47 protein-coding genes and 1 tRNA gene are annotated in these 57,671 nt (G+C 62.0%); 29 read left to right on the plus strand and 19 right to left on the minus strand.

Annotation, left to right across the window (positions count from 1 at the left end):
* Nucleotides 1–821: 821 nt before the first annotated feature.
* The 3 genes from PQQ96_RS26890 to zwf all read right to left on the minus strand — a co-directional run bounded on the left by PQQ96_RS26890 (nt 822) and on the right by zwf (nt 5,110).
* Nucleotides 822–2,738 (minus strand): bifunctional transcriptional regulator/glucokinase, encoded by a 1,917-nt coding sequence (locus PQQ96_RS26890; protein WP_408298311.1) that lies wholly within the window; start codon nt 2,736–2,738, stop codon nt 822–824.
* A complete protein-coding gene (pgl, locus tag PQQ96_RS26895; RefSeq protein WP_408298313.1) occupies nt 2,716–3,438 on the minus strand; it encodes a 6-phosphogluconolactonase in 723 nt (240 codons plus the stop codon). The genes PQQ96_RS26890 and pgl overlap by 23 nt, the downstream gene beginning before the upstream one ends.
* 208 nt (nt 3,439–3,646) lie before the next feature.
* Nucleotides 3,647–5,110, minus strand: coding sequence for a glucose-6-phosphate dehydrogenase (zwf, locus tag PQQ96_RS26900; protein ID WP_408298315.1), 1,464 nt, complete (start codon nt 5,108–5,110; stop codon nt 3,647–3,649).
* A gap of 531 nt (nt 5,111–5,641) precedes the next feature.
* Here zwf and PQQ96_RS26905 point away from each other — a divergent pair.
* The 4 genes from PQQ96_RS26905 (at nt 5,642) to PQQ96_RS26920 (ending at nt 10,085) form a co-directional block, all read left to right on the plus strand.
* Nucleotides 5,642–6,889 carry an ABC transporter substrate-binding protein gene (locus PQQ96_RS26905; RefSeq protein WP_408298317.1) on the plus strand — a complete coding sequence of 416 codons (1,248 nt, stop codon included), beginning with the start codon at nt 5,642–5,644 and terminating at the stop codon, nt 6,887–6,889.
* A gap of 189 nt (nt 6,890–7,078) precedes the next feature.
* Entirely contained in the window at nt 7,079–8,017 is a 939-nt protein-coding gene (locus PQQ96_RS26910) for a carbohydrate ABC transporter permease (RefSeq protein WP_408298319.1), read from the plus strand.
* Nucleotides 8,007–8,864, plus strand: a complete 858-nt coding sequence (locus PQQ96_RS26915; RefSeq protein WP_408298321.1) for a carbohydrate ABC transporter permease — start codon at nt 8,007–8,009, stop codon at nt 8,862–8,864. Before PQQ96_RS26910 ends, PQQ96_RS26915 begins: the two co-directional genes overlap by 11 nt.
* 105 nt (nt 8,865–8,969) lie before the next feature.
* Nucleotides 8,970–10,085, plus strand: a complete 1,116-nt coding sequence (locus PQQ96_RS26920) for an ABC transporter ATP-binding protein (RefSeq protein ID WP_172313013.1) — start codon at nt 8,970–8,972, stop codon at nt 10,083–10,085.
* Nucleotides 10,086–10,216: 131 nt separating this feature from the next.
* Here PQQ96_RS26920 and PQQ96_RS26925 read toward each other — a convergent pair whose 3' ends face one another.
* The gene (locus PQQ96_RS26925) at nt 10,217–11,134 is read right to left on the minus strand and encodes a LysR family transcriptional regulator (protein ID WP_408298324.1); all 918 of its coding nucleotides are present in this window, start codon (nt 11,132–11,134) and stop codon (nt 10,217–10,219) included.
* Nucleotides 11,135–11,293: 159 nt separating this feature from the next.
* Entirely contained in the window at nt 11,294–11,953 is a 660-nt protein-coding gene (locus PQQ96_RS26930; RefSeq protein ID WP_408298326.1) for a glutathione S-transferase family protein, read from the minus strand.
* A gap of 330 nt (nt 11,954–12,283) precedes the next feature.
* Between PQQ96_RS26930 and PQQ96_RS26935 the strand changes: the two genes are divergently transcribed.
* The 3 genes from PQQ96_RS26935 to fliD all read left to right on the plus strand — a co-directional run bounded on the left by PQQ96_RS26935 (nt 12,284) and on the right by fliD (nt 17,188).
* Nucleotides 12,284–13,789, plus strand: a complete 1,506-nt coding sequence (locus PQQ96_RS26935) for a flagellar hook-basal body complex protein (RefSeq protein WP_408298328.1) — start codon at nt 12,284–12,286, stop codon at nt 13,787–13,789.
* A 387-nt stretch (nt 13,790–14,176) separates the two neighbouring features.
* A complete protein-coding gene (locus PQQ96_RS26940; RefSeq protein WP_408298330.1) occupies nt 14,177–15,325 on the plus strand; it encodes a flagellin in 1,149 nt (382 codons plus the stop codon).
* Nucleotides 15,326–15,676: 351 nt separating this feature from the next.
* Nucleotides 15,677–17,188, plus strand: a complete 1,512-nt coding sequence (gene fliD, locus PQQ96_RS26945; protein ID WP_408298332.1) for a flagellar filament capping protein FliD — start codon at nt 15,677–15,679, stop codon at nt 17,186–17,188.
* A 128-nt stretch (nt 17,189–17,316) separates the two neighbouring features.
* Here fliD and PQQ96_RS26950 read toward each other — a convergent pair whose 3' ends face one another.
* The 3 genes from PQQ96_RS26950 to trxB all read right to left on the minus strand — a co-directional run bounded on the left by PQQ96_RS26950 (nt 17,317) and on the right by trxB (nt 19,956).
* Nucleotides 17,317–17,937: a trimeric intracellular cation channel family protein gene (locus PQQ96_RS26950; RefSeq protein WP_408298384.1), complete on the minus strand. Its 621-nt coding sequence runs from the start codon at nt 17,935–17,937 to the stop codon at nt 17,317–17,319.
* Nucleotides 17,938–17,950: 13 nt separating this feature from the next.
* The gene (locus tag PQQ96_RS26955; RefSeq protein ID WP_408298334.1) at nt 17,951–18,709 is read right to left on the minus strand and encodes a Smr/MutS family protein; all 759 of its coding nucleotides are present in this window, start codon (nt 18,707–18,709) and stop codon (nt 17,951–17,953) included.
* A gap of 248 nt (nt 18,710–18,957) precedes the next feature.
* Nucleotides 18,958–19,956 (minus strand): thioredoxin-disulfide reductase, encoded by a 999-nt coding sequence (gene trxB / locus PQQ96_RS26960; protein WP_408298336.1) that lies wholly within the window; start codon nt 19,954–19,956, stop codon nt 18,958–18,960.
* 335 nt (nt 19,957–20,291) lie between these two features.
* Between trxB and PQQ96_RS26965 the strand changes: the two genes are divergently transcribed.
* Nucleotides 20,292–22,607 carry a DNA translocase FtsK gene (locus PQQ96_RS26965; protein WP_408298338.1) on the plus strand — a complete coding sequence of 772 codons (2,316 nt, stop codon included), beginning with the start codon at nt 20,292–20,294 and terminating at the stop codon, nt 22,605–22,607.
* Between the two features lie 216 nt (nt 22,608–22,823).
* The gene (gene lolA / locus PQQ96_RS26970; protein ID WP_408298340.1) at nt 22,824–23,561 is read left to right on the plus strand and encodes an outer membrane lipoprotein chaperone LolA; all 738 of its coding nucleotides are present in this window, start codon (nt 22,824–22,826) and stop codon (nt 23,559–23,561) included.
* A 128-nt stretch (nt 23,562–23,689) separates the two neighbouring features.
* On the opposite strand, the gene PQQ96_RS26975 is transcribed toward lolA, so the two are convergent.
* Nucleotides 23,690–24,610, minus strand: a complete 921-nt coding sequence (locus PQQ96_RS26975) for a LysR family transcriptional regulator (protein WP_408298342.1) — start codon at nt 24,608–24,610, stop codon at nt 23,690–23,692.
* A gap of 169 nt (nt 24,611–24,779) precedes the next feature.
* On the opposite strand from PQQ96_RS26975, the gene speB reads away from it, so the two are divergent.
* Complete coding sequence (gene speB / locus PQQ96_RS26980) at nt 24,780–25,769, plus strand: agmatinase (protein WP_172312997.1); 990 nt, start codon at nt 24,780–24,782, stop codon at nt 25,767–25,769.
* A gap of 100 nt (nt 25,770–25,869) precedes the next feature.
* On the opposite strand, the gene cytX is transcribed toward speB, so the two are convergent.
* Nucleotides 25,870–27,186, minus strand: coding sequence for a putative hydroxymethylpyrimidine transporter CytX (gene cytX, locus PQQ96_RS26985; RefSeq protein ID WP_408298344.1), 1,317 nt, complete (start codon nt 27,184–27,186; stop codon nt 25,870–25,872).
* A gap of 260 nt (nt 27,187–27,446) precedes the next feature.
* Between cytX and PQQ96_RS26990 the strand changes: the two genes are divergently transcribed.
* The 4 genes from PQQ96_RS26990 to PQQ96_RS27005 all read left to right on the plus strand — a co-directional run bounded on the left by PQQ96_RS26990 (nt 27,447) and on the right by PQQ96_RS27005 (nt 32,028).
* The gene (locus tag PQQ96_RS26990; RefSeq protein ID WP_408298345.1) at nt 27,447–28,760 is read left to right on the plus strand and encodes a replication-associated recombination protein A; all 1,314 of its coding nucleotides are present in this window, start codon (nt 27,447–27,449) and stop codon (nt 28,758–28,760) included.
* A 136-nt stretch (nt 28,761–28,896) separates the two neighbouring features.
* Nucleotides 28,897–30,192 carry a serine--tRNA ligase gene (serS, locus tag PQQ96_RS26995; RefSeq protein ID WP_408298347.1) on the plus strand — a complete coding sequence of 432 codons (1,296 nt, stop codon included), beginning with the start codon at nt 28,897–28,899 and terminating at the stop codon, nt 30,190–30,192.
* 183 nt (nt 30,193–30,375) lie between these two features.
* Nucleotides 30,376–30,465, plus strand: a tRNA-Ser gene (locus PQQ96_RS27000).
* Between the two features lie 297 nt (nt 30,466–30,762).
* Entirely contained in the window at nt 30,763–32,028 is a 1,266-nt protein-coding gene (locus PQQ96_RS27005) for an oligosaccharide flippase family protein (RefSeq protein WP_408298349.1), read from the plus strand.
* Here the strand turns inward: PQQ96_RS27005 and PQQ96_RS27010 are convergent.
* Nucleotides 31,986–33,296, minus strand: a complete 1,311-nt coding sequence (locus PQQ96_RS27010) for an MFS transporter (RefSeq protein ID WP_408298351.1) — start codon at nt 33,294–33,296, stop codon at nt 31,986–31,988. The two genes, PQQ96_RS27005 and PQQ96_RS27010, sit on opposite strands and share 43 nt — an antisense overlap.
* A gap of 235 nt (nt 33,297–33,531) precedes the next feature.
* On the opposite strand from PQQ96_RS27010, the gene PQQ96_RS27015 reads away from it, so the two are divergent.
* A complete protein-coding gene (locus tag PQQ96_RS27015) occupies nt 33,532–33,786 on the plus strand; it encodes a DUF4148 domain-containing protein (RefSeq protein ID WP_408298353.1) in 255 nt (84 codons plus the stop codon).
* 61 nt (nt 33,787–33,847) lie between these two features.
* Here PQQ96_RS27015 and PQQ96_RS27020 read toward each other — a convergent pair whose 3' ends face one another.
* The gene (locus tag PQQ96_RS27020) at nt 33,848–35,611 is read right to left on the minus strand and encodes a winged helix-turn-helix domain-containing protein (RefSeq protein ID WP_408298354.1); all 1,764 of its coding nucleotides are present in this window, start codon (nt 35,609–35,611) and stop codon (nt 33,848–33,850) included.
* Between the two features lie 533 nt (nt 35,612–36,144).
* On the opposite strand from PQQ96_RS27020, the gene PQQ96_RS27025 reads away from it, so the two are divergent.
* The 6 genes from PQQ96_RS27025 to PQQ96_RS27050 all read left to right on the plus strand — a co-directional run bounded on the left by PQQ96_RS27025 (nt 36,145) and on the right by PQQ96_RS27050 (nt 42,228).
* Entirely contained in the window at nt 36,145–36,903 is a 759-nt protein-coding gene (locus PQQ96_RS27025) for a hypothetical protein (protein ID WP_408298355.1), read from the plus strand.
* A gap of 42 nt (nt 36,904–36,945) precedes the next feature.
* Nucleotides 36,946–38,100: a transporter substrate-binding and LysM peptidoglycan-binding domain-containing protein gene (locus PQQ96_RS27030; protein WP_408298356.1), complete on the plus strand. Its 1,155-nt coding sequence runs from the start codon at nt 36,946–36,948 to the stop codon at nt 38,098–38,100.
* Between the two features lie 243 nt (nt 38,101–38,343).
* On the plus strand, nt 38,344–39,648 hold the full coding sequence (locus tag PQQ96_RS27035) for an NAD(P)/FAD-dependent oxidoreductase (RefSeq protein ID WP_408298358.1): 1,305 nt from the start codon (nt 38,344–38,346) through the stop codon (nt 39,646–39,648).
* Nucleotides 39,645–40,490: a DUF1365 domain-containing protein gene (locus tag PQQ96_RS27040; RefSeq protein ID WP_408298360.1), complete on the plus strand. Its 846-nt coding sequence runs from the start codon at nt 39,645–39,647 to the stop codon at nt 40,488–40,490. The genes PQQ96_RS27035 and PQQ96_RS27040 overlap by 4 nt, the downstream gene beginning before the upstream one ends.
* 12 nt (nt 40,491–40,502) lie before the next feature.
* Nucleotides 40,503–41,714 carry a class I SAM-dependent methyltransferase gene (locus tag PQQ96_RS27045; RefSeq protein WP_408298362.1) on the plus strand — a complete coding sequence of 404 codons (1,212 nt, stop codon included), beginning with the start codon at nt 40,503–40,505 and terminating at the stop codon, nt 41,712–41,714.
* Nucleotide 41,715: 1 nt separating this feature from the next.
* The gene (locus tag PQQ96_RS27050; RefSeq protein ID WP_408298364.1) at nt 41,716–42,228 is read left to right on the plus strand and encodes a chalcone isomerase family protein; all 513 of its coding nucleotides are present in this window, start codon (nt 41,716–41,718) and stop codon (nt 42,226–42,228) included.
* Between the two features lie 47 nt (nt 42,229–42,275).
* Here the strand turns inward: PQQ96_RS27050 and PQQ96_RS27055 are convergent, their stop codons facing one another.
* The 3 genes from PQQ96_RS27055 to PQQ96_RS27065 form a co-directional block, all read right to left on the minus strand.
* Complete coding sequence (locus PQQ96_RS27055) at nt 42,276–43,331, minus strand: alpha/beta hydrolase (protein ID WP_408298365.1); 1,056 nt, start codon at nt 43,329–43,331, stop codon at nt 42,276–42,278.
* Between the two features lie 105 nt (nt 43,332–43,436).
* On the minus strand, nt 43,437–44,741 hold the full coding sequence (locus tag PQQ96_RS27060; protein WP_408298367.1) for an Nramp family divalent metal transporter: 1,305 nt from the start codon (nt 44,739–44,741) through the stop codon (nt 43,437–43,439).
* A 121-nt stretch (nt 44,742–44,862) separates the two neighbouring features.
* The gene (locus PQQ96_RS27065) at nt 44,863–45,840 is read right to left on the minus strand and encodes a ferritin-like domain-containing protein (RefSeq protein ID WP_408298369.1); all 978 of its coding nucleotides are present in this window, start codon (nt 45,838–45,840) and stop codon (nt 44,863–44,865) included.
* 387 nt (nt 45,841–46,227) lie between these two features.
* Here PQQ96_RS27065 and map point away from each other — a divergent pair, with 387 nt between their 5' ends.
* The 6 genes from map (at nt 46,228) to PQQ96_RS27095 (ending at nt 50,671) form a co-directional block, all read left to right on the plus strand.
* A complete protein-coding gene (gene map / locus PQQ96_RS27070; RefSeq protein ID WP_408298371.1) occupies nt 46,228–47,013 on the plus strand; it encodes a type I methionyl aminopeptidase in 786 nt (261 codons plus the stop codon).
* A gap of 186 nt (nt 47,014–47,199) precedes the next feature.
* Nucleotides 47,200–47,733 (plus strand): GNAT family N-acetyltransferase, encoded by a 534-nt coding sequence (locus PQQ96_RS27075; RefSeq protein ID WP_408298372.1) that lies wholly within the window; start codon nt 47,200–47,202, stop codon nt 47,731–47,733.
* Nucleotides 47,734–47,953: 220 nt separating this feature from the next.
* Nucleotides 47,954–48,802, plus strand: coding sequence for a septum site-determining protein MinC (minC, locus tag PQQ96_RS27080; RefSeq protein ID WP_408298374.1), 849 nt, complete (start codon nt 47,954–47,956; stop codon nt 48,800–48,802).
* A gap of 104 nt (nt 48,803–48,906) precedes the next feature.
* Nucleotides 48,907–49,722: a septum site-determining protein MinD gene (minD, locus tag PQQ96_RS27085; RefSeq protein WP_063495093.1), complete on the plus strand. Its 816-nt coding sequence runs from the start codon at nt 48,907–48,909 to the stop codon at nt 49,720–49,722.
* A 14-nt stretch (nt 49,723–49,736) separates the two neighbouring features.
* Nucleotides 49,737–50,000: a cell division topological specificity factor MinE gene (minE, locus tag PQQ96_RS27090; protein ID WP_028196771.1), complete on the plus strand. Its 264-nt coding sequence runs from the start codon at nt 49,737–49,739 to the stop codon at nt 49,998–50,000.
* Between the two features lie 359 nt (nt 50,001–50,359).
* Nucleotides 50,360–50,671, plus strand: coding sequence for a YXWGXW repeat-containing protein (locus tag PQQ96_RS27095; protein WP_172309694.1), 312 nt, complete (start codon nt 50,360–50,362; stop codon nt 50,669–50,671).
* Between the two features lie 234 nt (nt 50,672–50,905).
* Here the strand turns inward: PQQ96_RS27095 and PQQ96_RS27100 are convergent, their stop codons facing one another.
* The gene (locus tag PQQ96_RS27100) at nt 50,906–52,327 is read right to left on the minus strand and encodes a chloride channel protein (protein ID WP_408298376.1); all 1,422 of its coding nucleotides are present in this window, start codon (nt 52,325–52,327) and stop codon (nt 50,906–50,908) included.
* Nucleotides 52,328–52,539: 212 nt separating this feature from the next.
* Between PQQ96_RS27100 and waaC the strand changes: the two genes are divergently transcribed.
* Both waaC and PQQ96_RS27110 read left to right on the plus strand, forming a co-directional pair.
* A complete protein-coding gene (gene waaC / locus PQQ96_RS27105) occupies nt 52,540–53,544 on the plus strand; it encodes a lipopolysaccharide heptosyltransferase I (RefSeq protein WP_408298377.1) in 1,005 nt (334 codons plus the stop codon).
* 719 nt (nt 53,545–54,263) lie between these two features.
* Nucleotides 54,264–54,389, plus strand: a complete 126-nt coding sequence (locus PQQ96_RS27110) for a hypothetical protein (RefSeq protein WP_408298379.1) — start codon at nt 54,264–54,266, stop codon at nt 54,387–54,389.
* A gap of 152 nt (nt 54,390–54,541) precedes the next feature.
* Here PQQ96_RS27110 and PQQ96_RS27115 read toward each other — a convergent pair whose 3' ends face one another.
* The 3 genes from PQQ96_RS27115 to PQQ96_RS27125 form a co-directional block, all read right to left on the minus strand.
* Nucleotides 54,542–54,721 (minus strand): hypothetical protein, encoded by a 180-nt coding sequence (locus tag PQQ96_RS27115; protein WP_097391694.1) that lies wholly within the window; start codon nt 54,719–54,721, stop codon nt 54,542–54,544.
* A 202-nt stretch (nt 54,722–54,923) separates the two neighbouring features.
* Nucleotides 54,924–56,231: an MFS transporter gene (locus tag PQQ96_RS27120; protein WP_408298381.1), complete on the minus strand. Its 1,308-nt coding sequence runs from the start codon at nt 56,229–56,231 to the stop codon at nt 54,924–54,926.
* 505 nt (nt 56,232–56,736) lie between these two features.
* Nucleotides 56,737–57,288 carry an energy transducer TonB family protein gene (locus PQQ96_RS27125; protein WP_408298383.1) on the minus strand — a complete coding sequence of 184 codons (552 nt, stop codon included), beginning with the start codon at nt 57,286–57,288 and terminating at the stop codon, nt 56,737–56,739.
* Nucleotides 57,289–57,671 lie beyond the last annotated feature (383 nt).

Here is a 57,671-nt window from a genome sequence, read left to right on the forward strand (position 1 = left end):
GAAAAGATAGGCAAAAGAAAGCGGCTCGAACCCCCTGCTAAGCGGGTCCCTTGCATAGTAACGGCAGTGGTGCATCTGGAATCTGTATCGCGCATTCGACGTGAGTGACAAGGCATTCATACTTCCCGCCTCGCACTATGTGCTCGCCGGAAGGGTTCATCATGCAAACCCACGGCTTCGTTTGGGCGTGGTGGGGCCATCGGCTTCGCCTCGGCGATGCGCTGAAAATGCCGGATGGTTTTTTGGGCGTGTCCCTGGTGCATCAAGCGGCTAGCGAGGGCTACCGCACGCCATGCACCAGAAGCAGCTATTGATCTAATGAAGCAGTAGTGAGTACAACGATAGCTAGTGGATTGCCGGATTTCCGCCGCGTGCCAGCAACAACGTCTAGCTTGATGAAGTACTGCTGAGCGTCGGCAACAGCACGCGGTTTGATAGGGTGCCGTCGAGCATCGGCAGAAACGCGCGATTTGATGAAGTGCCGCAGAGCGTTTGTGACAACGTACGGTTTGATGAAGTACCGCATCGGCGCGCGCAGCGCCGCCGGAAGTATGACTGCCTTGTCACTCACGTCGAATGTACGAGAGCACAGATTCCAGATGCACCACTACCGCGACTGTGCGGGGGACCCGCTTAGCAGGGGGGCGAGCCGTTTTCTTTGCTTATCTTTCTTTGCGGCGGCAAAGAAAGTAAGTGCCGCCCCGCACAGGGGCAACACTAATAAACCGATATAAATTCAAGGAAAGGCCAAAAAGCCAGATCAAGGAAAGGCCAACGCCGCAGGCAACCAACCCAAGCCGCCGCGAAGGCCAAAAACCCCTTTAATCCCGTGCCGAAGAAGCCGCCCCATGACTCAACCAATCAAGCACAGCACTAGCATCATCATCCGCGCCCTGTCGCGCCTTAGCGACCGTCTCCGCCACATCCGCGCTAGGCACAGCGCGCCGAATCGCCACGCCAACTGCAAGAATATCAATCATGACCAGATGCAAGATCCGCGAAATCATCGACAACTGCGACTCGCGAATCTCAATGTGATCGGTCTCCAAAGCGACAGTAGCCCGCTTCGCCAAAGGCGTATTACTGGACGTAATGGCAATCACCTTAGCCCCCGCCTGCATGGCGACATCCAGCACACGCAGCAGCTCAGGCGCACGCCCCGACTTCGACACGGCAACAATCACATCACCTTTGCCAAGCAACGCGGCTGAAGCCGCCTGCATATACAGATCGCCGTAGGCAATCGTCGGAATGCCAAACCGGAAGAACTTGTAGTGCGCATCCTGCGCAACGATGTTCGAATTGCCGAGCCCATAAAACTCGATCCGCCGCGCACCGTTCAACAGATCGATCGCCCGCTCGACCTGGTCGAAATTCAAATGCTCGCGCAGTTGAAGAATCGCGGAAATCGTATTGTCCAGCACCTTCGCGCCGAAGTCTGTCGCGGTGTCGCCCAGATGCACCTGGCTATGACTCACCGGAATCGTGCCGGTCAAACCCGTCGCCAGCTTCAGCTTGAAATCCGACAAACCCTGGCAGCCGAGCGAACGGCAAAAGCGGATCACCGTCGGCTGGCTCACGTCGGCCTTGCGCGCGATATCCACGATCGGATCGTTGATGATCGAACGCGGATGATTCAACGCGAGATCGGCCACTCGGCGCTCGGCCGGCGTCAACGCGTCGCGCATCTGACGAATCCGCTCGAACACGGCCGATGAGCTGCCGCCCGCGCGGTTCGACAACTGCTCCGCGAGAATCGCCGAAACCCCCAGAAACGCCGGGTATTCAGCGGTAATTACATAGGTCGGCACGTTCTGCAAATAAGCCTCGAAGCGGCCCTTCGCCTCGAACCGTTTGCGAAACGACGAACGCGCGAAAAATTCGCCCAGCCGCGGCACGACGCCGCCGCCAATGTAGATGCCGCCCAACGCGCCGAGCGTCACTGCGATATTGCCCGCGAAAGTGCCGAGAATCCCGCAGAACACGTCGACGGATTCGGCCGCGAGCGGCTCGCCTTCCATCGCGCGTTTAACGATCTCGATCGTGTCGACGTTCGCCGCCACGCGCTTCTTGTCGCGGCCCGCCAACGCGCGGTAAATCACTTCGAGGCCGGGGCCCGCTGCCACACGTTCGAACGAGACGTGCGACCACTTTTTGCGTGCGTATTGCAGCACGATGTCTTCGCGTTCGTCGGCCGGCGCGAACGTAGCGTGGCCGCCTTCGCTGCCGAGCGCGATCCAGCGGTCGTCGGCAGGAATCAGGCCGGATACGCCCATGCCGGTGCCCGGGCCCAGCAGGCCGATCACACTGTTCGGGCGACGCGAGCCGCCACCCACCTGCACGCGCTGCGCGTCGGTCAGGCCGGGCAGGGCCATGGCCAGCGCAGTAAAGTCGTTCACCACCAGCAGCGTGTCGAAGCCAAGCGCACGGCGCGTGGCTTCGATCGAAAAGCTCCAGTCGTGGTTGGTCATGCTGACCTGATCGCCGTCGACCGGGTTCGCAATCGCAATCGCCGCGTGATTCACGCGGCCGATCTTGGTGTCTTTCAGGTACTTCTTGATGACTTCGGCAACGCCCGGATAGTCCGCGCACGGATAGACCTGCACCGAGCCGATCTCGCCCGGGCTGTATTCGAGCGCGAAGCGCGCATTGGTGCCGCCGATGTCGGCGAGCAGCCTCGGTCCATCGGCGTGCTGGCCCGCGCCCGGAACAGCCTTAGTTTGCACACCAGTAGACATCGAGTCTCACTCCCTTGTCGTTTGCCAACTGCGAGATGGCATTTTTTTGTAGCGAAGCGGCGGCGGCATTCAGCACGTCCATCTTTCGCGGTCCTGCGATCAGCAAAAACAGGTGCTTCACTTCTTTCAAGGCGGAGAGCGACCAGCTCACGCGCGCATGCGGCGCGCTGCCGGGATGGACGGCCACGAAACGCTCGGGGGTAGTGATCGCAAAGTCCCATTCGGGCGCATCCGCGAAAATCGACGCGGTGTGGCCGTCTTCGCCCATGCCGAGAATCGCGACGTCCGGCACGGCGCTAAAGCGCGCGTCGGCGTTCAGCGCGGCAACGTGCGCATTGAGGTCTTGCGTTGCATCGACCAGCGGCCAGAAGGCGGCGTTCTTTGCGGCGTTCTGCAACAGCGTGTCGTGCACGAGTTGTGAATTGCTCGCGCTGTCCGTTTCCGGCACCCAGCGGTCGTCGACCAGCGTCACGGCAATGCGCGCCCAGTCGAAGGATTGCGTGGACAACGTCTGCAGGAACGGACGCGGGCTGGTGCCGCCGGACACTGCAAGCATGGCCGGGCGCGTGCCAAGGGTTGACGTGCCCGCTGCGGCCGTGGCCGCCTGTGCGGCGAGCGACGCATGTAACGCGTCGCCAACCGCTTTCGCCAACGCGTCGGATTGGGCGCGTTGATCGTCGAAAGCGTGAAGCTGGATCACTTCTCCTCCGTGCTGCTTTCTTGTTAGATCTGCGGAACGTGCTGTACTGCTGTCACGCGATGCCTGCAAGCGGGATGACTTGCAGGCGCCTTCGTGATACCGGCGCCATTCCGTTCAGTTCGTCGGTGAGTCTTGCAGGCGCTGTGCCGTGCTTCGATCGACATCGCGATCAGGATCAGGCAAGGCACAGCGCCGTCATTCAGTTGATTCAATTCTCTTCTTCGAGCCAGCAGGTGCCGTGCTGCGCCAACATCGCGCTCGCCGCGGCCGGTCCCCACGTGCCTGCTGCATACGGCTTGGGCGGCTTGTTCGCAGCGGCCCATTCGTTGAGGATCGGTTCGACCCAGCGCCATGCTGCTTCCTGCTCATCGCGCCGCACAAACAGCGCGAGGCGCCCATTGATGACATCGAGCAGCAGGCGCTGATACGCCTCCATCTGCCCTTCGCGGAAGAACCGGTCGAACGCGAGGTCGAGGTGGACGCTGGCGAGGTTCATGCCTTCGCCCGGCTGCTTCGCGAGACAGTAAAGGCGAATGGTCTCGTTCGGCTGCAAACGGATTACGAGACGGTTCGCACCGCCGCGCAACGCGGACGCGCCCAATGCCGAATGCGGCACTGCACGAAAATTCACCACGATCTCAGCGACACGATCCGCGAGACGCTTGCCCGTGCGCAGGAAGAACGGCACACCAGCCCAGCGCCAGTTTTCGATTTCCACCTTCAACGCGACGAAGGTTTCGGTCGTGCTGTCCGGCTTCACGCCAGGCTCGGTAGCATACGCCGGTACCGCATTGCCGCGGATCACGCCCGCATGATACTGGCCGCGCACCGCGACCTTGCCGATATCGCGCGGATCGATCGGCTTCAACGCGCGCAGTACGCGCAGTTTTTCATCACGTACCGAGTCGGAATCCATCGAATGCGGCGGTTCCATCGCGACGATGGAAAGCAGTTGCAGCAAATGGTTCTGCACCATGTCGCGCAAGGCGCCGGTGTTGTCGTAGAAGTCGCCGCGCGCTTCCACGCCGAGTTCTTCCGCAATCGTGATCTGAATGCTCTCCACCCATTCACGGCGCCACAACGGTTCAAACAGCACATTGCCGAAGCGCAGCGCCAGGAGGTTCTGCACCGGCTCCTTGCCGAGGTAGTGGTCGATCCGGTAGATCTGTTCTTCAGCGAAGATTTCGCCGACTGCATCATTAATTGCGTTCGACGACTTGAGGTCGTAGCCGAGCGGCTTTTCCAGCACGATGCGCGAATTTTCGTTGAGTCCCACCGACGCCAGCGCGTGGCAGATCGGTACGAACAGCGACGGCCCCGTTGCCAGATAGAACACGCGGATGCCAGGCCGGCCGCTCAAGGCGTCGCGCAGCAGTACGAAGTCTTCGGGGTTGCCGAGATCGATCTTCACGAACTCGATACGGTCGAGGAAGCTCGCCCATGCGGTTTCATCCACACCGTTCTTCGACACGTGCGGCTTGACGTGCTCATTGACCCAGTCAATGTAGGCAGCCCGATCGGCCACATGCCGCGCCACCGCGACGATCTTGCCGCTGTCGGCCAGCATGCCACCTGCACGGTGCGCTTCAAACAGTGCCGGCAGGATCTTGCGCATCGACAGATCGCCGGTTCCGCCGAAGAGAACGAAGGTGAAGCTTGAATCGGTTTGCATGAGTCTCCGTCGATATCCTGGGGTCGCCGTGGGGACCGAAAAGGGCGACCGTAGTCCGATAAAATATTTTTTGACACTGAATTGTAGTTTAACTACAATCCAAATCAAGAGGTAGCGCTAATTCGATGAAAAAAGCGTGCGCTGTGAGGCTAGATGCGCGTTTTCCCGAATCGGCAGGCGTCCCCTGCATGTTAACGGACATTGCGTGTGAGCACGTGCCAGCACGCCCCCGGCGGTCCTTACGGAAAGCCGGAAGGCGGGTCTGGCGTCAGGGTTAACGTGTGAGGCACCTCGAGTCTGCCGCGCGCGACGCGGGCAGGCAAAAATCAAAAGAGGAGACAGTCAGTTGCATCCCGATCCACTCATCTCTTGAGCTTCCAGCGGCCGGATAGCGGTCCGCCGGCACATGCATGACGCATGCGCCCGACCGTGCTCGATCGCCCAGTGTTTTGCCTGTTTGAACCAACCACAGCACCCTGGCGACATCAGGGGCCATTTGTTTTTTGTTCAGGTGTCTGGAGGAGATAAGCAATGAAATTTCGCGCGATCATGGGCGCTTTGTGCGCCGCGGGTCTGATGTGTGGCGTCTCGGCTGTGCAAGCTGCCGAGTCGATCGAAGTGTTGCACTGGTGGACGTCGGGCGGTGAGTCGAAAGCCGTCGGCGTGCTCAAGGACGACATGACGAAGGAGGGTTACACGTGGAAGGACTTCGCGGTTGCTGGCGGCGCAGGTGCGGCTGCCATGACGGCACTCAAGACGCAGGTGATCTCGGGTAATGCGCCGAGCGCTGCGCAGATCAAGGGTCCGCTGATCCAGGACTGGGCGGAGCAAGGCGTGCTGGTGCCGATCGATTCGGTTGCAGGCGACTGGAAAAAGAATCTGCCGCCGGAAATCGACAAGATCATGCACGCGGACGGCCATTACGTTGCGGCGCCGTTCTCGGTGCACCGCGTGAACTGGCTGTACATCAACAAGGCGGCGCTGGACAAGGCAGGCGGCAAGGTGCCGACCACGTGGCCTGAGTTCTTCGCGGTGGCCGACAAGATGAAGGCCGCGGGCATCCAGCCGATCGCGATGGGCGGTCAGCCGTGGCAAGACCTGACGCTGTGGGAAGACGTCGTGCTGTCGCAAGGCGCGGGCTTCTACAAGAAGGCGCTGGTCGACCTCGACGAGAAGACGCTGACGTCGGACCAGATGGTCGGCGTGTTCGACACGGTCCGCAAGATCCAGGGTTACTTCGACGCGGGCCGTACCGGTCGTGACTGGAACCTGGCCACGGCCATGGTGATCAACGGCAAGGCCGGCATGCAGTTCATGGGCGACTGGGCGAAGGGCGAGTTCGCCAACGCAGGCAAGAAGGCGGGTTCGGACTACGTCTGCGCCGCGGTGCCGGGCACGGAAAAGGCCTACACGTTCAACGTCGACTCGTTCGTGTTCTTCCAGCAGAAGGGCCAGAAGACCGCAACGCCGGGTCAATTGGCACTGGCCAAGACGATCATGTCGCCGGACTTCCAGGAACAGTTCAGCCTGAACAAGGGCTCGATCCCGGTTCGTCTGGGCGTGTCGATGGCCAAGTTCGACGACTGCGCGAAGAAGTCGTACGCGGATGAACAAGTGGCGATCAAGTCGGGCGGCTATGTGCCTTCGCTGGCACACGGCATGGCGCAACCGGATGCAGCAGCCGGTGCGATCTCGGACGTGGTCACGAAGTTTATGAACTCGCAGGAAGATTCGAAGACCGCGGTTGCCGCGCTCGCGAAGGCAGCGAAGACCAAGTAAGTGAAGTAAGCGAAGCGGCGCGTCCGGGGGCACTCCACGGACACCGGGCGCGCCCTTCAGACCGCTGACCGCATTGTTGCCAGCAGGCGGTTTCACCCCTGGTTTCATAGAGTCACACCTATGCCGTTGCAGCCTTGCGCCCCTCAGGCGTGAGCGTTTCGGCGGTACAGTTTCAGCAGGAGTCGAGTAGTGACTGCTTCTATCAGCGGAAACGGGAAAACGGCCACCGCCCCCCGCCGCACGTCGCCCATGGCGGCGCTTGCCGATCGCTGGATTCCGAAGCTGGTGCTCGCACCCAGCGTCGTGATCAGCCTGATCTTCGTGTATGGCTTCATCGCAATTACCGGCTATCTGTCGCTCTCCAATTCGCGGCTGATGCCTCGTTATGATTTTGTCGGTCTCGACCGTTATCGCGAGCTGTTCGACAACGACGTGTTCTGGACCTCGGCTGCCAACCTCGGCTGGTTCGGCATTCCGTTTATCGGTATCTGTATCGGCCTCGGCTTGTTCCTCGCGATCCTGCTCGATCAGCAGATCCGCAATGAAGGCGCACTGCGCGCCGTGTTCCTGTACCCGATGGCGCTCTCGTTCATCGTGACGGGTACGGCGTGGCAATGGATCATGACGCCGAGCGTCGGTCTCGAGAAAGTGTTCCACGACTGGGGCTGGACGAGCTTCTCGTTCAGTTGGCTCGGCGACCCCAACAAGGCGATTTTCTGCGTTGTGATCGCGGCGGTGTGGCAGTCCACCGGCTTCGTGATGGCGCTGTTCCTCGCGGGTTTGCGCGGTGTCGACGGTGAGATTTTCAAGGCCGCGCAGATGGACGGCGCGGGCTTGCCGACCATCTATCGCAAGATCGTGATTCCGAGCATGCGCCCGGTGTTCTTCTCCGTGCTGCTGATTCTTTGCCACATCACGATCAAGACCTTCGACCTGGTCGTCGCGTTGACCGCGGGTGGTCCGGGTACGTCCTCATCGCTGCCGGCTATTTTCATGTACACGTTTTCGTTCAATCGCGGGCAGCTGGGCGTCGGCGCGGCGTCGTCGATGATGATGCTCGCGACCGTTGTGGCCGTGCTCGTGCCGCTGATGTATCTGGAATCGAGGAGCACCCGCAATGCAGCCTAAGATGACGATCAGCCGTGCCGTCATTTATGCGGCCCTGGTTCTGTTTGCCCTGTATTTCCTGTTCCCGCTGTACGTGATGCTGTCCACGTCGTTCAAGGACATCGACCAGTTGCGCTCCGGCAACCTGCTGACGCCGCCGACGCACTGGACCATCGATCCGTGGATCAAGGCATGGAGCGGTGCGTGTACCGGGGTGCGCTGCGACGGTATGCAGCCGTTCTTTATGAACTCCGTGCGCATGGTGATTCCGGCCGTGCTGATCTCGTCGATCATCGGCGCGTTCAACGGTTATGTGCTCACGCACTGGCGTTTTCGTGGCGCGGATCCGATCTTCACGATGATCCTGGTCGGCTGTTTCATTCCGTTCCAGGCGATCCTGCTGCCGATGGCGCGTTTCGAAGGCATGCTCGGCCTGTCGAACACGACGACCGGTCTGGTGGTGGTGCACGTGATCTACGGTATCGCCTTCACCACGATGTTCTTCCGCAACTTCTACGTGAGCATTCCGGCTGAACTCGTGAAGGCCGCGCGGATCGACGGTGCGGGTTTCTTCACGATCTTCACGAAGATTCTGATGCCGGTGTCGCTGCCGATTTTCATGGTGTGCCTGATCTGGCAATTCACGCAGATCTGGAATGACTTCCTGTTCGGGATTGTGTTCTCCGGTGTCGATTCGATGCCGATCACGGTGGCGCTGAACAACCTCGTGAACACCTCGACCGGCGTGAAGGAATACAACGTGGACATGGCCGGCGCGATCATCGCCGCACTGCCGACCTTGCTCGTCTACATCGTCGCGGGACGCTATTTCGTGCGCGGCCTGACGGCGGGCGCAGTGAAGGGCTGAACCCGGGGCTAACCATACGCATCGCGGCGGGGCGTCGTTGATCGTGCGCCGCCGTCATCCGACCAGAAGTTTTCAAGCTGTACCAGAGACAAGAGGATTCACAGCATGGCAAGCCTTTCCATCCGTGACGTGTACAAGACTTACCCGAACGGGGTGCCGGTTCTGAAGGGTGTCAACATCGACATCGAAGACGGCCAGTTCCTGATTCTCGTTGGCGGCTCGGGCTGCGGGAAGTCGACGCTGCTCAACATGATCGCCGGCCTCGAAACCGTGACCAAGGGCGAGATCCAGATCGACGGCAAGACGGTGAACAATCTCTCGCCGAAAGATCGCGACATCGCGATGGTGTTCCAGTCGTACGCGCTGTATCCGTCGATGACGGTGCGCGAGAACATCTCGTTCGGCCTGGGTATCCGCAAGGTACCGAAACAGGAGCAGGCGCAGATCGTCGACCGCGTCTCGAACACGCTGCAGATCACGCACTTGCTGGACCGCAAGCCGGGTCAGCTCTCCGGTGGTCAGCGTCAACGTGTGGCCATGGGCCGCGCACTCGCGCGCGATCCGGTGATGTTCCTGTTCGACGAACCGCTGTCGAACCTCGACGCGAAGCTGCGGATCGAGATGCGTTCGGAAATCAAGCTGCTGCATCAACGCCTCGGCACGACGATCGTCTACGTGACGCACGATCAGATCGAAGCGATGACGCTCGGCGACCGCATCGCGGTGATGAAAGACGGCATCGTCCAGCAGTTCGGTGCGCCGCAAGAAATCTACGACTCGCCGGCGAATCTGTTCGTGGCCGGCTTCATCGGCGCGCCGCCGATGAACTTCATCCAGGGCAAGCTGGTGGAGCAGGGTTCGGGCGTCGGCATCGAACTGGATACGGGCACGGCGCGCAATGTGTTGAACCTGCCGTTCGATTCGGCGAAGGTGAAGTCGCACATTGGGCGCGAAGTGATTCTCGGCTTGCGCCCGGAGCGGATCACCGACGCGCGTGGTGCGCATGGCGACCACGCGAACCTGCAGTCGATCGACGTGAATGTCGACGTGATCGAGCCGACCGGTCCGGACACGCTGGTGTTCGCCCAGGTGAACGGCAAGCGCATTGTGAGCCGCGTGCACCCGGCTTCGAATCCGCAGCCCTTGTCGACTACGACCTTGTTGTTCGACGCGTCGAAGGCGGTGTTGTTCGATCCGACCAACGAAGAGCGGATTGCCTGAGGCAAATTATTCGCTGAGCGATTCGAGTTGAAAAAAGCCCCATGCGTTGCGAAGCGCATGGGGCTTTCTTTTGTCGTTTGCTAGTGCTCTTTGCACAAGGCTCGTCGCCTGGCGTCCCTGCGCCGTGACGTTCAGGCGTCCGTGATGCGCAGATCCGGATTGTTTCGCGCCAGTTCGGTGACCCACTCGGTGAATGCGCGCAGCCGCGAACTCAGATTGCGGCGATGCGCGTACAGGATCGACAGCGGCGTGCCAGGGGTCGTGTAGGTCGTGAGGATTTCCTTCAGCGCGCCTTGCGCGATCAGATCCGCGACCATGAAGCGCGAGGGCTGGATGATGCCGTGGCCGAGCGCGCTCGCGCCGATATAAACGCTGCCGTCGTTTACCGCGAGCACGCTCTTCAGCGTGACCTTGACGATCTCGCCGCCCACCTCGTATTCGAACGGGAAGGTCTTGCCACTGCGTGCTGAAACGTAGTTAACCGCGCGATGCTCGCTGAGCTCTTCGAGCGTGGTCGGCGTGCCGTATTTCTCCAGATAGGCAGGCGACGCGCAGGTCACGATCCGCGCCTGGCCGATGTGCCGCGCGACGAGACTCGACTCCTCCGGCGTGCCCATACGGATCACGCAATCCACCCCGTCCTGAATCAGATCGATGTTGCGATCCGCCAACCCGAGCCGCACGTCGATCTCCGGGTATTGCCGGTAGAAATCGTCGAGCGCGGGGAGCAGCAGCGCACGGGCGAGCGTGCCGGACGTATCGACGCGAATCGTGCCGCTTGGATTTTCCCGCTTGTTCGACAGCGACGATTCGGCATCGGCGACTTCCGCGAGGATACGCACGCAGCGGTCGTAGAACAGTGCGCCGTCTTCGGTAACGCTGACCTGCCGCGTCGAACGGTTCAGAAGCCGCACGCCGACATGCTCTTCCAGAGCCTGAATGGTCCGGCTGACTTTGGCGCGTGGCAGGTCGAGCGACTCGGATACTTTGGTGAAGCTGTTCGCTTCGACCACACGCGTAAATATCTCCATCGCTTCGAAACGGTCCATGTTTTGCCTTTTGTAAGTAATGGGCGGAAGTGGGTTTCGAAGTGAAGTGTATAGGGTGGAAATAGTGTTGTCGCGATGGGGGCCGGGCGGGCAAGCGGGTCACCCGCTTGCCCCTCACGTCTGCGGGTGTATTCGCTGGACTGTGCCGGGTCCGTGCAGTCAGTCCCGGTCGGGCGCGCCGAGCGGAAAGAACGAGCGATACGGGCGCGCTTCGTCGACCGCGCGTGCGAACGATGGCCGGGCCAGCAGCCGCTTCCGGTAGGCGAGCACGTGCTCAAAAGCCGAGCCGATGCGGTGCGTCCAGTCCGCGTAGAACAGGAACGGCGCGGCGCCGCAATCGGCGAGGCTGAAGCTGTCGCCGGCGGCCCATTCGCGCTCCGCCATCACGCCGTTCAACCAGCCGTACGCGGTGTCGAGCATGGCCTGCGCTTCGGCGACGCCGAACGGGTCGCGCTCCGCTTCGGGCCGCAGGCTGTCGTGCACGATCCGTTGCTGCGGCGTCGAGATGTAGTTGTCGAAGAAACGATCCATGCCGCGCACTTCCAGTGCCGCGAGCGGGTCGGCCGGCAACAGCCGCACCGGCCCCGGGTGCGTCAGACCCACGTACTCGATGATGATGCTCGCCTCCATCACGGTCCGGCTGCCGTCGACCAGCACCGGAAAGCGTTTGATCGGCCAGAGCGCGGCCAACTCCGCCATCACTTGCGGGTCGTCGTGCGACAGCTTGCGCAGTTCGAACGGCGTGCCATTTTCGTAAAGCGCGGTCAGGACCTTCTGGCAGTACGAGGAAAAGGGGTGGGCATAAAGCTTCAGGGTCATCGTGGTCACCTTGGGTGGTTGCTAGGCGCGCCGTGGCGCAACGACGGCCAGAGGGGGCCGTTTACCCAACGACGAACGGCAGCAACGGAAGTCGACAAACGCGGGCATCAAGCCACGGTGGCGGCGCGCGGCAATCGAACGGACTTGCCTAAAAAAACAGGCGCAGGCTTGAGTCACGGTATTCCTACGACAAATCTTCACAAAACTTCCCGGAAATATCGCGTAACATTTGAAACAATTGTAAGGATGCGGGTGTGCGTCGACATGACAGCGCTGCATTTTCTTCCAATCGAAGCCACCGAGTAACGATTTTCCAGAACGGAGACCACGATGGGGTACCAGCAAGGTTTGAGCGGGGTGTCGGCGGCGTCGCAGAATCTCGACGTGATTGGCAACAACGTTGCCAACTCGCATACGGTTGGCTTCAAGAGCGGCGCTGCGCAATTCGCTGACATGTACGCCAATTCGGTGGCGACCGCGGTGAGCAATCAGGTGGGTATCGGCACGAGGCTCTCCGAAGTGCAGCAGCAGTTCTCGCAAGGCACGATCAGCAGCACCAACCAGGCGCTCAACGTCGCGATCAACGGCAACGGTTTCTTCCAGTTGTCGAACAACGGCTCACAGGTGTATTCGCGCAACGGCGTGTTCCAGCTCGACAAGAACGGCTTCATCACCAACGCGCAAGGCCTGAAATTGATGGGCTACGGCGCGAGCGCCGGAGGTGTCATCAATACCGCGCAAACCGTGCCGCTCAGCGTACCGACCGCGAACATCGCGCCGCAAGCGACGACCAGGATTGTTGCCGGCCTGAACCTGAACGCGCAGGACAAGCTGATGCTCGGCACGCCGACCGTGAAGGCCGGCGCCAACACGGGTACCCTCACGACGCCCGGCGCGACCATCACGCACCCCGCTTCGGGCACCAACAACGACAACTACACTGTCAAGTTCGCGAGCGCGACGGCCTACACGGTGACGGACAACACGCTCGGCACGTCGACCGCCGGCACGTACACGTCCGGTACGGCGATCCCGCTCGGCAACGGCCAGACCATCACGTTCAACGGCACGCCGGCCGTCAACGACAGCTACACGATCGCGCCGACGCCGATCGCGTTTAACCAGAACAGCAATTCGACGTACAACTATTCGACCAGCACGACGGTGTACGACTCGCTCGGCGGCTCGCAGATGGTCAATATGTACTTCACCAAGACCGCAGCGGGCGCGTGGGATGTCTACGCGGGGCCCTCGACCGGCGCGGCGCAACTGATCGGTCACGCGAACTTCAATTCGTCGGGCACATTGCTCGGTACCACCGACAAGAACGGCGTCGCCACCACTACGCCGTTCGTCTTCAACTTCAGCGTGCCGACCACGGACGGTTCGTCGACGCCGCAGAACCTCACGCTGAACATCGGCGGCACCACGCAATACGGCGGCAAGAACGGCGTGAACACGCTGCAGCCCGACGGCTACGCGGCCGGCACACTGACGAGCTTCACGATCGGCGCCGACGGCACGCTGAGCGGCAACTATTCGAACCAGCAAACCGCGGCGCTCGGCCAGATCGCGCTGGCGAACTTCGCCAATCAGAACGGTCTCGTGAATCTCGGCAACAACGAGTTTCAGCAAACCTCGCAATCGGGCGTCGCGCAGATCTCCGCGCCGGGCTCGACCAACCACGGCGTGCTGCAAGGCGGCGCGGTGGAAAACTCGAACGTCGATCTGACAAGCGAACTGGTGAAGATGATTACCGCGCAACGCAACTATCAGGCGAACGCGCAGACGATCAAGACGCAAAAGACGGTCGACCAGACTTTGATGAACCTTTAAACCATCGCGACGCTGTCGCAGACGGAGTATTCATAAACCCGGCGCGATATTCGCACTGGGCGATGAGCGTTTATTGTCGGCAGGTTTTCTTCGTGACCACCGTGTTGGCCACGAAGGCGACCTCCAATACGTTCGCGAGCCAGTACGCTGGCTCGCAAAATCGAGCACGAAGTGCCGATCAATTTAATCTTATCTAATTAGTTAGGATAACAAATCGAATGCATGGAAGCGCCACAAAACTCGACAAAATATAGTGAAGCTGAAGCTTGGCAGATCTATCAAGTTTACTTTTCTCAAGCCGTCAATCCTTATGCGGTGAACGTCAATGAATGTTTTCGCCGTTGCCGATGTCGGTAATAAATCCAATGCTTATTTGAGAGATCTTCCATGCTCGGAATCAATAGCAATATCAATTCGCTAGTTGCGCAGCAGAACCTCAATGGCTCGCAAAGCGCGCTCTCACAAGCCATCACGCGCCTGTCGTCGGGTAAGCGCATCAACAGCGCGGCTGACGATGCCGCAGGTCTGGCGATCTCGACGCGTATGCAAACGCAGATCAACGGCCTGAACCAGGGTGTGTCGAATGCGAATGATGGCGTGTCGATGATTCAAACCGCATCGAGCGCACTGTCGTCGCTGACGTCCAGCCTGCAACGTATCCGCCAACTGGCCGTGCAGGCATCGACTGGCACGCTGTCGTCGAGCGACCAGGCAGCGCTGCAGAAGGAAGTTTCAGCGCAGATCTCGGAAGTGAACCGTATCGCATCGCAAACAACGTACAACGGCACGAACATTCTGAACGGCTCGGCAGGTAGCGTGACGTTCCAGGTCGGCGCGAACGTCGGCCAGACGATCAGCCTGAACCTGAGCCAGTCGATGTCGGCTGCACAGATTGGTGGCGGCCTGGTGCAAACGGGTCAAACGGTCGGCACGGTCGCTATCAGCACGGACTCGACCGGCACGTACACCAGCACAGGCGCGACGATCACGTCGGTCAACGTGCTGTCGGACGGCAAGGGCGGCTACACCTTCACCGACCAGAACAACCAGGCGATCTCGTCGGGCGCAGTGGCCAACATCTTCTCGGCTGGTACGGCAGCAGGTACGGGCACGGCAATCACCAACCTGACGCTGAACGCCACCCTGGCTACGGCGATGGGCGCGACCGCGTCCGGCGTTGCAGCCGCGTCGGTCGCCCAGATCAACGCCATCAACAACCCGCCGACGGTTTCGGGCCTGAACATCAACACGGTCACCGGTGCAAACCAGGCCATGGTCTCGATCGACAACGCGCTGCAGACGGTGAACAACCTGCAGGCATCGCTGGGTGCCGCGCAAAACCGCTTCACCGCGATCGCCACGGCGCAGCAAGCAGAATCGACCGACCTGTCGTCGGCACAGTCGCAAATCACGGACGCCAACTTCGCCCAAGAAACGGCCAACCTGAGCAAGGCGCAAGTGCTGCAACAAGCAGGTATCTCGGTGTTGGCACAAGCTAACTCGAACCCGCAGCAAGTGCTGAAGCTCCTGCAGTAAGAGCTGATGCAGTAACGGCGGTGCGTCGCGCGCTTCCAGCGACGGCGCACCGCCGGGTAGCAAGTGCCCGGACGCGCCATGCTTTCGGGCAACCCTATTTCTTCAGAAAGTGGTGCCGCACCGTACCACGTCGGTTTTTGAGCGCAAAACGCTCGTTTTTCCGCCACGACGCATGCGATTTAGATCGCACCGGACCATTTCCGGAGAAACGTCACAAATGGTTGAAGAAATTTGATGTAATATTTGAAAACTTTGTAATAGACGCCGATGCGACCGGACACATGGCGCAGCTGAACGGGCCCGGGGCGTCACACCAGAAATAACGAATAACTCGACGCACGGAGCCTTTGCATGTCAACGATCACCACTACGTCTGTGAACAGCGCGACCTCCAACGCGCAGAGCCAGTTGCAGCAAGCGGCGCAATCGATTATCAGCGGTTCCACCGGTAACTCGACAATGGACGTGGCATCGCTGGTGTCCGCGCTCGTGAATGCGAAGACGGCCGGCCAGACGGCTGCGCTGAAGGCCAAACAGACGAGTGATAGCACCGTCCTGTCGGCTTACGGCGCCCTGAGCTCCGCGTTGAGCGCCTTGCAGGCGGCGATCAAGAATCTCTCGGATGGAACCACCCTGTCGACCTTCGGCGCCACCGCGAGCGGCAAAGGCATGGACCCGAAGGCTGGTCCCGGCGCGGTCGCTGGCAGCTACACGATCGACGTCAAGCAAATCGCCGCGTCGCAGAGCCTGTCGTCGGCGGCGTTCGACGCCACCGCCAAGCTGGGCACCGGCAAGTTGACCATCGCGGTCGGCGGCAAGTCGATGGATGTCACGATCGACAGCACCAACAACACGTTGACGGGTATCGCCAACGCGATCAACAAAGCGGGCAACAATCCGGGCGTCACGGCTACGATCGTGACCGGCACGGGGGGCGCCCACCTGGTGCTGCGCTCGACCACTACCGGCGCGGCCAACACGATCAACGTGTCCACCGGCGGCGTCGAGAACGACAACGGCTTGTCGAGCCTCGGCGTGACCTCGACGCCCGGTGTGGACGGTGCGGCGTCCTCGATCGTGTCGTCGGACACCAACAAGGCCTGGCGGCAAAGCGAGGCCGCTCAGGACGCGCTATTCACCGTTGGCGGGATTGAGGCGAGTAGTTCCAGTAACGCGGTCACATCGGCGATTTCCGGCGTCACGCTGAATCTGTCCAGCGCCGCGGTCGGCACCACGCAGACGTTGACGATCGCGCCGGACACGACCGCGCAGAATACGGCCATCACCAACTTCGCGAATCTCTACAACACCGTCGTCACGACCATCAACTCGCTGTCCTCGTACGACAAGTCGTCGAAGACCGCTGGCGCGCTGCTCGGCGACTCGACCCTGACGACGATCAAGAATAATCTGGCGTCGATTATCGGCGGCGGGGTCGGCACGGGGACTTCGTCGGTGGGGCTTGCTTCGATCGGCATTTCGCTGAAGGGCGATCCGGCGGACGGCACGCTGGTGATCGATAACAAGAAGCTGACTTCGGCACTTACCAGCAGCCCGGCGCAGGTCGCCACGTTGTTCAACTCGACCAACGGCCTTGGCGTCAAATTGAACAAGAGTATTACCGACTTCGTGAAGACGGGCGGCATCATCGACACCCGTAGCACGGCGCTGAATGCCGACCTGAAGAGCATCACGGCGCAGCAGACCACGCTCGCCAACTACAGCGCGGCGTTGACGAAGCAGTACCAGAATCAGTTCACCGCGCTCAACACGTTGATGGCGACGATGAACAACAACGCCAACTACCTGACGGCGCTATTTGGCGGGCCGAAGAGTGCGGGGGCGTTGGCTAGCAACAAGTAAGGCAGCTTCGAAGCGCGCGCCGCCTGGCTTGAGGCGGCGCGTTTTTATTGAGGCAAGTTTGGTGAAGCAGGCCTGGCGAAGCAAGCGCATTGAGGCAAGCTCATTGAGGTAAGCTTAGTGAGCCAAGCTTAGTGAGGCAGGCGGACGTTGAACCTGAACGTCACCAGTCTCGCCAGCAGGATGAAGGCGGTGGCGATCAACACGCCATACACCGTATCGACGTTCATGTAGTCCAGCAGCACGTACAGCCAGCACCCCACAAAAGCGCATGTCGCGTACGGTCGCGAATCGCGCAAAATCAGCGGCACTTCGTTGCACAGCACGTCGCGAATCACACCGCCGAATACGCCCGTCAACACCCCCATCATCACCGACGTGAACCACGGCATCTGCGCGTCGTGCGCGATCGACGTGCCGGCAATACTGAACAAGCCCAGCCCCACGGCATCGGCCACCAGCAAGACCCGCTCGGATAGCAGGCGCGACGTCATTTTCAATAGCGTCGGCGCAAACAGCGACATCACGAAAATCGCGATCAGATAAGCCTGATGTTCGACCCAGTAGAAGGGCCGCCGCTCGAGCAGCACGTCGCGCAACGTGCCGCCGCCGAAGGCAGTCGCGATCGCCACGAGGAAGGTCCCCACCGCATCGAGCCGTCGGGTCCTGGCTTCGATAAAGCCGGAAATCGCGTACGCGAAAATAGCCAGCGCCTCCATGATGGTCAGCGCCAGCGTCAGCCTCGGATGGATCACCGGGACTCCGTCAGGATTTGGGGGCAACCGGCGATACTCCCGGCTGCAGCAGCACGACCACTGCACCCGCGCCGCCGTCATGGGCACGCGCCTGACAGAACGCGATCACCTCGGACTTCTGCACGAGCCACGCGCGCACTTTGCCCTTAAGAACAGGCTCTTTACCGATCGATCCCAGGCCCTTGCCGTGAATCACGCGCAAACACCGCAGGCCACGTTTTACCGATTCACGAATGAACTCGGCCAGCGCCTCGCGTGCTTCCTCGCGACGCATGCCGTGCAGATCGATCTGCGCCTGCACGATCCAATCGCCACGCCGCAGTTTGCGCACGACCTCCTGGCTGATGCCGGGCCGGCAATACGAAAGTGTTTCGTCGGTTTCGAGCAGGACCTCAGGGTCGAACTCGTCGGAGATCGCTTCGTGAAGCACGGCTTCTTCGTCGAGCTTGGTTTGCACCGGCAGCGGCGATGGGGGATTGCGCGGCAAGCTGGCGCGTTGTGGGACCGTCAGCGGCGCAACCGCGCCGATCTCGCGGCGAAACAGATCGGCATCCGCCGACGCTTCGCGCTGCGCGGCCACTGCCGCCACACGTTCGCGCTCACGCCGTTGCGTGTCGCCTTTTAATGCATCGCGCAACGCGCCAAGGCCGGCCAGACCCGCAGCCGGCTCGATCTTCGGTTTGACCACGGGTGCGGCCGCCTCGGGCGCAGGCCTGGCAACGGCATGTGTGCGCTTCGGTTCGCTAGGGTGGGGCTGATTCTTCGGCATATCGCTAATACACGCAGAAAAGTAGATCGATCGCGCGACGCCGGTTGCGGCGCCGAAACGTGCCGCGGGCGTCACAACATCTGGCCGCCGGGCTGGGCAAGCGTACGCGCAAGGGCGCCGGGACGACGCAGACACTACGCAAAAAAGGCCGCCGGCTTCTCAGCCGCGGCCTTCTTTCAAGCAAGCGGCCGGGCCATGCCCAGCCGCCATTTTACCGTTGCGCTTACCCTTGCATCTTCTCGGGGCGATTAACGCTCGGCTTCGGCGCTCATGACGTGCTCGCCAATCTCTTCGACGCTTTCCAGATAACGTTGCGCGTCGAGCGCGGCCATACAGCCCGTGCCCGCGCTGGTGATCGCCTGACGATAGACGTGATCCTGCACGTCGCCCGCCGCGAACACGCCCGGCACGCTGGTCGCCGTTGCGAAACCGTTCAGGCCGCCCTTGGTGATGATGTAGCCGTTCTTCATCTCCAGTTGGCCTTCGAAGATGTCCGTGTTCGGCTTGTGGCCAATCGCGACGAAGATGCCTTGCAGCGCGATATCCGTGGTTTCGCCGCTTTTCGTGTTCTTGATGCGCAAGCCGGTCACGCCGGACTGGTCACCCGTCACTTCGTCGAGCGTGCTGTTCCACTTGATCTCGACGAGACCTTCCTTTTCCTTCGCGAGCAGACGGTCGATCAGGATCGGTTCGGCGCGGAACTTGTCGCGGCGATGGATCACCGTCACCTTGCTGGCGATGCCGGACAGATAGAGGGCTTCTTCGACCGCGGTATTGCCGCCGCCGATCACGGCCACATGTTGTTTCTTGTAGAAGAAGCCATCGCAGGTGGCGCAAGCCGACACGCCTTTGCCCATGAACAATTCTTCGGACGGCAGGCCGAGGTACTGCGCCGATGCGCCAGTCGAGATGATCAGCGAGTCGCAGGTGTATTCGCCCGAATCGCCGATCAGGCGGATCGGCTTCTCATCCAGCTTGGCCGTATGGATGTGGTCGAAAATGATTTCCGTGTTGAAGCGCTCGGCGTGCTCCAGAAAGCGCCCCATCAGTTCCGGGCCTTGCACGCCATGGGCGTCGGCAGGCCAGTTTTCGACGTCGGTCGTGGTCATCAGCTGGCCGCCCTGGGCGAGACCCGTGACGAGTACCGGCGACAGATTGGCGCGTGCCGCGTAGACCGCCGCCGTGTAGCCGGCGGGGCCGGAACCGAGAATCAGAACTTTGGCGTGTTTCGTGGAAGTTGCGGGCATGATCGAATCCTTTTACGGCGCCCGGCTCGCCCATGCGAGGCCGCGCGACTTGAGCTGAAACTATAGATGGGTATCAGAGCGGCATTATAAAGGGCGGCACGCGAGCCTGCTCCATGAAGCTTTCTGATCGCGGCGATAGCGTCGCCGTGGGCCCCGGTAGTCTTTCGTGAGGCCAATCGGCTAAGTTACCGTCATTTACAGCCTTGCGTGAGGCACTGCGTTTACAATAGGCCGCATCGATGGACCCGGTAGCCGGGACCGGGTCCGGAGCCGCCGTGGGCGCCGCTTCGGGCCGCGACTCTGGCAGCAAATCGGCCACACAAGCAACAGGATCAATGGCAAAAGCTCCCTATTCCGCGAGCGCGCAGGCATTGCCGCACCGCATGTCGCGCCTCTTCACCGAAATCCGCTGGATCTTGCAGGTCGCGCTCGGCGTGTTCCTGCTCATGGCGCTCGTCAGCTACAGCCGGCACGATCCGAGTTGGACGCATGCCGCGCAGGTCGACCACATTGCCAACTGGGCAGGCCGCGTCGGCGCGTGGACGTCCGACATCCTGCTGCTGCTGTTCGGCCTCTCGGCCTACTGGTGGATCGTGCTGCTCGGCCGCCATATCTCGGCCAATTACCGCCGTATTACCCGTCACGAGGAACTGCAGGACGATGCGCCGCGCGATGCCGGCTGGCTCGCGGACGCGTTCGCGTTCATGCTGGTGTTGCTCGCCTGCGACGGCATCGAAGCGCTGCGCATGTGGTCGCTGAAAGTGCAGTTGCCGCGTGCGCCGGGCGGCGTGATCGGCGAGGCGGTCGCGCGCGGGGTGTCGCATGCGCTCGGTTTCACGGGGGGGACCTTGGCCCTGCTGATCGTGCTCGGCATTGGTTTGTCCCTGTATTTCCGTTTTTCGTGGCTGTCGGTGTCGGAAAAGGTCGGCGAATCGATCATTTCCGCGGTCACTTTCGCCAAGCTGCGCCGCGAGGCCGGCCGCGACCGTAAATTGGGCGAAGCCGCCGCCGTCAAGCGCGAAGGCAAGGTCGAGAAGGGCCGCGTGCGGATCGAGGAGCACGAGCCGGTCATGATCGTGCCGCCGGTCGTCACGCCCGCCAAATCGGAGCGCGTTGAGAAAGAGCGGCAAGTGCCGCTGTTCACGGACCTGCCGGGCGACTCCACCTTGCCGCCGATCTCGCTGCTCGACGCGGCGCCGGCCGCGCAGGAAACCATTTCCGCAGAAACGCTCGAATTCACCTCGCGTCTGATCGAGAAAAAGCTCAAGGACTTCGGTGTTGAAGTGAGCGTGGTCGCCGCGTATCCGGGCCCGGTCGTCACGCGTTACGAAATCGAGCCGGCCACCGGCGTGAAGGGCAGCCAGATCGTCGGTCTGGCGAAAGATCTCGCGCGGTCGCTGTCGCTGGTGTCGATCCGCGTGGTCGAAACGATTCCGGGCAAGAATTTCATGGCGCTGGAGCTGCCGAACCAGCGCCGTCAGACCGTGAGTCTCTCTGAGATTCTCGGCTCGGCGGTTTATGCGGACGCGGCTTCGCCGCTCACCATGGGCCTCGGCAAGGACATCGGCGGCAAGCCGGTGTGCGCCGACCTCGCGAAAATGCCGCACTTGCTGGTGGCCGGTACGACCGGTTCGGGCAAGTCGGTGGGTATCAACGCGATGATCCTGTCGCTGCTCTACAAGGCGAGCGCCGACCAGGTCCGGATGATCCTGATCGATCCGAAGATGCTCGAAATGAGCGTCTACGAAGGCATTCCGCATCTGCTCTGTCCGGTGGTGACGGACATGCGCCAGGCGGGTCACGCGCTTAACTGGGCGGTCGCCGAAATGGAGCGCCGCTACAAGCTGATGAGCAAGCTCGGCGTGCGCAACCTTGCCGGCTACAACAACAAGATCGACGAAGCCGCCAAGCGCGAAGAGAAGCTGCCGAACCCGTTCAGCCTGACGCCGGACGATCCGGAACCGCTGTCGCGCCTGCCGAACATCGTTGTCGTGATCGACGAATTGGCCGACCTGATGATGGTGGTCGGCAAGAAGGTCGAAGAGCTGATCGCGCGGATTGCGCAGAAAGCGCGCGCGGCGGGTATCCATCTGATTCTGGCGACGCAGCGTCCGTCGGTCGACGTGATTACCGGCCTGATCAAGGCCAACGTGCCGACGCGGATGGCCTTCCAGGTGTCGTCGAAGATCGACTCGCGCACGATTCTCGACCAGCAGGGCGCGGAATCGCTGCTCGGCATGGGCGACATGCTGTACCTGCCGCCGGGCAGCGGTTTGCCGGTGCGGGTGCACGGCGCGTTCGTGTCGGACGAGGAAGTGCATCGCGTCGTCGACAAGCTCAAGGAGCAGGGCGAGCCGAATTATATCGAGGGCATTCTCGAAGGCGGCGTAACGGGTGAGGGCGACGAAGGCTCCGCGGGCGCCGGGGGAACCGGTTCGGGCGACGGCGAGTCGGACCCGTTGTACGACCAGGCGGTCGACGTGGTGCTGAAGAACCGCCGCGCGTCGATCTCGCTGGTGCAGCGGCATTTGCGCATCGGCTATAACCGCGCCGCGCGCCTGCTCGAGCAGATGGAGAACTCGGGTGTGGTGTCGGCGATGTCGTCGAACGGTAACCGCGAAATTCTGGCTCCGGCGCGGGAAGCGGAATAGGCCGTCCAGACGGCTATTGCGCCGAATCCGCCACCAAGCGCAGCGTATCAGGCCCGCGCATAAGTCCTGTTTAAGGCTTCTTGCTTAAGCTGTTACCCAAGGCCGGGGGCGCGTCTCCCGGTTTCGCGGTTCAAGCTAACCGCGACGGTCACGCGGCCGCAGCCCTCAAAGCCCGCCGCCGTGACCGCTCAACAAATTCAATCAAGGGAGAAAACAATGCAGCCATTCGCGCAGCAGCACGCACGACAGAGTGCTCAACCCAGCCGTTTCGGCCAACTCGCCCGCACGATCGTACGTGGCGTCGGCAGTGTGGCGATCGGTGCGTCGATGCTTGTCGCATCGCAGGCATTCGCGAGCGGCACCGAGCAACTGAAGGCGTTCGTCGCGCAAGTCCATTCTGCGCGCGGCACGTTCGTGCAGCAGGAAGTGCGCGCGCCGAGCAAGGCGCAGGGTGCAAGCGGCGCGAGTGGCGTACTGTCCACGGCTGGCAAGACCGGCACGTCGAGCGGCACATTCACGTTCGCGCGTCCCGGCAAGTTCATCTGGCAATACGAGAAGCCTTATGCACAATTGCTGCAAGCCGATGGCGACAAGCTCTACGTCTATGACAAGGATCTGAATCAGGTGACGGTGCGCAGCCTCGGCGGCGCGCTCGGTGCAAGCCCGGCGGCGATCCTGTTCGGCAGCAACGATCTGGAGAAGAACTTCACACTGCGTGATGCAGGCGTGAAGGCCGGCATCGACTGGCTCGAACTGACGCCCAAGGCGAAAGACACGCAGTTTCAGCGCATCGGCATCGGCTTCAAGGACGGCAATCTTGAAGCGATGGAACTGCACGACGTGTTCGGCAACGTGACGCTGCTGACGTTCTCGAACATCCAGAAGAACCCGCCGCTGCCGGCCGACGCGTTCAAGTTCACGGTGCCGAAGGGCGCGGATGTGATCAACGGGTAAGCTGATTGCTGTAGCAGTTTAATTGGCAGACAGGCCGCGTCATCGAGCGCGGCCTTTTCAATTGCCGATCGAGTGCCGATCGAGTGCCGATGGGCCGCCGATCACGCTGCGCCGGGTGTGCCGAACCCTTACTCATCCACTTCCAGCACCTGCGCCGGATGCGCGGCCTTCATATCGTCGATAAACGCTTCAACGATATCCGTTCGATGCTGACGCGCTCGCGTGACCATATGAAACGCCACGCGGTAACGCATCTGTGCCGGATTCACCGCCGCGAGCAGACCTTGCTTCACGAACGGCGCTGCAAAATGCCCTGGCAAATAGCCGAGATGATGCCCCGACAGCACCAGCATCGCGACCGCTTCCATGTTGTCCGCGACGGCGGTCACGTTCTGCGGCGTGGTTGAACTTTCGGCTTCGGGGAGCGGATAACTGCGCCATGCCCATTCGTGAGCCGCGGCTTCCGCTGGCGACACCTCGCCCGCCTGAGCGAACAGCGGATGCCCCTTCGCGCAATACGCGAACTGATCTTCGGCGAACACCTCGGTGTATTCGAGCGACGGCACACGATGCCAGAAATAGCCAATGCCGACCTGAATCCGGCCGTTCAGCAACAGTTCTTCCAGCTCGCCAGGCGAGCGCACCAGAATCGAAAACCGCACCGATTGATCGCGCGCCCGAAACCGGCCGATCGCGTCGCTGATCCGCGCGCTCGCGGACACCGGCGTGTGGCCGATCATGCCGATATCGAGCGTGCCGACCAGCTTGCGGCCCACATTGCGCGCCTGCATGCCGAAAGTGTCGACGGCGGATAGCAGGGCGCGGGCCGCGTCGATGAATTGTTCGCCACGCGCGGTCAGGCTGAAGCCGCCGCGGCCGCGCTCACACAGGCGGTAGCCGAGGCGCGTTTCCAGCGTGGCGAGTTGCGTGCTGATAGTCGACTGGCCGACGTTGAGCGTGGCCTGGGCCGGCGAGACGCCGCCGGCGTCGACGATGGCGAGGAAGACGCGGATTAGCCGCAGGTCGAGATCGGTGAGTTGGGAGAACATAGGTCAGGATACATCGCTACGAATCAATGTGAAGTTTATTCTGTTGGTATTTTAACTTGTGTGAAAGTGCTCAAGAATCGAGATTCGCCCGGCAAGGCGCTCTTTTCTATCGATCCCTCGGCCGGTTGCACCTATTTACTTACTGCCTTCTTTTCATTGCCGAGACACGATGAATACTTCCTCCTTCATTTCCCCCGAGGCCGGCGAACGGCCGCAACCGCTGTCCGGCAACGCGATGCCCCGTTGCGGCGGCATTGCGACGATGATGCGGCTGCCGAACGTCGGCTCGGCTGAAGGGTTCGACGCCTGCTTCGTCGGCGTGCCGTTCGATCTCGGCACCTCGAACCGTACGGGCGCGCGCTTCGGGCCGCGCCAGATCCGCAGCGAATCGGTGCTGCTGCGCCCGTACAACATGGCCACGCGCGCCGCGCCGTTCGATTCGCTGCGCGTGGCGGATCTCGGCGACGTCGCGATCAATCCGTACAACCTGCACGATTCGATCAAGCGCATCGAGACCGCGTACGACGAAATCCTCCAGCACAACTGCAAGCCGATCACGCTCGGCGGCGACCATACGATCGCGCTGCCGATTCTGCGTGCGATTCATCGCAAGCACGGCAAGGTCGGTCTGATTCACGTGGATGCGCACGCCGACGTCAACGACACGATGATGGGCGAGAAGATCGCACACGGCACGCCGTTTCGCCGCGCGGTGGAAGAGGGCTTGCTCGACTGCGACCGCGTCGTGCAGATCGGTCTGCGTGGCACGGGTTACGCTGCCGAAGATTTCGACTGGTGCCGCGATCAGGGCTTCGAGGTCGTGCAGGCCGAGGCGTGCTGGAACCAGTCGCTGGTGCCGTTGATGGCACGTGTGCGGGAGCGTATGGGCGACGGTCCGGTGTACATCACCTTCGATATCGACGGTATCGATCCGGCGTTCGCGCCGGGTACGGGCACACCGGAAATCGCTGGTCTGACGGTGCCGCAGGCGCTGGAAATCATTCGCGGCTCGCATGGGTTGAACATCGTCGGCTGCGATCTGGTTGAAGTGGCGCCGCCGTACGATCCGTTCGGCACCACCGCGCTGCTCGGCGCGAATCTCGCGTTCGAACTGCTGTGCGTGTTGCCGGGCGTCGAGTATCGGGCTTCGACGCGGTGAACTGCATGTTGGACTGCGCGGTGAGCTGATTAAGGTTGATGGCGCATCAAGAGAAAAGGCCTGCAGGCCTTTTCTGTATTGCGAGCGCTACTTGCTCAGCTTACGCGTAAGCCGTCTTCCGCATCGACACCAGCGCCAGATAACACGCCGCACCAATCGCCAGCGAGGGCAACGTAGCGCCCAGATCGGGCAGCCATTGATTGATCGCCTGATACGACACGATCCCGATTGCCCACGACGCGAACGCGCTCAGATGCCAGCCGCCCGAAAAGCCGTAACGGCCGCGCATATCTCCGAGCACGGCGGCTTCAATACGGCGCTTGCGTACGATGAAGTGATCCACCAGCACCACGCCGAACAGCGGCGCGAACACCGAGCCGATCAGCAGCAGGAAGTTCTGATACTTCGCCATCGGCACGAGCAAGGCGATCGCCGTGCACAACGCGCCGAATGCCGCCGACAACAACGGCACACTGCTGCGCGTCCATAACGTGCCGGTCGAGACCGCCGCCGAGTGGATATCGGCGAACGCGTTGTCCACTTCGTCGATCAGGATCAGCAGCAGGGCGAGGCCGCCGCCTGCTTGCGCCAGCGCGCCGGTCAGCAGCGCATCGCCACCGCCCGCTGCGAGGCCGTAGATCGCGCCGAGCGCATAAAACCAGATGTTCGCAATGCCATAGCCGAGCAACGTGCCGCGGAAGGTCTCGCCCGGGCGTCGACCGAAACGCGTGTAGTCGGAGATCAGGGGTAGCCACGAGAGCGGCATCGCGACCACCAGATCGATGGCGCCGCCGAACGACATTTCGCCGGTGCCCGGACGGCGCATCAGCGCGGCGAGATCATGCTTGGCCAGCAGATTCCACGAGAGCCACGCGGCGCCCGCCAGCAGCAGCCAGATACCCCACGTGCGCAGAAACCGCCGCACGAACGACAGCGGGCCGCTGATCGCCAGCAGTGTCGCGAGCAAGCCGAAGACCACGGTCCAGATCAGCGGCATCGAGAAACCGAAGGCCTGCTTGGCGAGCGCATCGGCGGAATCGCGCATGACGATCACTTCGAACGAGCCCCAGCCGACCAGTTGCACTGCGTTCAGCACCGCCGGCACCGATGCGCCGCGCACACCGAGCGTCGGACGCAGCGAGGACATCGCGGCAAGGCCGGTGTCCGTACCGATGATGCCGACCAGCGCGAGCAGCACCACGCCGATCACGCTGCCGATCACGATCGCCAGCAACGCATGCGGCAGCGACAGCCCCGGCACCAGCAGTGCACCCGCTTGCGCGACCAGCAGGCCGATGCCGAGTGAGAACCAGAGCGCGAAAGCGTCGCCGGTGCGGAACGCGCGGCGGGCGTCGGGCACCGGCGTGAGCGGTGCGTAGGTGGAGCCGGCGTCGCCGGCGAGTGGATCTTGTGCCATCTAATCGTGTTCCTCTTGGTGTTGCTTGTACGTTCGCGTGTGCGTGCGGCGCCAGTGTTGCCGGCCAGACCGCGCGCGATGTTAGCCTGTCAGGCTGTCGGCGAGATTACGGGCTGATCGGCGCGGCCATCGCCCGAGCGCCGTCACTGTCATAATGCTGGACGTCGCCCGCACCCCTGCGTGCCGGCTTTGTCCATCCGGCAGCACGCCGCCTTCATACGGACTGCGTCCGGAAAAGCCGAGATTATCCCCAAAACGTCATGTTTGAAGAAACCCGTACCAATGTTCCGCTCGCCGAACGCCTGCGGCCCCGCAATATCGACGAAGTGATCGGCCAGAAGCACCTGCTCGGCCCGAACAAGCCGTTGCGGGTCGCTTTCGAATCCGGCGAAGCCCACTCAATGATCCTCTGGGGCCCGCCCGGCGTCGGCAAGACCACGCTCGCGCGGCTCATGGCCGACGCGTTTCATGCGGAGTTCATCGCGTTGTCGGCGGTGCTCTCGGGCGTGAAGGATATCCGTGAAGCCGTCGAGACCGCGCAGATTCACCGCGCGAACGGGCATCAGACGCTTGTGTTCGTCGACGAAGTACATCGCTTCAACAAGAGCCAGCAGGATGCGTTCTTGCCGCACGTCGAGTCGGGGCTGTTCGTGTTCGTCGGTGCGACGACCGAGAATCCGTCGTTCGAGGTGAATAGCGCGTTGCTCTCGCGTGCCGCGGTCTACGTGCTGAAAAGCCTCACCGATGAAGAACAACGCGAACTGCTCGACCGCGCGCAAAAAGAACTCGGCGGCCTCACGTTCACCGACGAAGCCCGCGACGCCCTCATCGGTTCCGCCGACGGCGACGGACGCAAGCTGCTGAACAACCTGGAAATCGTCGCGCGGGCGGCGGCCCAGCAAAAGAGCACCGAAATCAACGGCGCCTTGCTCGGCAGCGCGCTTGCCGAGAATCTGCGCCGCTTCGACAAAGGCGGCGACGCATTCTACGACCAGATCAGCGCGCTGCATAAATCGGTGCGTGGCAGCAGCCCGGACGGTGCGCTCTACTGGTTCTGCCGCATGCTCGACGGCGGCGCGGACCCGCGTTATCTCGCACGACGCATCGTGCGCATGGCGTGGGAAGACATTGGCCTCGCCGACCCGCGCGCGGCGCGCATCGCGCTCGACGCGTCCGAAACCTACGAGCGCCTCGGCACGCCCGAGGGCGAACTGGCGCTGGCGCAGGCGATCATCTATCTGGCGGTCGCGCCGAAGTCGAACGCCGGGTACAACGCGTACAACGAGGCGCGACGGTTCGTCAGCAAGGACCAGTCGCGCGGCGTGCCGGTGCATCTGCGTAACGCGCCGACCAAGCTGATGAAGGAACTCGGCTACGGTCACGAATACCGCTACGCGCACGACGAACCCGACGCTTACGCCGCCGGCGAGACCTATCTGCCGGACAACATGCGCGACCCGCATTGGTATGAACCGACGCCGCGCGGTCTCGAAGGCAAGATCGGCGACAAGATGGCGCGTCTGGCCGAGCTCGACGCACAGTGGCGCAGCGAGAACAAGCCTAAAAAGAGTTGAGCGTTTTCGCCTGTGCTTCTGCGGCCGTTGCAGAGGCTGTGTCGCCATTCCGCACCTCTTGACCATCTAACGCACCGGCCGCCCGCGCCGGTGCGCTAAAATCGCTGCTTCATATAACGAACACCCGCCCCATCCCATGCTCGACATCCAGCTGCTGCGCAAAGACCTCGACGGCGTCGCCAAGCGCCTCGCCGACCGCGGCTATACCCTCGACGTGGCGGCTTTCACCGCGCTCGAAGCGGAACGCCGCGACACCCAGACCCGTACCGAAGAGATGCAGGCGCGCCGCAACACCCTGTCGAAGCAGATCGGCGGGATGAAAGGGCGGGGCGAGGACACGTCGGCGCTGATGGCCGAAGTGGGCGGTATTGGCGACGAGATGAAGGCGTCGGCGGCGAAGCTGGACGACATCCAGAAGCGCCTGTCCGACCTGCTGCTCGGCGTGCCGAACCTGCCGCACGAAAGCGTGCCGATGGGCAAGGACGAAACCGGGAATGTCGAGGTGCGCCGCTGGGGCACGCCGCGCCAGTTCGATTTCGAGGTAAAGGATCACGTCGACGTCGGCACGCCGCTCGGCCTCGATTTCGAGACCGGCGCGAAACTGTCGGGCGCGCGTTTCACCTTGCTGCGCGGGCAGATTGCGCGTCTGCATCGTGCGCTGGCGCAGTTCATGATTGACACGCACACGTTGCACCACGGCTATACCGAGGTGTACACGCCGTACATCGTGAATCCGGAGATTCTGTACGGCACGGGCCAACTGCCGAAATTCGCCGACGACATGTTCCGTGTCGAGAAGGGTGGTGACGAGAACACGGTCACGCAGTACCTGATTTCGACGTCGGAAATTTCGCTGACGAACACCGTGCGCGACAGCATTGTCGAAGCGGACACGCTGCCGATCAAGCTGACCGCGCATTCGCCGTGCTTCCGCTCGGAAGCGGGCTCGTATGGCCGCGACACGCGTGGCCTGATCCGCCAGCATCAGTTCGACAAGGTCGAGATGGTGCAGATCGTCGAACCGGAAGCGTCGTATGACGCGCTGGAGCAGATGGTCGGCCACGCTGAGGCGATTCTGCAGAAGCTGGAACTGCCGTACCGCGTGATTACGCTGTGCACCGGCGATATGGGTTTCTCGGCTGCGAAGACCTATGACCTGGAAGTGTGGGTGCCTGCGCAGAATACGTATCGCGAGATCTCGAGCTGCTCGAATACGGAGTCGTTCCAGGCTCGCCGGATGCAGGCGCGTTTCCGCAATGCGCAAGGCAAGCCGGAACTGGTGCATACGCTGAACGGGTCGGGTCTGGCGGTTGGCCGCACGCTCGTGGCCGTGCTGGAGAATTTCCAGAACGCGGATGGTTCGGTGACGGTGCCGGCGGCGCTGCGCCCTTACCTCGGTGGCGTGGAACGGCTGGAACTGCCGGCGGCCTGATGGCTGCCGGGCTGATGCGCGGCTAATGCCGCTACCGATAGCCTAGTCTCTTTGAAATTTTTTTGACGAGGGGCTTGGAAATCGTATTCAGCTGTTCTATAATCTTTCTCTCCCAAGCAACGACCCGCTTGGATCTGACTCAGTAGCAACCAAGTAGCGCTGTTGCTGCGAGTTGGAAGACCCGGAAAGGTGGCAGAGTGGTCGAATGCGCTGGACTCGAAATCCAGTGTACCTTTAGGGGTACCGTGAGTTCGAATCTCACCCTTTCCGCCAAATTTAAAAACCCCGCAGAACGAAAGTTCTGCGGGGTTTTTGCTATGGACGCGTGTTTCACAACGTCGGTACCGTCGCGGCCTATCTCAAGCCGCCTGCCATGTAGGGAGTCTTTAACGTCTTGCGGTCGCTGCCAGAAGGGAAGCCCATACGACGCTGCGGCAACATCTTTGCCGCGCGGCGTTCAGTGCCGCACAGTTTTTCTGGCGCGGAGGCTTCACATTCTCTCGACGTCGCATCAACCCTGATCGCTAAAAGTGCAAATCATCCAGGGAAATAAGCGGCCACGGAGGCGGAGTGAGATCGATCAGGGGGGCAGCATTCTCAGTGCGAGCGGGCCTCGGGCCAAGTGCTCCCACCTGGGTACTGCTGCAGCAGCTTTTCGTGCGCGGCCTTGTCGCGGTGAAGTTTCTTGCGCTCGGACGCATCCTCGGGCCGTCGGCGATCGGGAGCGTCAGCATTGCGCTACTCGGCGTTGCGATCGCGGAATCCCTTTCCGACACGGGTCTCCCTCAGGCGGTCATCCAGGGGAGCAATGCGCCGACTCGTTCAGAACTCTCTGCCGTCTGGACAACGCTCGCGACACGCGGCGCGCTGGTCGCGCTGCTGCTGATCGCACTCGCGCCGGTGATGAACAGCCAGTTTCACCTCGGCAATGCACTCGTCCTGTTGCAGCTTGCGGCAGCATTGCCGCTGATTCGCGGCGTTGCATCGCCCGCTTACTTTGTGGTTCAGCGCAATCGCGGCTTCCAGCACATCGCGGCGATCGAAATCGCTGCGGCGTTTGTTGATTGCTGCACGGGTCTCGCGTTCGCGTTCGGCGGAGCGGGCGCCTACTCATTGCTAATCGGCATGATCGTCGGCGAAACGCTCAAAAGCACGCTCACGTGGGCGACGATGAAGCCGCGGCCGCCGATTCGAGCCGCATGGTCGGGGATCGGCCATTACATTGGCTTCAGCCGCTGGATCTGGGCGGGGAGCGTCGTGAATCTGCTGCTCAACCAGTTCGATAAGGTTGTGGTCGGGAAACTGCTAGGACCGGCGCAACTGGGCGCGTACCAGATGTCGTCAAAGCTCGCGCAGATGTTGCTGACGGACGCGGCGTTTGCGATGGGGCAATATCTTTTTCCGACGTTTTCCGCGCAACACCGGCACGATGCGCGCGTGGCAGCGCGGCTTGTCAAGCTGTACCTGGTTATCGTCGCCTGCGGCCTGGCGATGTTCGTCGTGCTGCTACGGATGACTGCGGAGCCGCTCTTCGCGTTGATTCTCGGTCCCGCGTGGATGTCGGCGGTCCCGCTCTTCAAAATTTTCGTCATCAACATGGCGATCGGCGCGTTGATCGCGGTGCTCGTCGCCTACTTGCGCGCGGTCGGCGATGCGAAGGCGACGACGCACGCGTCGCTGATACAGATGGTCATTCTTTGCGCGATCGTGCCTCCCCTGACGCACTTCTGGGGGGTGACGGGTGTCGCATGGTCGATGACGGTCGGCATGGGTTCGGCCGCCACGTGGATGCTCTATCGAACCTTGAGGCGGCATGACGCGCCTTCATTTCCATAGGCCAGTTGGCGCATCGCAAACGAAGCAACAAACGCGAGCGCCGCGCCGAACACCAGCAGAAGCGCGGGTGCCTCCATCCAGCCCGTTCTCGCAATAAGCATATTGGCGGCAAGCGGTGCCACGCCCATCGACGTAGCCAGCCCGATGTTGATCGCCATTGCCACACCGCTATAGCGCACACCGACGGGAAACAGTTCGGCAATCGCGCAGGCAAACGTTCCGTTCGCAAACGAAGCGACGACCGCAGCGACCAGAAAGATCACCCGCAGATCGGCCTGATGACGGGCCAGCGTCAGATAAAAAATCGGCGCGAACAAGGCGGATAACACCGCGCCGGTCCGGAACAGATAGCGTCGCGGCAGCACGTCGCCCATGCGCGCAACCAGCAGCATGCAAGCAGAGATCGCCACCACATGCAGCGTCTGAGCGGCGGCAATCCGTTGCGGTTCATAGTGAAGCAGCCGAAGCCACGCGGGGGCATGCGTCACGAGCAGACCATTGCTGAGCCCGACCAGCATCGACGCGACGATGCCCACGGCAATCGGCCCACGATAACCGCGCAGCAGAACAGACAGCGGCTTTTGTTCACGCGCATCGTCAGCCCGCGCATAGGCGTCGGTTTCCGGTAACGTCCGACGCAGCAGGAAGCTGAGGAGTCCGATCACGCCGCCAGCGAGAAAGCCGATGCGCCATCCGAACGTGTCGATTTGCACGGGCGTAAGCGTGCGTTGCTCCACGAGGTTGATGCCGACGGCGAGCAGCAAGGCCATGTTGACCGCAAAAAACACGATGCCGCACGAGAAGCCCGGTTTCATCCGTGCCGTTTCCACCGCATAGACGATCGCGCCCGGCAGTTCGCCGCCGACGCAGAATCCTTGCGTAAGTCGCAGCGCAAGCAGCAGGAAAGGGGCCGCCGCGCCCCACATGCGGTACGTCGGCAGGCTCGCGATGAGCAGTGTCGAGAGCGCAGCGACAATCGCCGACCAGGCAAAAACCCGGCGCCGGCCGTACCGGTCGCCTAGATGGCCGAAGAAGAGGCCGCCTAACGGCCTTGCCAGAAAACCCAGCGCAAATACCGCAAACGACAAAGTCACGGTCGACAGCGCCGCGCTGGCCGGAAAGAACGCCCGGCCGATCTCTTGCGCGAAAAAACCGTAAACGACGACGTCGAACGTCTCGAGCGCGCCCGCGGTGCTGGTGACGAGAATCGTCCAGCGCTGGCGGGCGGGCCTTGTTTCGGTGGGCATCGGGGGCGAACTGCCGGTCATGACCGATCCCCTGAAATCGCTCGTAAATCGCACCTCGAGCCCAGCCAGCTCGCCGCGAAAATTAAGGATTTCTTCATTCAGCCTCCATGGGCGAAACGCCCACGCGCAAGCAGCATGTCATCAGGCGTCTCGCATTAAAACGCCCTTCAGGCTCCCGGTGCATGGGCTCGGGGAATCATTCCCCTGGCCTCGCCATGGAGGCCTTTCCAGACTTAACTTTCCGGAGTAAAGCAAAATGAAAGCCCTTCAAATTGTGGCCGTCGGCGCCTTTGCCTTTGTCGTTGGCAGCGCTTACGCGCAAGACGCTTCAACCCAAGCACAGACTTCCCAGGATTTGGCCACCACCGCGGTAGGCGGCACGCCGTCGACGAGCAGTGAAATGGGATCGCCAACCGGCAAAAGCCGCCAGCAGGTCTACAACGAACTGATCCAATCGCAGCACGACGGTGAAGCAGACCGCATGAAAGACCTGTTCAAAGGCGGACAATGAACGACGCATCCGGCATTGCCTCGCGATCGCCGGATCGCGGATTCACTGAGCATCAGGGTGTTCAGAAGCCGGCCCGCTTCACCACGCTTCTGAACTGGCCGGCTGACAGATAGCGCTGAAACCAGGGGTTGTTGCTCAGTTCGCACACACGCGACGAACGTTCGGCAAGTGCAGCCTCGAGCCAATGGAACATTTCGGGCGGTCTGGCGAGTCTGGCGTAGATCTCGGCAAGCAGTAGCGGCGAGATGTAGCCCGTGCGATGCCTCGCGAGCAGATCGTCCAGAAGCCAGCGTAAGACCGCATCGTGGCCACCGCTTTCCCATTGGGTGCGGATCGCCTGTGCGCGGGCGTGCGCGCCGCACGAGGCCAGTGCTTCTGTCGTGGCGTCCACGGCTTCCTTGAACAAGCCCTTGATCTCGAATGCCGTGGCCAATAGCTGATAGATGAGCGGCGAGCGTTCGCTCCGCTCGCCGGAGAAATACTCCTTCATCACTTCTTCGTGCCGGCCCGACATCACAAGACCAAAGGCCCGTGAACCCTTGAACGCGAGCGGATCGATCTGTTCGGCGCGCCTCAATTGCGCATCGCCTTCCGGGTCGCGTCCGAGCGCCAGCAAAACCCTCGCGTACAGCCTGCGGGCCTCGGGATAGCTGGGGTTCAGGCGCAGCGCTTCAAGAAACTCTGCTTCAGCTTTACGCCAGTCCCAGTCGTAGAAGTAGTGAACCGCAGCCATCGCGTGATGGGCCTCGGGCAGCCCAGGATCCAGTTCCAACGCACGTTCGGCTGCAACGCGGGCGAGGGGCCAACCTTGCTCAGGCGGATAAAGGCCGTGTACGGCCGTCGAGCCATGAAAGTTCGACAGGCCGACGTAGCCGAGCGCGTAGGTCGGATCGAGCTCGACCGCGCTCTCGAAATAGACTCGGCTGCGAAAAAAATCTTCGCCGCTGATGGCGTGGTGCGCGGAAAACCCCGCATCGAAGTGCACGCGCCGGTACCAGAAGTACCGGCCACGTAAGTAAGCGTCATGAGCGGCGGGGTCGATGGGCAACCGTCTTGCCAGCATTGTCTGCTGCTGTTCGGTTAGGGCCGGTGTGACTTCGGCGACCAGTGCCGCGCCGATCTCCTTCTGGATATCGAGCACGCTTCGCGACATCGGCTCGTAAGCATGGCTCCAGACCTGCACCTGATCGGCGCACCGGATCAACTGGGCAAGGATTCGGAAACGTTGACCTTCCTGAGTCAAGGAGCCTTCGAGGACATAGTCCACCGCGAGCTCGCGCGCGATCTCGGCAATACTTTTTTCGGTGCGGCGGTATCGGGCGGCGGTGGTCCTCGCGATGACCATCAATCGGCCAGGTTTGAGCGCCCCGAGCGTGGCGGAGGTTTCAGCCGCCAACGCATCGCAGAAGCTATCTTGCGCCGCGTCGCCGGTCATATTGGCAAAAGGCAGGACGATCACGCGGACGGCGGGCGAGGGGCCCGGTTGGGTTTCGGCGGCCGATGGCGCGGCGATCCCGTCCAGCCGGTAGCCTTTGCCCTTGACTGTCTTGACGTACTGCGGGTTCGCCGGATCTTCGCTCAGGGCGATGCGGATTTTCCGCACCACGGTGTTCAAGCCGTTCTCGGTGTCGCGAAAAGAATTCACCCCCCATAAGGCCCGCACGATCTCCGCGCGTGGGACGAGTTCGCCCCCTCGCCCCGCTAGAAGGATGAGCAGTTCCATCGGCTTGTGTTCGAGACGCACTTCCTCGCCGGCCCGGCGCAGCTGGTAGCGGTCGACGTCGAGCTCGAAGTCGGAGAACCTGACGAGTCCGGACGTCTTCATCTGCTCTCCACTGTTATCGAACTCGCGGGTTACTTCGGACTTTATATTAGGTCACCCGGAGCGCCTCTGAGGGCCTGTACGCCTTCCGTATCCAGGCACGATCGGTCAGTTTGGCGAATGCGACGGCCATTAACGCGGCGGCTGACCCGTACGTCAATCGTGGTGCAGCGATCGCCTGGATTTATGCCATTTGTATAGCTGACGGCTATTTTCTCGTTCGGGTGGGCGTATTCGCTTGCAGTGAATTTTGTATATGAAAGCAATTAGAAAATAAATTGATATGTTTTTGTCATATAGGTTGACGCCTGAATTTGACACGTGCCACGACTGATCAACAGTTCGATCCGAACTCCTGATTTGCTGAATTATGGTGAAAAATAGGTGGCACTTCCCGAGTTGCCTGAGTGCCTGTAAAGTCATACAGCGTTTTCGCGGCAGGCCCCCAAATAAAGGCACAAAGCGCACAGCCACAACGATGTCCCAAGCAGTTTGCAAAATCAGTTTTGTAAAACAAGCTTCAAAAGGGGATTCACATGTCAGTTGGCAATTCGGTCGTTGACACGACCACGAGCACCACCAGATACAAAGTCATCAAGTGGTCGATTATCGGGCTGTGCATCGCTATCGGTGCGCCGCTCGCGATCCTGCTGGTCAAAGGGCTGGTCGGCCTGATCATCGCGGCGATGATCGGGCTTGCGGCGATCAACTTCGGTCCCGTTCTTGCCATGAAGTTCGCGAACCAGAAAGTCAAGATGTTCGTGAACGAAGCGAAGTCGAACCCGATCGAGACGCTCTACAACGAACTGGCCGAAAAGCAGGAAGGTGCAGAGCGGTTCAAGAAGAGCATCACCGACTTCCGCACCGAAGTGAAAAACTTCGAAGACAAGACCGCGCAGTTCAAAAAGGAATATCCCGAAGACGCGGTGCGTTTCGAAACCCAACTCGCGACGATGAAAAAACTGCTCGCTTTTCGCGAGGGGCGCTATAAGCAGGTGCAGGACGAACTCAAGCGATTCTCCGACGCAATCGATCGCGCCAAAGCGCTGTGGGACATGTCGCAATCCGCGCAACGCATGAACAAGATTGCCGGCATGCAAACCAGCGACACTTTCGCGCAAATCAAAACGGATGCCGCGCTCGACTCCGTGATGAACTCGGTGAACAAGGCATTTTCCGAAATGGAAACGTCGCTGATGGAAAGTTCGGAAGTGCAGCAGGCCACGGCCGCCACCGAGATCGGCGCGATCAATCCGCCCGCCCAGCAACTCAGCTCGCCCACGGCACCCAAATAATCAGGCGCGCGCCGCTCGACCACTCAACTCGCTCGAAAAATAATGAAGAAAATTCTGGGTTCGGTTCTTTTCCTGATCTTGCTGGCTGCCGGTTGGTATATCCACGAAGGCGGCTTCAAAACCCCTAATTACGGCCAGAACGCTGACAAAGACGCTGCCGCGGTGAACGGGATAGACACCGGCAACAGCAGCAGCGCCGACGTCAAAACGCCGGCCCCGAGCAACCCGGACGGCTTCGTGCCCAACAAGGACACGCTGAAGTCGATATTGAGCAACGGTGTCGTCCGCGTCAGCGTCGAGAATCCTTCGCGGCCGTTTTACTCGGAAGACAACGGCACGCCGCAAGGCTTCAATGTCGACTTCGCCAAGTTGCTGTTCGCCCAGAAAGAGTTCACCTCGGGCGACCATCCGGTCATCACGGTCGACACGCACCACGGCGTGGACACGTATCCGGCGGTCCCCGATCAGTTGACGAAAACCGACAAGCAAGGCAACACCGTCGTCGACGTCGCCATGGACGGCCTGACATTCCCGGACAACACACCGAGCGGCGTCGTCTATTCGATTCCCTATGTTGAGGACTTCGGCTACTCGTTGATCGTCGCCAAGGGCTCGACGGTGCGTTCCGCAGCCGATCTCGCGGGCAAAACGGTGGGTGTGCTGCAGGGCGATCCGGACGTGAAGGCGTTCGTCGAGAAAGCGTTCCCGAACAGCAAAATCGTCGAGCTGTCGGATGCGAGTATCGAAGGGCAGCGGTCCTGGATGTCGCACTTCCTGGACGAGCGTCAGGTCGACGCAATCGTCTACGACTATCCCTTCGGCGTCTCGGAGATCAAGGGCACCGACCTGACGTTCGCGGTCACGAAGCTGGACGGCTCCAACCTTTCGTACAAAATCGGCGTGCGCAAGGAAGACAGCGCGCTCCTGATCTACCTGAACTCCGCGATCGCGAAGGTCAAGCAGTCGCCCGCCTATCTGGACCTGTTGCGTAAATATTTCATCAGCGACCAGGTGCTGACGACGGCCGCGACCGGCGGTGAGAAGACCTATGTGGTCCGCTCGGGTGACACGCTGAATGGGATTGCCGCGAGTCAGTTGGGAAGTGGTGCGCGATTTGTCGACGTGCAGAAACGCAATAATCTTCCGAATCCCAACCTGATCCTGATCGGTCAGCACCTGATCATTCCGGTGCGCTGATGCCGTAGGCTTTTTTGCCGGGCTCCCAAGGCCCGGCAAGAAAGGTCTTGAGCGGGAGCGCGCCCGCACCGCGCTCCCGCTGTCCCAGTCCATGTCCCAACGGGTTCGCGTGCCCGCGTCCGCCGCAAATCCGCCACGTTTGCATCCATTTCAGCCCCCGCTGCGTAAATCCCCACAAGGACGTGCAAACCCCGCCACACCCAACTAACCGATCGCGCGCCCCCAAGACCAGGAGGCGCGCTCATGACCCACCCCGCACCGACTTCACCCCTGCCGCGCGGCTCGCGGGTCGCGGTTATCGGCGCCGGCATCTCGGGTTTAGCCAGCGCCTATCTGCTGGCGCGCAACCATCAGGTCACCCTGTTCGAATCGGCCGCCTATGCGGGCGGCCACACCAACACCGTGGATGTCACGCTCGAGGGCCACACGCATCCCGTCGACACGGGTTTTCTGGTTTTCAACGACCGCACCTATCCGAACCTGATCGCGCTGTTCGCCGAACTGGGCGTCGAGTCGCACCCGAGCGAAATGACCTTCTCGGTTTCGCTCGACGAAGGCCGCCTCGAATGGGCCGGCACCAGCCTGAACACCGTGTTCGCGCAACGCAGCAACCTGTTCTCGCCGACCTTTATCGGCATGCTGCGCGACATCATGCGTTTCAACGGCAGTGCTCAGCGCAATCTCGAGCTCGCGATAGAAACGCGCGCGTCGATGGGCGAACTGCTGACGGCCGGTGGCTACGGCGGCGCTTTCCAGCGCCATTACCTGCTGCCGATGGCCGCGGCGATCTGGTCGAGTGCGACTGCCGATATCCTGGCCTTCCCGGCCACCACGTTCCTACGCTTCTGCCTGAACCACGCACTGCTGCAGGTGAACCGCCGGCCGCAGTGGAAGACGGTGGTCGGAGGAGGGCGCGAGTATGTACGCCGTATCGTCGGTACGCTCGACGATGTCCGCATCGGTACTGCGGTTAGAGGCGTACGGCGCGATACAGACGGCGTCGATGTGTTCACGGACAACGGCACGGAGCGTTTCGAAGCGCTGGTGCTCGCCACCCACGCGCCGACTTCGCTGCGCCTGCTGGACAACGACGCCGATCAGGACGAACGCGGCGTACTGAGCGCGGTGCGCTACCAGCCGAACGTCGCCGTGCTGCATACGGATACGAACCTGCTGCCGCGTCGTCAGCGCGTGTGGTCGGCGTGGAATTATCTGGGAAGCCGCGCGGTCGACGGCACGCATCCGGTGTGCGTCAGCTATCTGGTCAATCAGCTTCAGCCACTGCCCTTCCAGACGCCGCTCGTCGTCACGCTCAATCCGGTGACGCAGCCCGCGCCGGGCACCGAGCTGCGCCGCTTCGTCTACGACCATCCGCTGTTCGATCTGGCCGCCATCGACGCGCAGCACCGTCTGCCGTCGCTGCAAGGCAAGCGTCGCACCTGGTTCGCGGGCGCATGGACGGGCTACGGTTTTCACGAGGACGGTCTGAAATCGGCCCTGCGCGTCGCCGCCGATTTCGACGCGTCGCCGGCGTGGGCCGCGTTATGAATTCCGCTCGTGCCGACGTCGATCCGGCCGCCTGGCTTTTGACGGGCCAGGTGATGCACGAGCGCTTGCGGCCGAAGCACCATCGCTTCAGGTATCCGGTGTTCTATGTGCGCTGCGATCTCGATCGTCTGGCGTCGCTCGATAGCGGATGGTTCGGCATCGACCGCTGGCGTCCACTCAGCCTTCACACACGCGACCACGGTCCGCGCGACGGCAGCGATCTCGCCACATGGATGCGCGCGCAACTATCGGTGGCGGGTATTGAAGAAGCGGACGGCAAGATCTGGCTGCAAGCCTTCCCGCGCGTGTTCGGCTATGCGTTCAATCCGGTCAGCTTCTGGTTTTGCCACGACCGCGACGGCCGTCTGCGTGCGCTGTTGGCCGAGGTGCGCAATACCTTCGGCGATCGCCACAGCTATCTGCTGAGCGCTGCGGGCAATGCGCCGATCACGGCTGAAACTGAACTCACATGCCGCAAAGTGCTGCATGTGTCGCCGTTCTGCCGCGTCGAGGGGCGCTACGAATTTCGCGTCAGGGAGACGCCGAACCGTGCGTCGGTCTCGATCGATTACGAAGACGCTGACGGGCTTCTGATTCGCACTGCGCTGGGTGGCCGGTTAAAACCCTTAACGCGTTCGACAGCGCTCGCCGCGCTGATTCGTCAGCCGCTGCTGACCGTCGGTGTCGTCGCAAGAATTCATTGGCAGGCCCTGCGCCTCGCCTTCAAGAAAGCGCCGTTCTACGGCAAACATCCCGCGCCGGGTCGCACCGCCGACGCACCCACCGACCACGCCGCAGCAGGCCAACCGTCCGCCGCTGCGCGCCCCATTTCGTCCGATTGAGGAGATTCAGCCATGGCGCTTTCAAGAACCCTGAGCGAGCACCGAACCGTCCCCGCGTCGGGTCGTCTGTTTCTCTCTCTACTCGAACGGATTCAGGTTGGGCATCTGGTGCTGATCACGCCCGACGGTCAGCAGCGCGTGTTCGGCGATCCGCACGCGGCGCCGGGCGCGCGTCTGGAGTTGCGCGACTGGCGTGCCTGCGGAGCGATTCTGCGCAAAGGCGATATCGGTTTTGCCGATGCATGGCGCGCGTTCTGGGTCGATACACCCGATCTGGCCACTTTGCTGCGCGTCGCCATCCGCAACGAACGCGCGCTGCAACGCACCGTCTACGGCGGCTGGCTTGCGCAACTCTGGTACGGGCTGCGTCATAAACTGAGGCCCAATACGCGTTCGGGCAGCCGGCGCAATATTCACGCGCACTACGACATCGGCAACGCGTTCTACTCGCAGTGGCTCGATCCGACGTTCACGTATTCGAGCGCGGTGTTCGACGGCAATTTCTATCAGTCGCTCGAAGACGCGCAGCATGCGAAGTATCAACGCATCATCGATACGCTGGGCTTGTGCGAAGACATGCGCATTCTGGAAGTCGGTTGCGGGTGGGGTGGTTTTGCGATGCACGCTGCGCGCCAGGGCATTCACGTACACGGCGTAACGATCTCTCCTGCGCAGCTCGAATTCGCCCAGCAGCGTGTGAGCGAAGCAGGCCTGAGCGACCGGGTATACCTCGAATTGCGCGACTACCGTACGCTGACAGGCCAGTACGACGGTATCGTATCGATCGAAATGTTCGAAGCCGTTGGCGAAAAATTCTGGCCGACGTACTTTCGCATCTTGCGCGAACGTCTGCAGCCTGGCGCACGCGCGTTGGTGCAAACCATCACGATCGACGACTCGCATTTCGCGGCCTATCGCGCGACCAGTGACTTCATCCGCGAATTCATTTTCCCCGGCGGCATGTTGCCGAGCCCGCAGCGATTCATCGAAGCCGCGCGGCGTGGCAAGCTGGCGGCGTGCCCGTCGCTGGTGTTCGGCCGCGATTACGCCGAGACCCTGCGCCGCTGGCGCAGCGCGTTCGAGGCCCAACTCGATACGATCCACACGCAAGGTTTCGATGAGATTTTCGTGCGGACATGGCGCCTGTATCTGGCGTACTGCGAAGCCGGTTTCGATGAAGGGCGCACGGACGTGATGCAATTCGTGCTTGCCTCGGCGGACTGACATGCGAGCGCTCGCGGCGATCGTGCTGGTGTTGTGGGCGACTGCCGCCTGCGCCGATTGGCGCGACGACGTGCAGCCCGCGAAACTCGTGGGCGAGGGCGATTTCAGGGTGTTCGGCTTCAAGCTCTATCGCGCGCAGATGTGGAGCGAACGCGTGCCCGTCGACTATGATGAACGATTTGCGCTGCATATCATTTACGCTCGCGGTATCAAGCGCGAGCGGTTCGTCGACGCGGGTATGAACGAGATCAAGCGTCTCGCGAGCGCGCCGATTCCGGCTGATACGCTGGAGCGTTGGCGCGCGGATATGATGCAGGCGTTCGTCGATGTCAGTCCAGGCGATCAGTTAAGCGCGGTTTATCTGCCGGACAAAGGAGTGCGCTTTTATGCCGGCGACCGGATGACCGGCGAGTTTGACGATCCCGCATTCGCGCGGGCTTTTTTTGGCATCTGGCTCGACCCGTCGACGCGCGCGCCGACTTTGCGCAAGGAGTTGCTGGGTACGACGCCGTAAGGCGTGCAGCGCCCGAGTCGTGCTTCATCCGCGTTCAACCGTTGCGTTCAATCGTTGTGGCCGACGGTGCTCTGTTTCTGGCAATCGGTGTTCACGTTCGCCGCCAATGCGGACGAAGCCGCAGCACACGGCACGGTGTCCGCTTTAGCACGCCGCCGCATTTGATAGACGTTACCCGGCGTGTCGGAAGATGGGGGCGACGATTGCGCATCACCGTCACGCTGCGCCTCACGGCTCACCTGTGCGTCGATAAACGCGCTCGTGTCGTCGAGTACAGGCGCAAAGCCGCGCAATGGTCCAGCGATGGCGCCGACCAGCAGCGCGTGCCCGACCCTTGGGTAGTGCTTCACCTCAACGGTGTCGCCGGCGGCGCGCAGCCTGGCCGCGAGCCGGTCGGTATTGCCCGGATCGACTGTCGTATCCTGCTTGCCCACCGCGAGGAACATCGGCGGTTCGTCGCCGTCGACGAAGTTGATCGGCTGGCTCGCCGCGCGCAATGCGGGCGGGAAAATTTCTTCAAGCGTCGCATCCTTCAGTGGCAGAAAATCATACGGACCGGCAAGGCCGATCACGCCACTCAAATCGCGCTTGCTCATCTGCTGCGCCGCGAGATAACGGCCGTCTGTAGCCAGCAACATCACGATATGCGCGCCGGCCGAATGACCCATCAGAAAGATCCGTGACGGGTCGCCGCCGAACTCGGCCGCGTGATCGCGGGCCCATCGCACGGCCGCGGCTGCATCGTCGACAAAGCCCGGGAAGGCGGTTTCCGGCCACGTCCGATAATCGGGCACCACGGCGACAAAGCCGCGCGAGGCTAGCGCAGCCCCGACAAACAGATAGCTGTCGCGCGAGCCGCTCTGCCAACTGCCGCCGTAGAAAAACACAACGATTGGACGGCCATGCGAAGCGGTTGTCGGCGCACGGATTGCTGTCGGCATGTAGACGTCGAGTTTCTGGCGCGGCGCGCTGCCGTACGCCAGGGCGTCCTCGGCCTGGAAGTTCTTGCGCGATACGGTGGCATTGAGCACGCTGGCGGCGCTACAGCCGCCCAGAGCGGCGAGCGCCAGCGCGGCGGTCAGGGTGAGCAGGCGTCGAGGCATGAGAGTCGGATCCGTCGAAAATCGCTCGAAAATAAGCGTTCGAGCAATGTACGCGCCAACCCGGTAACCGGATGCAGGCGGCCGCCTTGCGAAGGTGGCGCGCGATTACGACGAAAAGCCAGCGATCTGGACCAGCAGAACGATATTGAGCGCCAGCACGACGACTGTGCCGGCCACGGCGGCGATCGTGGTCGTGCGGCGATTCCTGTAGCGGCCCATCAAATCCCCACGCGACGTGAACCACACCAGCGCGACCATCGGCACTGGCAGCGCGATGCTCAATACGACCTGGCTCAGCACCAGCGCGCGCGTCGCATCCACGCCGTAGGCGACCACCACGAAGGCCGGCACCATCGTAATCAGCCGCCGCGCCCACACGGGGATGCGAAAACCGACGAAGCCCTGCATGATCATCTGCCCGGCCATCGTGCCGACGACCGAACTCGATATGCCGGACGCAATCAATGCCGCAAGAAAGAGACCGGCCGCCGCGCCGCCCAGCAGCGGCGTGAGCGTGTGCCATGCGGTTTCGATGCTGGCGATATCGGCGTGACCGGCATGAAACGCGCTCGACGCCATGATGACCATCGCCATGTTGATGAGCCCGGCGACGCCGAGCGCGACCACCACTTCGATGTTCGAAAAGCGGAGCAGCTTGGTGCACTCGCCTTCGTTGCGCGGTTTCACGCGATTCTGCGTGAGGCCCGAATGCAGGAATATCACATGTGGCATTACCGTGGCGCCGATAATGCCGACCGAAATCGTCAGTGCATTGCTGTCGGGGATGCTCGGTGTGAACGTATGCTTGACGACCGATGGCCAATGCACCGGCGCAATCAGCAACTCGGCGAGATACGACAGGCCGATCACGCCGACCAGTGCCGCGATCGCCAGTTCGAGCGGACGAAAGCCGCGCTTCTCGAACTGCAGCAAACCGTAGGTGACGGCCGCGGTGATCAGCATGCTGGGCATCATCGGCAGATGCGTCAGTAACGAGACGCCGATCGCGCCGCCGACGAATTCCGCCAGATCGGTCGCCATCGCCGCGATCTCGCTGATACCCCACATCGCGAGCACGCAACGGTGCGGCAGTGCCGCGCGGCATAGCTCGGCGAGATTGCTCCCGGTCACGAGCCCAAGCTTGGCGGACAAAGACTGAAACAGCATCGCCACGATATTCGCCACGGCGACCACCCACAGCAGCGTATAGCCGTAGCCGGCGCCCGCCTGAATATTGGTGGCGAAGTTGCCCGGGTCCATATACGCGATCGAGGCCACCACCGCCGGTCCGACGAACGGAAGTATCGCCCGCAAGCCGCGGCGCCGTCCCGCCAGCGTCTCGCGGATATCGAAACAGGTCTGCTCCGTGAGGGTCAGAGGCACGGCGGCCTGACTCATCGCTTCGTTCATGACTGCTCCTGTCCGTCTTCAAGCGTGCAAGGCAATGCAGATGAAAACCGGCCAACGGGTGAGCGCGATCGTCATCGCGGCGACCCGTTACCGGTGCAGCGGGACCAGCATGGTGCGTCGTTCAGGCGCTCATGTTGAGCACACCGTTCACGCCGTTCGGGAAGAAGCCACCCTTGGTCGCCACCGAACTCGTCAGATAGACGATGTTGAGCACGTTCCCATAACCGCGGCTGAACGCGAGCCCGTTGCTGTCGAGCGGTACGATGTTCGACGAGCCGGGCGTCGCGCCGGTGATGCCCTGATCGTCGTGGCCGTTGTTGTCGAGGCTGTCGCGCGCGGCGGAGATCGCGTTGGCGGCAGTGTAGATACTCGCCGTGTCGACGCCTTTTGAGAACAGCACGGTGCGTACGAGCCCCGCGTGATAGGCCTCGGCCGCGAGAATGCCGGCAGCGGCTTCGAGGAAGGTCTTGTTGCTGATGAGCGGGGAGGCGCCTTTGTAGGCCGTTACGCCGACGTCTTCGAAGATGAACGCGCCGAGCAGGAAGTTGTTGTCGTTCGCATAGGGATTGAATGCCACGCCCGCGCCGACCAGTCCCGCTGCGCGCGCCGCGTTCGAGAACGCACCGTTCGGGTCGGTGCCGCCGATGTCGATCGAGGGCATTGCCACTGCCGCTGAGCCCAACGCACTGCGCAGGAAGTTGACGTGTTCGCGCTCGTCGTTGGCAATCTCGTTCGCATAGGCCTGAACCACCGGATCCTGGAACGGCACCTGCTGCCCGGGGATGACCGTGCCCATTGTGCCCACGCCGGCCGTCACGCTGGCCGCGAGGCCCGAACCCGTCGTCGCATACGTATAGAACTGCGATTCGAGATACTCCAGATTCAGCGCGAAGTTCAGTATTTCCGGGTCGGTCGGCGCGCTCTGGGCTGACACGCTCGATCCGGAACCACCGCCGCACGCACTGATCAGCGTGCCGCCGACCAGACCCAGGCTCAGGCCGCCAGCGTTGCGGAAAAACTGTCTGCGTTGCAGGCGCCGTTCAACCCGGCGGTCGAATGCATCGATAAGTTCTGCTGATTTATTGCTGGATTCCGACATGGCTGTGCTCCTCAGATGGTTCGCTGCCAATGCCGCGGACTCGCGACGCATACGCGCGGACAACTGGTACTCACGCGATGCACAAGCGCAAATCGCGGACACAAAAAGAGGCCCCGTTCTTCTGAGAAGAACTAAACGGTAGAGGGGAAGAAAGCGAGTCCTCAACCACCTTTACGGAACGAATGCGTGGCTAGATGCAAACCTCACAAAAGATTTCTGTGTGCGCTCGCAGCATCAGACAGGCTGATGCAGGGTTGCCGCCTTTTGACGGTCGATCAGCGTCATGCCGTAAGCGTCTGGCGAGCGGGTTCGGCCCGGCTCGCGGAGGCCGTCCGGCGATCCTCTGTACAATTGGGCGATCGTCAACATCGCACTTCGACCGAATTCATGGCCATTTCCTACAAGACTCCCGACGACATCGCCAAACTGCGCATTTCCGGCCGCCTCGCGGCCGACGTACTGGCGATGATCGGCGAGCACGTCAAGGCCGGTGTCTCCACCGACGAGCTCGACGCCCTGTGCAACGACTACATTGTCAATACGCAAAAGTCGATTCCGGCAAATGTTGGCTATCTGGGATTTCCGAAAACCGTTTGCACGTCCGTCAACCAGGTGGTGTGCCATGGCATTCCCAACCGCAATGAAATCCTGAAAGACGGCGACATCGTCAATATCGACGTCGCGATCATCAAGGACGGCTATTTCGGCGACACCAGCCGCATGTATTGCGTCGGCCAGCCGAGCACGGTGGCGCGCCAGCTCATCGACACGACCTATGAGGCGATGCTGGCCGGCATCCGTGAGGTGAAGCCGGGTGCGACGCTCGGCGACGTCGGCTACGCGATCCAGAAGGTTGCGCAGCGCGACGGCTTCTCGATCGTGCGCGACTACTGCGGACACGGCATCGGAAAGGTCTACCACGAAGACCCGCAGGTGTTGCACTACGGTCAACCGGGGCAGGGCGTGCGGCTGAAGCCCGGCATGGTCTTCACGATCGAGCCGATGGTCAACGCGGGCCGCGCCGGCACCTCGGTGCAGCGCGACGGCTGGACCGTGGTCACCAAAGACCGCTCGTTGTCGGCGCAATGGGAGCACATGATCGCCGTGACCGAAGACGGTTACGAGCTGCTCACGCCATGGCCGGACGGCACCGGCGATTACGAAGCGCCTTGAACACGGTGGCGGGCGCGCCTCACGAACCGTCGTTTCAAGGCGGTGGGCGCGTGAATTGCTGCGCTGTTGGCGCGCGGCTCCTGGCCCTGTGACCTGCGCGGCGGTCCGATTCAGTAAATAAGGATTTGACTCGCGCGCCGGTTCGGTTAAAGCTACGCCTTAGGGTTTCAAGGGGTTTTCGTCTGCATGAGTACGTCATTGACCGTTCGCCGTATCGCCGCTGATCAGGGCACCGTTTTCCGCGAACTCCGTACTGCGTCGCTGCGGGAGGCGCCCTATGCCTTCGGCGAAACGCTAGAAGACGCGTTGTCGGCGGATGCCGCCACGTTCGACGCCACCGCCGCCGAACGCGCTGTTTCGTTTATCGCGACCAGTTTCATCCTCTATACCGAGGGTCATCCGGCAGGACTGATCGAAGCGCATTTCGACGACGCCGCGGCGCGCCGCGCGTTCGTCTGCGAGTTGTGGGTGGCGCCGGCCGTGCGTCATCTGCGAGGCGGCGAGTTGCTGGTCGACACCGCCAGCACCTGGCTTGCTAGTGAAGGCGCCACCGAAATCTACGCGTGGGTTGCCGACGCCAACCGCAATGCGATGCGCTTTTACGAGGCGCTCGGCTTCGGTCCGACCGGCGAGCATCGGCGTGTCGTGCGTGTGCCCGAGCAGGCCGAAAGCCTGCTGGTGCGGCACGTGCCGACCACGTCGCAGGTGTTTCAGCAGTGATCTCGCGAGCGGCGCGTCTGTCTGCCGCTCACTTCCCATCCGCGTCGCTACAGCGTTCATGGCCGGGTTCATGGCCAAATGAGCGGCCTAAGCGCGGCCTGAACGGCCGAGGCGTGGCCCCGTCATGGGTATTCAGGCAGCAGTGGGGCGTTCTCCCGGCAAAAAAACTCGCTCCCCGCCTGGACGCCTGTAAAATACGCAAAATTTTTTGCCGAACGCTATGTCGCCCAAGAAATCGCCCTTTTTCGAACTCCGCAGCGGCTCTGTCGACACGCTCCTGTTTGTGGTCAAGACAACCGACCTCGACGCGATGCGTGCTGAACTGACCCGGCGCTTCGAGGCGACCCCCGAATTTTTCGCTAACGACGTCGTCGCGATCGACGTGCGCCGTCTTGCCGATAACGAACGCGTACCGCTCGCCGACATCGCGCAACTGCTCGACAGCGTGCGCATGCGCCCGGTCGGCGTCGTTGCCAACGCGCAGCAGCAGTGGGCGGCCGAATCCGCGCTGCCGCTGCTCGAAGCGCGCGATCGCCGCGGCGCGGCAGCGAAGTCCGCAGACGAAGAGGGGGGCCATGCTGGCGCTGCGGCACCCGTTGTGACTGCTGCGACAGCCACGCCCCCGGCCGATCTGTTCAGCACCGCAGGCGGGCCTTCGGAAAGCGGCACACCGGCCACGGCCGCCGCGGTCGAGCCGGTGCCCGCCGCCGAGCCAGTCCGTCTCGCCACCTCGTCGCAAACCACGGTGGTCGACAAGCCGCTACGTTCGGGCCAACGCATCTACGCAAAGGGCGATCTGGTCGTGCTCGGCCTCGTGAGCTACGGCGCGGAAGTGATCGCGGAAGGCAATATCCATATTTACGCGCCGCTGCGCGGCCGGGCGTTGGCCGGCGTGCAGGGCAATCACGACGCGCGCATTTTCTGCACGTGTCTCGAACCGGAACTGATCTCGATCGCGGGCATCTACCGTACGACCGAGAACCCGCTGCCGGCCGACGTGCTCGGCAAGCCGGTGCAGATCTGGCTCGAAGAAGAGAAATTGATGATTGAACCGCTGCGGCTCACCTGAACGGCGTGAAGCGCGCGCCGCCCTGAACAGTCACGGCACGCGGCGCTCCACGGCAAATAAGGCCGCACATAATTGACGAATTTGACGAACACAAGGTAAGGGTAATGGCAAAAATCATTGTGGTGACTTCGGGCAAGGGTGGCGTGGGCAAGACGACCACGAGCGCGAGTTTTGCATCGGCCCTCGCATTGCGTGGCAGCAAAACCGCCGTGATCGACTTCGACGTCGGCCTGCGCAACCTCGACCTCATCATGGGCTGTGAGCGCCGCGTGGTGTATGACCTGATCAATGTGATCCAGGGCGAAGCCAACCTCAACCAGGCGCTGATCAAGGACAAGAAGTGCGAGAACCTGTTCATCCTGCCGGCCTCGCAAACGCGTGACAAAGACGCACTGACCATGGAAGGCGTCGAGAAGGTCATCAACGACCTGATCGCGATGGACTTCGAATTCATCGTCTGCGATTCGCCGGCGGGTATTGAATCGGGCGCGCTGCTCGCCATGCATTTCGCCGACGAAGCGCTGATCGTGACGAATCCGGAAGTCTCCTCGGTGCGCGACTCGGACCGTATTCTCGGCATTCTGTCGTCCAAGACCAAGCGCGCAATCGAAAGCAAGGAACCGATCAAGGAACACCTGCTGATCACCCGCTATAACCCGAAGCGCGTGAGCGAAGGCGAAATGCTGTCGCTCACCGATATCCAGGAAATTCTGCGCATCGATCTGATCGGCGTGATTCCGGAATCGGAAGCGGTGCTGCACGCATCGAACCAGGGTCTGCCGGCGGTGCACCTGGACGGCACGGATGTCGCCGAAGCTTATAAGGATGTGGTGTCGCGTTTCCTCGGCGAGCAGAAATCGCTTCGCTTTACCGATTACCAGAAGCCAGGGCTGCTGCAGCGCCTCTTCGGCACCAAGTAAGGGGAGCGTACGTCATGTCGATTCTTTCGTTTTTGCTGGGCGAGAAGAAGAAGTCCGCGTCGGTAGCGAAGGAACGCCTGCAGTTGATCATCGCGCACGAGCGCGCCGGCGGCCATGCGCCTGCCGATTACCTGCCTGCGTTGCAACGCGAACTGGTGGCCGTCATTTCAAAGTACGTGAAAATCTCCAATGACGATATTCGCGTGAGCCTGGAGCGCCAGGACGACCTCGAAGTGCTCGAGGTCAAGATCGAAATACCGCAGGCTGGTTCCGCATAACGTGCTGCGCGCTCTGTTTCGTTTCGTCGATATGACGTCACGAGGTGGAGCGTAAGCGCTGTCTTTGTTGTGATGTTTTTTTGTGTTGTCGCGCGCTACTCTGCGCTGGTTCGTAGGGTCGCGACTTCGCAATTTTGTTGCGTCCTCCCGCTGTTCCCTTGCGTCGTTCTCCTCGTCGCCGTCCCCGCTACCCCTGTGTTCGTGTGCGCTCGCACAGGCCTTCTCACGCGTGCTTTCCACGCGGCGAAATAATCCGTTGCACTTCAGCGTGCGCCGTTACACGCGCGCGGTCAGCGGTTTCGTCCCCTTGCGCATTAAACGGATAACGCCGCATTCGGTGTCCAACTACAGAGGGAAAAATGAACAAGACCTTTCGCTTGCTGATCGCCAACGCTGTTCTGATCGCTGCTGGTGCATCCGCTGTGGCATCCGCTTCAGCCGAGGAAGTCGTGGTGATCGCGCCGTCCGCACCGCCGGCCGTGCGTTATGAAGCCGTACCGGCGCCGCGCGTCGGCTATGTGTGGGATCACGGTCATTGGCGTTGGGACCACGGTCGCTATGTGTGGGTCGCGGGTCACTGGCAGGCCGAGCGGGTCGGCTACCACTGGGTGCCGGGCCACTGGGTCGAACACGGTCCGAACTATCGCTGGGTTGAAGGCCACTGGGCGTAAGTTCAAAGGCAACAGCCGGGTGCAGTGCGGCGCGCGTCAAGCCGCTCGCGCCGCTCTCTCCAGATTGACAACGCAGGCGCCGCGCACGCTCTGGGCGTAGCGCCCGCCTGCGTCTTCCAGGGAACACATGATGAAAAAGAATCTGCTTCTGATCGCCGCGCTGGCGATCATTCTCGCCGGGTGCGTGGTGGTGCCGGCGCGGCCGTTGGTGGTGCGCGCGCCGGGCGTCGTCGTTTACTGACGTGGTGTGCCGGTGCCGTCTTCAGCGGCGGCGTCGCCGTTGACCTCATCGGCGATTACCGGCTCGGGTGCTTCGACTTCGGGTACCTCCGGCACCGGTGCGGGTGCCGGGCGCGGCAGCGGCGCCATATAGCGCTCTGCCAGCGACTCATACAGCGGCGGCGCGAACAGGCGCGCGACGCGGCTTGCGATCAACGCGGTGGCCATCAGCGAAATCACCAGGGCATGACCATCGATCATTTCCATCACGATCACGAACGACGTAATGGGCGACTGCGTGACGGCGGCCAGATAGCCTACCATCGCGAGGGCGATCAGCATCGGCAACTGCATCGAGTCGAACACCATGTGCAGCAGATTGCCGAAGCCCGCGCCGATCGACAGCGAGGGCGCGAAAATGCCGCCTGGAATGCCCGGCAGATACGAGCCGACCATCGAGATCATCTTCAGGAACGGATAGAACACGGACAGGTGCTCGTGCCCGTCGAGCAGTCCGCGCGCTTCCGCATAGCCGCTGCCGAAGGTCGTACCGCCGGAGATGAGGCCGACTACCGCGATCACGAAACCGCACAGCGCGGCGAACACGACCGGCCGCTCGCCGTGCAACTGACGCAGCGGCGCAGGAATCCAGCGCGCGGTGTTCAGCAGCAGCCAGCCGAACACGCCGCCCGCGATACCGGTGACGATCGCCGTGAGCAGAACGGCCACCGCCAGCAGATTGGGGAAGTGCGCGCCGATCTGGATGGTGCCGAAATAGGTGTAGTTGCCGTTCAGTCCGAGTGCGATCACACCGGCGATGATGATGGCCGTAATCAGCACGCCGCTTGCGCGGGCCTCGAAGCTGCGCGTGAGTTCCTCGATCGCGAACACGATCCCCGCCAGCGGCGTATTGAACGCCGCGGACAAACCCGCTGCCGCGCCCGCGAGCACCAACTGCCGTTCGATCAACGCGTTCGAGCGTGGATATAGCCGCCGCAGATTGAACATCAGCGCCGCGCCGACCTGCACGGTCGGTCCTTCGCGGCCGATCGTGAAGCCGCCGAGAATCGCCAGAAACGACACGGCGATCTTGCCGAACAGAATCCGGAACGACAACAGCCGCGCGCCGTATTCGCCAGGCTTGGCATGCAGGGTGGCGATGACTTGCGGAATGCCGCTACCCTCGGCGCCGCGGAAGAACTTGCGCGTGAGCCAGACGGCGAGCGCCGCGACTGCGGGCGTGACGATCAGCGGCGCCCACACATGCTGTTGCTGCATTGTGCGGAATTCGCCATAGCCCCAATCGATGAGTCTTGCATACAGCACCGCCACCAGACCGACCGCGATCGCGCCGAGCCAGAAAACGCCGTATTGCCGCCACAGGCGTCTGGCGCGACGCACGATGCTGGAAGAGAGAGGAAGGAAGGCCCGGGACATGAGGGTGTGCTGGCGCAAAGGGTGGATTATAAAGCGTGCCGCATCGATGAAACTGTATGAAAGTATTCTGAAATATAGTAAAAAGCTTATTTGTAAGGTGTGCAATGTAACGCGCTGTATTAATGACGGTATGGCGCGCGGCGGCGTTCAGCAAAGATTAATCCAATCGTCGGCTAAAATAGTTTGACGTATGAACAACTAACAGGTCCTCAATGAAGCGAGTCCTTATCGTCAAGGTCACGTCACTCGGCGATATCGTGCAGGCGTTGCCAGTCGCTGCGGACATCAAACGCGCGTTTCCAGGCGTTCAGGTGGACTGGGCGACCGACGAAGCATTCGCCGAAATGGTGCATTGGAGCAAGAGCGTAGATCGCGTGCTCTGCGCACCGTTGCGCCGCTTCAAGAAGGCGCGCCGCTGGGGCGATTTCAAGGCGATTGCGGAGTCGATCGGCGAATTGCGCGCCTACCGCTACGACTTCATCATCGATATTCACGGCGTGTACAAGAGCGCGATCATCGCCTTTCTGGCACGCTCGTCGAAGCGTATTGGCTATCAGTCCCAGGATCTCGGAGAGCGGGGCGCCGCATTCGCCTATACCGGGCGTTTTGGCCCGCGTCCGCAGTGCGGTGCCTGGCACGGCATGCGTATCAGCGCCGGCGAGGTGCTGGGTTATGAGGTCGAAGGACCGCCCGTCTACAATCTGCGCTTGCCCGAGCCGGCCACTGCACCGTTCGCCGCTGACAGCGCGCCTGTCGCAGCGCTGTTTCACGCCACCTCCAAAGACGACAAGAAGTGGCCGTTGCCCCATTGGGTGGCGGTCGGCCGCGAGTTGACGCAGCGTGGTTTTCACGTGGTATTGCCGTGGGGCTCGGAAGGCGAGCGAGCCGAAGCGGAGCAAATCGCGTCGCAGATACCGGGTTCGACCGTCCTGCCGAAGCTGAGCGTGACCGGGATCGCGCAGATGATCGACGCGTGCGCACTAGTGGTCGGTACCGATACGGGCTTCATGCATCTGGCGCATGCGTTGCAGAAGCGCACGGTCATGATTTTTGTGGCGACCTCGCCGTCGCATTTCGGTATCGAAGCGCCGTTCCGCTCGATCTCGATCGGCGACGGCCATTCCGTGCCGTCGATCGCTGAGGCATTGGAGGCGATCGATTACGTACACAGCGAACCGCGCGCCGTCACCATGCAGCACGGATCGGCAGCCGCCTGAGCGCAGCTTCGCTGCGCGCTCACGCAATCGTTTGGCAAAAAGAAAAGAGGCGCGACGTACAGTCGCCCAATCAAACGAGCGCTGCCACGGAACGCCTCGAAAAACGCCCGTGTCGGGGAACTACGGGCGGAGAGGAATCGCTGCAATGAACAAACTGACTCACGCACTGAGCGACCACTTCGCGTGACCGACTCAGTTCTAAAGAGACCGCCGGCCGGCGGTCGAGTTCAATGGTGCATTCATCCAGGCATGTCGCGCGAGTGCCGGCAGATTCGTGTGCGACTCACCGGCGTCCCGCAGCCGGTCGCTCCTGGCCACGCTCTGCGTTCTGGGAAGCGTCGCGCATTACACGTCTGTTAAATCTGTCGCTTTTCGTTGAGTGCCTAATTGGCTACACGCGTTCTCTTTCGTGTGGTCGCCGGTTCATTCATGGCGCATGGACGCGTGGACCCAAGCCCCTTAATCAGCGCCCCGATCCGCGCACCCGCCACGGGCAGGGTTTGCGCCGAGTGCGCGTGCTCAAAGCAGTATAGGCGGTGTTTTCGTCTGATGTGAATCTGTCGTCGTGATGCTTCGAGCGCGGCCGGTTTCGGGGTTCAAACGTGTAACACCTCCGTGATCTTCTCTTACAAATGGCAACGCTCGCGCGAGGCAGGGTCGTGTTCAATCGAGTCATTCGGGGTTTCGGCTCGAATGACTCTGACACGAAGGAGAACAATATGAAACGCTTAATCCTGACCCTGATCGCAGGCACCCTGCTGGCAACGGCGCTCGGCGGTTGCATCGTTGCACCGGCGCCTGGCTATTACTACGGCGGCGGTTACTATCACGGCTACTACCGGTAACGGCTTGCGGCGCACGTTTGGCCTGCACGCGGGGCCGAGTCCTGACGGCTGCTACTTGCCTGCATAGGCACGGGCAGCCGCTCAAGCGCTCCGGGGTACGTCAGGCTGATTCAGGTCGCAGCGCCCAACCGGGCGTCGTGGTGTTCGACCGCTCAGGCGAGCAGCATTTCGAAAGCGATCACCGCAGTGATGGCAGCCAAGTTCGCGGCCAGCGCTTCCACGACGATGCCCTTCCATGTCGCGGGACGAAAGCGCAGGGCCAGCAGCAGCGAACACAGCAACGCCAACGCGATGATCATCACGATGTCCGCGTTGTGGAGATGAATATTCATCAGAGCCTCCCTGCTTGCCTTAGGGTTATTGAATTCGAGTATAAGCAAGTCAAAAAGACGCGCAAGGCAGGGGATTTACCAGCACCGTGCGGAAAAGCGGAGAGAGGCGGGGTAACCGCCGATGCCGCCGCAGCGCGCGTCAATGCGCGCCTGGCGACACCGGGGTAAAGAAGCAATCAGACCATCAACGCAGTGCGCTCACTTACATCAAGCGCGCATCGCGTGTCTCGCGCATGCATAGCACACCGATCATGCTGACGGCCGCCGCAATCGACACATAAGCGCCCACCCACGGCAGCCCGCCGTGCGCGGCCAGCATCTGCGCGATATACGGCGCGACGGACGCGCCGAGAATCCCGCCGAGGTTGTACGACACGCCCGCGCCGGTATAACGCACGTTGGTCGGAAACAGTTCCGGCAGCAGCGCGCCCATCGGGGCGAAGGTCACGCCCATCAGGAACAGTTCGATCACGAGGAACAGCAGGACCAGCGGCGTCTGTCCGCTGCCGAGCAACGGCGCCATCGTGAAGCCTGACAGGATCGCGGCGATGATGCCGACGATCAGTACCGGCTTGCGGCCATAGCGGTCGCTCGCCCAGGCAGATAGCGGCGTGGCGAGCGCCATGAACACGACTGCGATGCACAGCAGGCCAAGGAAGGTCTGCCGCGGAATATGCAGCACCGACACGCCGTACGACAGCGAAAACGTCGTGGCGTTGTAGAACAGCGTGTAGCAGACCACCATCGCCAGCGCGCCGAGGAGGGTCGGCAGCCAGTGTTGCGAGAACAGCGTGGCGATCGGCACCTTCACGCGCTCCTTGCGTTCGATGGCCGCCTGGAAGGCCGGTGTCTCGGCGATTTTCAAACGCACGTACAAGCCGAGCGCGACCAGCACCGAGCTGACGAGGAACGGCACGCGCCAGCCCCAGCTGCGGAACTGTTCGTCGGAGAGCGACAGGGCGAGGGCAAAGAACAGACCGTTGGACGCCAGAAAACCAATCGACGGCCCCAGTTGCGGGAACATCCCGAACCAGCCGCGTTTGCCGGCCGGCGCGTTCTCGGTGGCGAGCAGCGCCGCGCCGCCCCATTCGCCGCCGAGGCCAATACCCTGGCCGAAGCGCAGCACGCACAGCAGGATCGGTGCGAGGCTGCCAATTGAGTCGTAGCCCGGCACGAAACCGATCAGTGTGGTCGACACCCCCATCACCAGCAGCGAAGCCACCAGCGTCGACTTACGGCCGATCCGGTCGCCGAAGTGACCGAACAGGAACGAGCCGATCGGCCGCGCGACGAACGCGATGCCGAACGTGACGAAGGCCGACAGGGCCTGGGCGGTTGCCGAGCCGTGCGGGAAAAACACCGGTCCGATGACGAGCGCCGCGGCGGTCGCATAGACGTAGAAATCGTAGAACTCGATCGCGGTGCCGATGAAGCTCGCGAAGATGATCCGCTTGGTGCTGTTCTGCCCAGCCGCATTGGGCTGGGCCGCGGAAATCGGCGAAGTGGACATGCAGGGTCTCCATGTGTCGCGATGCCATTGGGCGCCGTACTTTTATGTGTGGGCGGCGGCATCTTTGTTTAAGTTCGCGCGCTTCTACACGTCTCGCTGGCAGTTGAAGCCATGCGTGGCGTGGGCGACGATGCGACAGCTTACAACGGCTGCCGGTAGCCGTCAGCGGTCGCGCGCGAAAGTGGCCTGAGCAGGTAGTAACCAGGCGGGCTGCGTGGCGCGCGCGGGTAGCCGCGCGGCCGGTTCAGCGCGAGGTGCTGACAGCAAGGCGTCATTCATTGCATGCGTCGTGCATCGAATATCAGGCAGGCGACCCACGCGGATGGCATGGCGACGCTGCAATCGGGCTCGCGCCGCGCCAACGGGTGAGCGGGCGGCGTGAGCCGTGCCGGAAAGCTCCGGCTTAGGGAATCGAAAAATTATAACGAGCGCGGCCGCGGCACAGCAAGGCGGTATAAGACGAGTCGCTCGGCCTGCTGCTCATCTGGTCGTTGCGGCGCTGCGTTCACTCGATGGTCTGCGCTTGCGGCGAGGCGAACTCGCGCAACTGGAATTTGCCGTTGTCGTTGAACAGCCAGTCTTCGAACAATTCGAGCTGGCCACGGCCATTCAGCAATTTATCGGGCGGCTGCGGCAACGGCGAGGCGCGGCGCAAGCTGGCAAGCGCGGTGCCTTCGGCTTCGTCGTCGCCATTGGTGCGATACACCGACGACGCCAACACCCGGCCATCGCGATCCACCGTGAACGACACCACGACCAGCGAGCGCAGCATCGCTTGCGGCGTGCCGTGCAACACGTAGGACGGGCTGCGTTCGACGATGCGCTGGGCGACTGCGCTGCGGTACTGGTCGAGCGTCGCACTGTTGACGGCGGCCGCCGGGGTGATGATGAGCGGGCGATCAGGCGGCGTGATCGTGCAGCCTGCAAAGGCTGCGAGCGCCAAAACCGAAGCCGCCGTCGACGCGGATGCCGCGCCATGCGCATGCAATAGGGATGCGCTAACGCGTGAAGCGAAGCGTCCAGTCAAGCGCCGAAGGTGACGTGTGCGGGTGAGCATCGTCGAGGAAAGCACAGTGACATGATCTAACTTGATGGTAGTCAAAAAGCGCCAGGATGCAATTGTCGTTCACCCTCTCCGTGCGATTCGAACGCTTGTAATAGGCCGAAATATGACCAGATTTGCCTGCGGCCAAAACACGCCTACACTTCGATTGCCTCTTTCGAGAGGCATCGGTGGAAGTCTTTCATTTAGCCCGCTTCGCGCGGGCTTTCTTTTTGTGCGCCGAGCATGCGCAACAGCTTGGGGGTGGAAGTCCCCTGTCCAGCCTGATGGGGCGAAGGACTAGCGAACGCAAGGGCGTCGTCGCGAGGCGGGGTCTGAAGGAAGCGTGTAGCAAAGCCACGACCTGACGAACAGAAACCAGATATGAGGCCTACCCG

Source organism: Paraburkholderia sediminicola, from assembly GCF_046027825.1.
Taxonomy (GTDB): Bacteria; Pseudomonadota; Gammaproteobacteria; order Burkholderiales; family Burkholderiaceae; genus Paraburkholderia; species Paraburkholderia sediminicola_D.

Excerpts from the sequence above, each read along its gene's own strand:
- PQQ96_RS26890 (WP_408298311.1), bottom strand. The coding sequence starts at position 2,738 with ATGTCTACTGGTGTGCAAACTAAGGCTGTTCCGGGCGCGGGCCAGCAC.
- PQQ96_RS27020 (WP_408298354.1), bottom strand. The coding sequence starts at position 35,611 with ATGAAGACGTCCGGACTCGTCAGGTTCTCCGACTTCGAGCTCGACGTC.
- lolA (WP_408298340.1), top strand. The coding sequence starts at position 22,824 with ATGCAGCCATTCGCGCAGCAGCACGCACGACAGAGTGCTCAACCCAGC.
- PQQ96_RS27055 (WP_408298365.1), bottom strand. The coding sequence starts at position 43,331 with ATGCCTCGACGCCTGCTCACCCTGACCGCCGCGCTGGCGCTCGCCGCT.
- serS (WP_408298347.1), top strand. The coding sequence starts at position 28,897 with ATGCTCGACATCCAGCTGCTGCGCAAAGACCTCGACGGCGTCGCCAAG.
- PQQ96_RS27100 (WP_408298376.1), bottom strand. The coding sequence starts at position 52,327 with ATGTCCCGGGCCTTCCTTCCTCTCTCTTCCAGCATCGTGCGTCGCGCC.
- PQQ96_RS27115 (WP_097391694.1), bottom strand. The coding sequence starts at position 54,721 with ATGAATATTCATCTCCACAACGCGGACATCGTGATGATCATCGCGTTG.
- PQQ96_RS26955 (WP_408298334.1), bottom strand. The coding sequence starts at position 18,709 with ATGCCGAAGAATCAGCCCCACCCTAGCGAACCGAAGCGCACACATGCC.
- map (WP_408298371.1), top strand. The coding sequence starts at position 46,228 with ATGGCCATTTCCTACAAGACTCCCGACGACATCGCCAAACTGCGCATT.
- PQQ96_RS27045 (WP_408298362.1), top strand. The coding sequence starts at position 40,503 with ATGGCGCTTTCAAGAACCCTGAGCGAGCACCGAACCGTCCCCGCGTCG.
- zwf (WP_408298315.1), bottom strand. The coding sequence starts at position 5,110 with ATGCAAACCGATTCAAGCTTCACCTTCGTTCTCTTCGGCGGAACCGGC.
- PQQ96_RS26935 (WP_408298328.1), top strand. The coding sequence starts at position 12,284 with ATGGGGTACCAGCAAGGTTTGAGCGGGGTGTCGGCGGCGTCGCAGAAT.
- PQQ96_RS27065 (WP_408298369.1), bottom strand. The coding sequence starts at position 45,840 with ATGTCGGAATCCAGCAATAAATCAGCAGAACTTATCGATGCATTCGAC.
- waaC (WP_408298377.1), top strand. The coding sequence starts at position 52,540 with ATGAAGCGAGTCCTTATCGTCAAGGTCACGTCACTCGGCGATATCGTG.
- PQQ96_RS27120 (WP_408298381.1), bottom strand. The coding sequence starts at position 56,231 with ATGTCCACTTCGCCGATTTCCGCGGCCCAGCCCAATGCGGCTGGGCAG.
- PQQ96_RS27095 (WP_172309694.1), top strand. The coding sequence starts at position 50,360 with ATGAACAAGACCTTTCGCTTGCTGATCGCCAACGCTGTTCTGATCGCT.
- fliD (WP_408298332.1), top strand. The coding sequence starts at position 15,677 with ATGTCAACGATCACCACTACGTCTGTGAACAGCGCGACCTCCAACGCG.
- PQQ96_RS26915 (WP_408298321.1), top strand. The coding sequence starts at position 8,007 with ATGCAGCCTAAGATGACGATCAGCCGTGCCGTCATTTATGCGGCCCTG.
- PQQ96_RS27040 (WP_408298360.1), top strand. The coding sequence starts at position 39,645 with ATGAATTCCGCTCGTGCCGACGTCGATCCGGCCGCCTGGCTTTTGACG.
- PQQ96_RS27110 (WP_408298379.1), top strand. The coding sequence starts at position 54,264 with ATGAAACGCTTAATCCTGACCCTGATCGCAGGCACCCTGCTGGCAACG.
- speB (WP_172312997.1), top strand. The coding sequence starts at position 24,780 with ATGAATACTTCCTCCTTCATTTCCCCCGAGGCCGGCGAACGGCCGCAA.
- PQQ96_RS26940 (WP_408298330.1), top strand. The coding sequence starts at position 14,177 with ATGCTCGGAATCAATAGCAATATCAATTCGCTAGTTGCGCAGCAGAAC.
- PQQ96_RS26975 (WP_408298342.1), bottom strand. The coding sequence starts at position 24,610 with ATGTTCTCCCAACTCACCGATCTCGACCTGCGGCTAATCCGCGTCTTC.
- minE (WP_028196771.1), top strand. The coding sequence starts at position 49,737 with ATGTCGATTCTTTCGTTTTTGCTGGGCGAGAAGAAGAAGTCCGCGTCG.
- PQQ96_RS26925 (WP_408298324.1), bottom strand. The coding sequence starts at position 11,134 with ATGGACCGTTTCGAAGCGATGGAGATATTTACGCGTGTGGTCGAAGCG.
- PQQ96_RS26905 (WP_408298317.1), top strand. The coding sequence starts at position 5,642 with ATGAAATTTCGCGCGATCATGGGCGCTTTGTGCGCCGCGGGTCTGATG.
- PQQ96_RS27075 (WP_408298372.1), top strand. The coding sequence starts at position 47,200 with ATGAGTACGTCATTGACCGTTCGCCGTATCGCCGCTGATCAGGGCACC.
- PQQ96_RS26965 (WP_408298338.1), top strand. The coding sequence starts at position 20,292 with ATGGCAAAAGCTCCCTATTCCGCGAGCGCGCAGGCATTGCCGCACCGC.
- PQQ96_RS27010 (WP_408298351.1), bottom strand. The coding sequence starts at position 33,296 with ATGACCGGCAGTTCGCCCCCGATGCCCACCGAAACAAGGCCCGCCCGC.
- PQQ96_RS27060 (WP_408298367.1), bottom strand. The coding sequence starts at position 44,741 with ATGAACGAAGCGATGAGTCAGGCCGCCGTGCCTCTGACCCTCACGGAG.
- PQQ96_RS27030 (WP_408298356.1), top strand. The coding sequence starts at position 36,946 with ATGAAGAAAATTCTGGGTTCGGTTCTTTTCCTGATCTTGCTGGCTGCC.
- trxB (WP_408298336.1), bottom strand. The coding sequence starts at position 19,956 with ATGCCCGCAACTTCCACGAAACACGCCAAAGTTCTGATTCTCGGTTCC.
- minD (WP_063495093.1), top strand. The coding sequence starts at position 48,907 with ATGGCAAAAATCATTGTGGTGACTTCGGGCAAGGGTGGCGTGGGCAAG.
- minC (WP_408298374.1), top strand. The coding sequence starts at position 47,954 with ATGTCGCCCAAGAAATCGCCCTTTTTCGAACTCCGCAGCGGCTCTGTC.
- PQQ96_RS27015 (WP_408298353.1), top strand. The coding sequence starts at position 33,532 with ATGAAAGCCCTTCAAATTGTGGCCGTCGGCGCCTTTGCCTTTGTCGTT.
- PQQ96_RS26920 (WP_172313013.1), top strand. The coding sequence starts at position 8,970 with ATGGCAAGCCTTTCCATCCGTGACGTGTACAAGACTTACCCGAACGGG.
- PQQ96_RS27050 (WP_408298364.1), top strand. The coding sequence starts at position 41,716 with ATGCGAGCGCTCGCGGCGATCGTGCTGGTGTTGTGGGCGACTGCCGCC.
- PQQ96_RS26930 (WP_408298326.1), bottom strand. The coding sequence starts at position 11,953 with ATGACCCTGAAGCTTTATGCCCACCCCTTTTCCTCGTACTGCCAGAAG.
- PQQ96_RS27125 (WP_408298383.1), bottom strand. The coding sequence starts at position 57,288 with ATGCTCACCCGCACACGTCACCTTCGGCGCTTGACTGGACGCTTCGCT.
- PQQ96_RS26990 (WP_408298345.1), top strand. The coding sequence starts at position 27,447 with ATGTTTGAAGAAACCCGTACCAATGTTCCGCTCGCCGAACGCCTGCGG.
- PQQ96_RS27035 (WP_408298358.1), top strand. The coding sequence starts at position 38,344 with ATGACCCACCCCGCACCGACTTCACCCCTGCCGCGCGGCTCGCGGGTC.
- PQQ96_RS27025 (WP_408298355.1), top strand. The coding sequence starts at position 36,145 with ATGTCAGTTGGCAATTCGGTCGTTGACACGACCACGAGCACCACCAGA.
- cytX (WP_408298344.1), bottom strand. The coding sequence starts at position 27,186 with ATGGCACAAGATCCACTCGCCGGCGACGCCGGCTCCACCTACGCACCG.